The organism is Acinetobacter sp. Ac8 (assembly GCF_055392545.1).
In genome coordinates this window covers 1,149,285-1,206,955 of the sequence record NZ_AP043689.1, presented here as the reverse complement: position 1 = coordinate 1,206,955, position 57,671 = coordinate 1,149,285, and the positions used below count along the sequence as shown (strand labels likewise).

49 protein-coding genes and 8 tRNA genes (1 of these 57 only partly in view) are annotated in these 57,671 nt (G+C 38.3%); 32 read left to right on the top strand and 25 right to left on the bottom strand.

Annotation, left to right across the window (positions count from 1 at the left end; translation table 11 throughout):
- The first annotated feature begins 513 nt into the window (after nt 1-513).
- Together ACZ5QH_RS05835 and ACZ5QH_RS05830 are read left to right on the top strand one after the other, a co-directional pair.
- Nucleotides 514-1,635 (top strand): hypothetical protein, encoded by a 1,122-nt coding sequence (locus ACZ5QH_RS05835; protein ID WP_464016779.1) that lies wholly within the window; start codon nt 514-516, stop codon nt 1,633-1,635.
- A gap of 112 nt (nt 1,636-1,747) precedes the next feature.
- Nucleotides 1,748-2,257 carry a hypothetical protein gene (locus ACZ5QH_RS05830; RefSeq protein WP_005058234.1) on the top strand — a complete coding sequence of 170 codons (510 nt, stop codon included), beginning with the start codon at nt 1,748-1,750 and terminating at the stop codon, nt 2,255-2,257.
- 68 nt (nt 2,258-2,325) lie between these two features.
- Here the strand turns inward: ACZ5QH_RS05830 and ACZ5QH_RS05825 are convergent, their stop codons facing one another.
- From ACZ5QH_RS05825 to ACZ5QH_RS05815, 3 genes are all read right to left on the bottom strand, one after another.
- Nucleotides 2,326-3,255 (bottom strand): hypothetical protein, encoded by a 930-nt coding sequence (locus ACZ5QH_RS05825; protein ID WP_005058232.1) that lies wholly within the window; start codon nt 3,253-3,255, stop codon nt 2,326-2,328.
- Nucleotide 3,256: 1 nt separating this feature from the next.
- Nucleotides 3,257-4,591, bottom strand: coding sequence for a YagK/YfjJ domain-containing protein (locus tag ACZ5QH_RS05820; protein WP_019383896.1), 1,335 nt, complete (start codon nt 4,589-4,591; stop codon nt 3,257-3,259).
- A gap of 216 nt (nt 4,592-4,807) precedes the next feature.
- Nucleotides 4,808-4,981 carry a helix-turn-helix transcriptional regulator gene (locus ACZ5QH_RS05815; RefSeq protein WP_228127864.1) on the bottom strand — a complete coding sequence of 58 codons (174 nt, stop codon included), beginning with the start codon at nt 4,979-4,981 and terminating at the stop codon, nt 4,808-4,810.
- 149 nt (nt 4,982-5,130) lie between these two features.
- On the opposite strand from ACZ5QH_RS05815, the gene ACZ5QH_RS05810 reads away from it, so the two are divergent.
- Nucleotides 5,131-6,480 carry a hypothetical protein gene (locus ACZ5QH_RS05810; protein WP_004801557.1) on the top strand — a complete coding sequence of 450 codons (1,350 nt, stop codon included), beginning with the start codon at nt 5,131-5,133 and terminating at the stop codon, nt 6,478-6,480.
- Nucleotides 6,481-6,925: 445 nt separating this feature from the next.
- Here the strand turns inward: ACZ5QH_RS05810 and ACZ5QH_RS05805 are convergent.
- Both ACZ5QH_RS05805 and greB read right to left on the bottom strand, forming a co-directional pair.
- A tRNA-Ser gene (locus ACZ5QH_RS05805) sits at nt 6,926-7,015 on the bottom strand.
- Nucleotides 7,016-7,126: 111 nt separating this feature from the next.
- Nucleotides 7,127-7,600: a transcription elongation factor GreB gene (gene greB / locus ACZ5QH_RS05800; RefSeq protein ID WP_303577710.1), complete on the bottom strand. Its 474-nt coding sequence runs from the start codon at nt 7,598-7,600 to the stop codon at nt 7,127-7,129.
- A 554-nt stretch (nt 7,601-8,154) separates the two neighbouring features.
- On the opposite strand from greB, the gene ACZ5QH_RS05795 reads away from it, so the two are divergent.
- Nucleotides 8,155-9,264 (top strand): MltF family protein, encoded by a 1,110-nt coding sequence (locus ACZ5QH_RS05795; protein WP_004722376.1) that lies wholly within the window; start codon nt 8,155-8,157, stop codon nt 9,262-9,264.
- An 83-nt stretch (nt 9,265-9,347) separates the two neighbouring features.
- On the opposite strand, the gene ACZ5QH_RS05790 is transcribed toward ACZ5QH_RS05795, so the two are convergent.
- Complete coding sequence (locus ACZ5QH_RS05790; protein ID WP_004722377.1) at nt 9,348-9,731, bottom strand: SCP2 sterol-binding domain-containing protein; 384 nt, start codon at nt 9,729-9,731, stop codon at nt 9,348-9,350.
- Nucleotides 9,732-9,956: 225 nt separating this feature from the next.
- Complete coding sequence (gene ttcA, locus ACZ5QH_RS05785; RefSeq protein WP_004722379.1) at nt 9,957-10,865, bottom strand: tRNA 2-thiocytidine(32) synthetase TtcA; 909 nt, start codon at nt 10,863-10,865, stop codon at nt 9,957-9,959.
- Nucleotides 10,866-11,373: 508 nt separating this feature from the next.
- On the opposite strand from ttcA, the gene ACZ5QH_RS05780 reads away from it, so the two are divergent.
- Nucleotides 11,374-12,255: a lytic transglycosylase domain-containing protein gene (locus tag ACZ5QH_RS05780; protein ID WP_419761943.1), complete on the top strand. Its 882-nt coding sequence runs from the start codon at nt 11,374-11,376 to the stop codon at nt 12,253-12,255.
- A 313-nt stretch (nt 12,256-12,568) separates the two neighbouring features.
- Entirely contained in the window at nt 12,569-13,474 is a 906-nt protein-coding gene (gene htpX / locus ACZ5QH_RS05775; RefSeq protein ID WP_004819720.1) for a protease HtpX, read from the top strand.
- 172 nt (nt 13,475-13,646) lie between these two features.
- Here htpX and ACZ5QH_RS05770 read toward each other — a convergent pair whose 3' ends face one another.
- From ACZ5QH_RS05770 to ACZ5QH_RS05760, 3 genes are all read right to left on the bottom strand, one after another.
- A complete protein-coding gene (locus ACZ5QH_RS05770; RefSeq protein WP_004819718.1) occupies nt 13,647-14,000 on the bottom strand; it encodes a bleomycin resistance protein in 354 nt (117 codons plus the stop codon).
- A 53-nt stretch (nt 14,001-14,053) separates the two neighbouring features.
- Nucleotides 14,054-14,635, bottom strand: a complete 582-nt coding sequence (locus ACZ5QH_RS05765; RefSeq protein ID WP_303577709.1) for a DUF4112 domain-containing protein — start codon at nt 14,633-14,635, stop codon at nt 14,054-14,056.
- A gap of 164 nt (nt 14,636-14,799) precedes the next feature.
- On the bottom strand, nt 14,800-15,831 hold the full coding sequence (locus ACZ5QH_RS05760) for a L,D-transpeptidase family protein (protein ID WP_262085308.1): 1,032 nt from the start codon (nt 15,829-15,831) through the stop codon (nt 14,800-14,802).
- A gap of 524 nt (nt 15,832-16,355) precedes the next feature.
- On the opposite strand from ACZ5QH_RS05760, the gene pyrC reads away from it, so the two are divergent.
- From pyrC to ACZ5QH_RS05715, 9 genes are all read left to right on the top strand, one after another.
- Entirely contained in the window at nt 16,356-17,390 is a 1,035-nt protein-coding gene (gene pyrC, locus ACZ5QH_RS05755) for a dihydroorotase (RefSeq protein WP_016539179.1), read from the top strand.
- Complete coding sequence (gene rnt / locus ACZ5QH_RS05750) at nt 17,375-18,034, top strand: ribonuclease T (protein WP_004722393.1); 660 nt, start codon at nt 17,375-17,377, stop codon at nt 18,032-18,034. The genes pyrC and rnt overlap by 16 nt, the downstream gene beginning before the upstream one ends.
- 20 nt (nt 18,035-18,054) lie before the next feature.
- Nucleotides 18,055-18,130: transfer RNA gene (locus tag ACZ5QH_RS05745), tRNA-Glu, on the top strand.
- Nucleotides 18,131-18,293: 163 nt separating this feature from the next.
- Nucleotides 18,294-19,721, top strand: coding sequence for an amino acid permease (locus ACZ5QH_RS05740; protein WP_035370888.1), 1,428 nt, complete (start codon nt 18,294-18,296; stop codon nt 19,719-19,721).
- Between the two features lie 271 nt (nt 19,722-19,992).
- Nucleotides 19,993-20,068, top strand: a tRNA-Glu gene (locus ACZ5QH_RS05735).
- Nucleotides 20,069-20,403: 335 nt separating this feature from the next.
- Nucleotides 20,404-21,828 (top strand): amino acid permease, encoded by a 1,425-nt coding sequence (locus tag ACZ5QH_RS05730; protein WP_034618380.1) that lies wholly within the window; start codon nt 20,404-20,406, stop codon nt 21,826-21,828.
- Between the two features lie 131 nt (nt 21,829-21,959).
- Nucleotides 21,960-22,859 (top strand): lipase family protein, encoded by a 900-nt coding sequence (locus ACZ5QH_RS05725; protein ID WP_034618379.1) that lies wholly within the window; start codon nt 21,960-21,962, stop codon nt 22,857-22,859.
- 133 nt (nt 22,860-22,992) lie between these two features.
- Nucleotides 22,993-23,068, top strand: a tRNA-Glu gene (locus tag ACZ5QH_RS05720).
- 42 nt (nt 23,069-23,110) lie between these two features.
- Nucleotides 23,111-23,186 (top strand) — tRNA-Glu (locus ACZ5QH_RS05715).
- Nucleotides 23,187-23,271: 85 nt separating this feature from the next.
- Here ACZ5QH_RS05715 and ACZ5QH_RS05710 read toward each other — a convergent pair.
- Nucleotides 23,272-23,886, bottom strand: coding sequence for a YiiX family permuted papain-like enzyme (locus tag ACZ5QH_RS05710; RefSeq protein WP_262087448.1), 615 nt, complete (start codon nt 23,884-23,886; stop codon nt 23,272-23,274).
- Between the two features lie 200 nt (nt 23,887-24,086).
- Nucleotides 24,087-25,277, bottom strand: a complete 1,191-nt coding sequence (locus tag ACZ5QH_RS05705) for a putative solute-binding protein (RefSeq protein WP_224965497.1) — start codon at nt 25,275-25,277, stop codon at nt 24,087-24,089.
- Nucleotides 25,278-25,643: 366 nt separating this feature from the next.
- Between ACZ5QH_RS05705 and ACZ5QH_RS05700 the strand changes: the two genes are divergently transcribed.
- From ACZ5QH_RS05700 to ACZ5QH_RS05690, 3 genes are all read left to right on the top strand, one after another.
- Nucleotides 25,644-26,228, top strand: coding sequence for a 5-formyltetrahydrofolate cyclo-ligase (locus ACZ5QH_RS05700; protein WP_303577708.1), 585 nt, complete (start codon nt 25,644-25,646; stop codon nt 26,226-26,228).
- A gap of 147 nt (nt 26,229-26,375) precedes the next feature.
- Nucleotides 26,376-28,805 carry an endopeptidase La gene (lon, locus tag ACZ5QH_RS05695; protein ID WP_004722406.1) on the top strand — a complete coding sequence of 810 codons (2,430 nt, stop codon included), beginning with the start codon at nt 26,376-26,378 and terminating at the stop codon, nt 28,803-28,805.
- Between the two features lie 538 nt (nt 28,806-29,343).
- Nucleotides 29,344-29,721 (top strand): VOC family protein, encoded by a 378-nt coding sequence (locus ACZ5QH_RS05690; RefSeq protein WP_303577707.1) that lies wholly within the window; start codon nt 29,344-29,346, stop codon nt 29,719-29,721.
- A gap of 259 nt (nt 29,722-29,980) precedes the next feature.
- Here the strand turns inward: ACZ5QH_RS05690 and ACZ5QH_RS05685 are convergent, their stop codons facing one another.
- The 5 genes from ACZ5QH_RS05685 to ACZ5QH_RS05665 form a co-directional block, all read right to left on the bottom strand.
- The gene (locus ACZ5QH_RS05685; protein WP_303577706.1) at nt 29,981-30,409 is read right to left on the bottom strand and encodes a DUF7832 domain-containing protein; all 429 of its coding nucleotides are present in this window, start codon (nt 30,407-30,409) and stop codon (nt 29,981-29,983) included.
- Between the two features lie 149 nt (nt 30,410-30,558).
- Nucleotides 30,559-31,404 carry a diaminopimelate epimerase gene (gene dapF, locus ACZ5QH_RS05680; protein ID WP_004819692.1) on the bottom strand — a complete coding sequence of 282 codons (846 nt, stop codon included), beginning with the start codon at nt 31,402-31,404 and terminating at the stop codon, nt 30,559-30,561.
- A 13-nt stretch (nt 31,405-31,417) separates the two neighbouring features.
- The gene (gene lysA / locus ACZ5QH_RS05675; protein ID WP_034617487.1) at nt 31,418-32,662 is read right to left on the bottom strand and encodes a diaminopimelate decarboxylase; all 1,245 of its coding nucleotides are present in this window, start codon (nt 32,660-32,662) and stop codon (nt 31,418-31,420) included.
- A gap of 33 nt (nt 32,663-32,695) precedes the next feature.
- Entirely contained in the window at nt 32,696-32,926 is a 231-nt protein-coding gene (locus ACZ5QH_RS05670; protein WP_004819690.1) for a hypothetical protein, read from the bottom strand.
- A 155-nt stretch (nt 32,927-33,081) separates the two neighbouring features.
- A complete protein-coding gene (locus ACZ5QH_RS05665; RefSeq protein ID WP_004819689.1) occupies nt 33,082-34,482 on the bottom strand; it encodes an amino acid permease in 1,401 nt (466 codons plus the stop codon).
- Between the two features lie 279 nt (nt 34,483-34,761).
- Between ACZ5QH_RS05665 and radA the strand changes: the two genes are divergently transcribed.
- The 3 genes from radA (at nt 34,762) to ACZ5QH_RS05650 (ending at nt 38,227) form a co-directional block, all read left to right on the top strand.
- Nucleotides 34,762-36,147, top strand: coding sequence for a DNA repair protein RadA (radA, locus tag ACZ5QH_RS05660; RefSeq protein WP_004722416.1), 1,386 nt, complete (start codon nt 34,762-34,764; stop codon nt 36,145-36,147).
- Nucleotides 36,148-36,702: 555 nt separating this feature from the next.
- Nucleotides 36,703-37,704, top strand: coding sequence for a Tim44 domain-containing protein (locus ACZ5QH_RS05655; protein ID WP_004819688.1), 1,002 nt, complete (start codon nt 36,703-36,705; stop codon nt 37,702-37,704).
- Between the two features lie 196 nt (nt 37,705-37,900).
- Nucleotides 37,901-38,227 (top strand): EF-hand domain-containing protein, encoded by a 327-nt coding sequence (locus ACZ5QH_RS05650; protein ID WP_303577705.1) that lies wholly within the window; start codon nt 37,901-37,903, stop codon nt 38,225-38,227.
- An 86-nt stretch (nt 38,228-38,313) separates the two neighbouring features.
- On the opposite strand, the gene ACZ5QH_RS05645 is transcribed toward ACZ5QH_RS05650, so the two are convergent.
- Nucleotides 38,314-39,489: a S1C family serine protease gene (locus tag ACZ5QH_RS05645; protein WP_004722420.1), complete on the bottom strand. Its 1,176-nt coding sequence runs from the start codon at nt 39,487-39,489 to the stop codon at nt 38,314-38,316.
- A 171-nt stretch (nt 39,490-39,660) separates the two neighbouring features.
- Here ACZ5QH_RS05645 and ACZ5QH_RS05640 point away from each other — a divergent pair, with 171 nt between their 5' ends.
- From ACZ5QH_RS05640 to ACZ5QH_RS05615, 6 genes are all read left to right on the top strand, one after another.
- Nucleotides 39,661-40,419, top strand: coding sequence for a Nif3-like dinuclear metal center hexameric protein (locus ACZ5QH_RS05640; protein ID WP_303577704.1), 759 nt, complete (start codon nt 39,661-39,663; stop codon nt 40,417-40,419).
- A gap of 220 nt (nt 40,420-40,639) precedes the next feature.
- Nucleotides 40,640-41,266 (top strand): superoxide dismutase, encoded by a 627-nt coding sequence (locus tag ACZ5QH_RS05635; protein ID WP_004722425.1) that lies wholly within the window; start codon nt 40,640-40,642, stop codon nt 41,264-41,266.
- A gap of 360 nt (nt 41,267-41,626) precedes the next feature.
- Nucleotides 41,627-41,702, top strand: a tRNA-Asn gene (locus tag ACZ5QH_RS05630).
- Nucleotides 41,703-41,707: 5 nt separating this feature from the next.
- Nucleotides 41,708-41,783: transfer RNA gene (locus ACZ5QH_RS05625), tRNA-Asn, on the top strand.
- 241 nt (nt 41,784-42,024) lie between these two features.
- A tRNA-Asn gene (locus ACZ5QH_RS05620) sits at nt 42,025-42,100 on the top strand.
- A gap of 62 nt (nt 42,101-42,162) precedes the next feature.
- Nucleotides 42,163-42,612 carry a DUF2726 domain-containing protein gene (locus ACZ5QH_RS05615; RefSeq protein ID WP_096733454.1) on the top strand — a complete coding sequence of 150 codons (450 nt, stop codon included), beginning with the start codon at nt 42,163-42,165 and terminating at the stop codon, nt 42,610-42,612.
- A gap of 46 nt (nt 42,613-42,658) precedes the next feature.
- Here ACZ5QH_RS05615 and mgtE read toward each other — a convergent pair whose 3' ends face one another.
- Both mgtE and ACZ5QH_RS05605 read right to left on the bottom strand, forming a co-directional pair.
- Nucleotides 42,659-43,996 carry a magnesium transporter gene (gene mgtE, locus ACZ5QH_RS05610; RefSeq protein ID WP_303577703.1) on the bottom strand — a complete coding sequence of 446 codons (1,338 nt, stop codon included), beginning with the start codon at nt 43,994-43,996 and terminating at the stop codon, nt 42,659-42,661.
- A gap of 167 nt (nt 43,997-44,163) precedes the next feature.
- On the bottom strand, nt 44,164-47,262 hold the full coding sequence (locus tag ACZ5QH_RS05605; protein ID WP_303577702.1) for a multidrug efflux RND transporter permease subunit: 3,099 nt from the start codon (nt 47,260-47,262) through the stop codon (nt 44,164-44,166).
- 273 nt (nt 47,263-47,535) lie between these two features.
- Here ACZ5QH_RS05605 and ACZ5QH_RS05600 point away from each other — a divergent pair, with 273 nt between their 5' ends.
- Together ACZ5QH_RS05600 and ACZ5QH_RS05595 are read left to right on the top strand one after the other, a co-directional pair.
- Complete coding sequence (locus ACZ5QH_RS05600) at nt 47,536-48,684, top strand: glycerophosphodiester phosphodiesterase (RefSeq protein ID WP_239046233.1); 1,149 nt, start codon at nt 47,536-47,538, stop codon at nt 48,682-48,684.
- A gap of 140 nt (nt 48,685-48,824) precedes the next feature.
- On the top strand, nt 48,825-49,199 hold the full coding sequence (locus ACZ5QH_RS05595) for a diacylglycerol kinase (RefSeq protein WP_004819673.1): 375 nt from the start codon (nt 48,825-48,827) through the stop codon (nt 49,197-49,199).
- 211 nt (nt 49,200-49,410) lie between these two features.
- Here the strand turns inward: ACZ5QH_RS05595 and ACZ5QH_RS05590 are convergent, their stop codons facing one another.
- The 5 genes from ACZ5QH_RS05590 to ACZ5QH_RS05570 form a co-directional block, all read right to left on the bottom strand.
- The gene (locus tag ACZ5QH_RS05590) at nt 49,411-49,749 is read right to left on the bottom strand and encodes a hypothetical protein (protein WP_034617293.1); all 339 of its coding nucleotides are present in this window, start codon (nt 49,747-49,749) and stop codon (nt 49,411-49,413) included.
- A gap of 152 nt (nt 49,750-49,901) precedes the next feature.
- Nucleotides 49,902-51,536 carry a chaperonin GroEL gene (groL, locus tag ACZ5QH_RS05585; RefSeq protein ID WP_004819670.1) on the bottom strand — a complete coding sequence of 545 codons (1,635 nt, stop codon included), beginning with the start codon at nt 51,534-51,536 and terminating at the stop codon, nt 49,902-49,904.
- Nucleotides 51,537-51,614: 78 nt separating this feature from the next.
- Complete coding sequence (locus ACZ5QH_RS05580) at nt 51,615-51,905, bottom strand: co-chaperone GroES (protein WP_004722444.1); 291 nt, start codon at nt 51,903-51,905, stop codon at nt 51,615-51,617.
- A 172-nt stretch (nt 51,906-52,077) separates the two neighbouring features.
- Nucleotides 52,078-52,866, bottom strand: coding sequence for a metallophosphoesterase family protein (locus ACZ5QH_RS05575; protein ID WP_004819668.1), 789 nt, complete (start codon nt 52,864-52,866; stop codon nt 52,078-52,080).
- Nucleotides 52,847-53,785 carry a diacylglycerol/lipid kinase family protein gene (locus ACZ5QH_RS05570; RefSeq protein ID WP_004819665.1) on the bottom strand — a complete coding sequence of 313 codons (939 nt, stop codon included), beginning with the start codon at nt 53,783-53,785 and terminating at the stop codon, nt 52,847-52,849. The genes ACZ5QH_RS05575 and ACZ5QH_RS05570 overlap by 20 nt, the downstream gene beginning before the upstream one ends.
- Before the next feature lie 407 nt (nt 53,786-54,192).
- Here ACZ5QH_RS05570 and ACZ5QH_RS05565 point away from each other — a divergent pair, with 407 nt between their 5' ends.
- The 3 genes from ACZ5QH_RS05565 to ACZ5QH_RS05555 form a co-directional block, all read left to right on the top strand.
- A complete protein-coding gene (locus tag ACZ5QH_RS05565) occupies nt 54,193-56,025 on the top strand; it encodes a phosphoenolpyruvate carboxykinase (GTP) (protein ID WP_303577701.1) in 1,833 nt (610 codons plus the stop codon).
- A gap of 195 nt (nt 56,026-56,220) precedes the next feature.
- A complete protein-coding gene (locus ACZ5QH_RS05560; RefSeq protein ID WP_004819661.1) occupies nt 56,221-57,099 on the top strand; it encodes an ATP-grasp fold amidoligase family protein in 879 nt (292 codons plus the stop codon).
- Nucleotides 57,100-57,174: 75 nt separating this feature from the next.
- Nucleotides 57,175-57,671 carry the 5' portion of a hypothetical protein gene (locus tag ACZ5QH_RS05555; RefSeq protein WP_303577700.1) on the top strand. Its footprint extends 214 nt past the window's final position, so 497 of the gene's 711 nt are visible here — the first part of the coding sequence; its start codon is at nt 57,175-57,177; its stop codon lies off the right edge, out of view.

The following is a 57,671-nucleotide window of genomic DNA, read 5'->3' as shown; positions in this document are numbered from 1 at the left end:
AGTTTATTCATCTGAGTATTCTTTGTATGTGTAAAAACCTTCTCGTCCCCCTTTGCGGTAGAACGGGAGGGGGACGCGTTCGCGCGTGCTGGTTCTAGATGTCCAGTCTGTCAACCCCTTTTCGTTCTGCCACCATAATCAATTGACAGTGATTCGGTAGAACTTCTAATTCATCTAGGAGTCAACCATGACGCAATTTACTGTGCTTTATTATTCCCCTGCACTTTCTCTGCCTCTCAGGCATTTTATTCCAATTCATTTATCACACGCTTTCACTGTGTCCTGATTGACTCAAGGCATCAATTAACTGCTGCATCCATTTTGGTCAGTGGTGTTTTGTGCTGGATAAAAATCATGAAATTCATCGCACAGCTTATTTTGGTTGTCCTTATTGTGCTCAGTAACAGCATCGCTAGAGCCTATGACAGCCAAGCAAAATGTATTTGAAATTACAGGCAATTTCATAATTCATTTTTAAAAACTTAAAAAATATTGGATGGGGAAAATAATAGGATGAAATACATTTCAATTGCGCTGCTCACCAGCCTTGCGTTGGTCGGCTGCTCAAAACCACAACAAGATGATGTAGAGAATAAAGAACTATCTCAAAAGATTGAAAACATGTCATTGAATGATGCTGTCCCTGCACAGGCTGTTTCTTCTCCTTTGATTATCGCTCGCAATAAAATTACACCTCCGCTCACCAAAACAGGTGAAAGCTTTCAGGAATTAATAAAAGATGAGGGATATTTTTCCTTTTATCCGCCGTATAAAACCATCTCTGGATTGCAGATGTTTGCTGAAAATTCGGATGTGGCTGACTATTGTGCAAACTGTGTGCATTTCCAGACCGTTCTGAATGATTTAAGAAATGTACTGGCTTTAAAAAACAATCAGGTTTTAGTGATCGGACATACTGGTCAACAGTTTCCAGCATTCACTTTTGCTTTAGGTGATGACTATTCTTTGCGTGCAGCGCATGATACGGCAATCAATTATATAAGATCGACAATGCAGGTGACTCCACCACAAAAAGATCAATTTGAGAGTACAGAACAATATCAACAACGTATTCAGACACTTCAAAATGAGTTGGATACTAAAAATGCCCATCTAAATTATGACTTGAAGCTTTTAGAACTCAGTTTAAATGCTACGTCTGGTCAAAGTCTGTTTATGCCAAGCAGCTATACACCGAATGATCGACCAAATGGTCCGATTGATAATTTTGTTTATTACGATGCTGATTCGAAACAATTACATTTTGAGAATATGAATTTCGCATCTGATCTTATTGTGAATTTCACAGCCCCATCCACGCCAGAGTTAGCACAAAATATTATTACGGCTAGTGGACAGAAGTATGTCGGTTACATTTTTAACTTCAATAATCATAAATTGGAATTAGAGAGCTTAGTCATTTATCAGGCCAACAACACTCAAGCTGATTCTGCGAATGAACCGATTGCCATCCTTGAACCAAGTACCATGTCCTTTCAACGCAAACATTTCAACGGCATAGAAAATGCCCGATTAAAGAAATTTGATGTGTCGCTGAAAAAACCAATTCCTTTTGATTTCACTCTGGATAACTACACGCCGATCCAGAAGGTATTTAAAAAGATCGATGAGTAATTCCCACTTTTATAAAAGTAAGAAATTGATTTATCTAGCAATTAAATACACAGAGTTGGGCTTTCGCCCAACCCTGTAGATCACAATATTCAATTAAATATAGGCATGTGTAATGAATTTTATTCCATCTATTGTTTTATACAGTATGCTGCTACTGACTTTAACCGCATGTAATTCAGGCAACGATGTACCAAAACCCAAAAATACTCAGACCCAAACAAGTGAGAATAGCACTGCTGATGCGACTGAAACGCCTCAACAATCCGAAGATGATTTTCCAGCCGTTGATAAATCCTTTCTGGAAGATGAATCATATAATGCTGAAGAAGTGACTGAACCCACTGTGCAAGAACAGTTTGAAGTCCGTGTCCGTCGTGAGGAATCTCAATACTCCATGACAGGTTATAGCGATTTATTAAACATCATATCCTTGAACGATGCGCCAACCACCATTACAGGGGTTTTAATCAATCGTGGCAATTGTAGAAGCAAAGGTACTTATGATTACCAAAATATGCGCTATGGTTCTGTGGCAAAGGTCTATCTTGGTTGTTCGGCTGAATATGTGCGTGAAGTGACGGTTACCACCAATAGTGGTTTGACCTATACCTATAATTTTTAGAGATTTAATCACGGAAATTTACTATGGCAAAAAGGCGTTCTAATCAGAGCGCCTTGTATTTTAGAAACTTAATGAGTTGGGATGTTCCCTGTATAGCTTTGCCACAAATAGGAAATATGCTGACTCATATAGCGGTAAATCTTGAGTGGTTCATTTAGAAACTCAATCTGTTTACGCCAGTAGCTACGCATATCGTTGTCCGCAAAGTAACAGTGTTTTTCTTCAAGTAAATATTGAGCTTCTTGCTTAATCTCATACCCCTTATTTAAACAAGTCCCTTTCCATTCCTGCAAGATAAAATCGGAATATGGGGTCTCATCACCAATTACATAAATAATTGCTTGGACTGAGTAAAACCCATTCAGTGACTTAACAATACGCCATTGCACATCATACAACTTATCAGACAATACTTCCGATCGGTGTAATCTTTCCAGCCATTTACGAGTAAGTTTTGGTAATTTAACTTCAGCGTCGAATTGTAAAGGAATGGTAAAAATACAAGGCAAATCATAGAACATACAATTGATCTGCTTATGTTTGTCTAGACAGCGTTTAAACAGTGCCTTTTGAAATTTAATACTTTCATTCATAGGTTCAATAAATTTTGTATATTCCAGTGCAATCCGTCGTTTCAAGAACTTATATTTAAATTGACCATGAATACCCTCTGCATTCGCTATAAGGTAATTGATATTACCGTAATGAGAAAAACCTGCCGTATCAAGCATTGCAACCCAATAAGGGTTTAATTGGAATCCATGTAATGCCATACGATGGTAATGCAGCCACTGTAGGGAATTTAAGAATATACGATAATTCTTATCTATACACTTGGGCGCACGTTTATCCATAACTGCTAGTTTCCCATTTTCAATTTGGGCTGCATTTTGAATACTCTCTCGTAAAAATAAATGGGTATTAACATCTAGCATGAATGGGAGCATTGGTGTCTGTAATATATGTTGTACTTGAGGAGTCATTGCATAATGGGTCATTTCAAGCCTCCTTTTTTCCAGTATTTCCAACAGATTTCCCCATTTTTATTGCAACATCCTTAGCAATATTTTTACCAAATACACGTATGAAGTAGGCTTTATCATTTCTAAGGTTTTGTTCATTTTCCTCATCCCGCTTAATCCTTTTATGCACAATGAATTGGTCTCTTTTGGTGATATAACGAATGGCTTCAATCAAATATTCGTATTTTTGTTTATCTTTGCGATGCAAGATGCCAATACCTACATCTCGATATTTGCCATTGTGGGCATCAAGATTACAATTATGGTAAGCCCCCTCAATACCAATCACCCTTTTCCAGACCTCACCAATCTGTTGTGCTAGCTTAATGTCCTGTGAGTGTTTACGACCATCGAGAAAGAAAAAACAGTGGTAGTGATAACCAGTTTTTTCGGCAAATTCCAATTTCCATAGATAACCCAATATATGTAAATTTGAAGTCCGCTTTAAATAACGAAGGCATGTGATTAAATCTGCTTTGACTTGGGCAAGTTCAGGGTTTTGTGTTTTTCCATAACGAAAATCGACACGAGCAATGACAATTCTCGAATGTTTAGCCAGTATCGTATCTACACATTCTGTAGCGACCTTTTGCTGATATTGGGAACGTTCCATTCGTTTTTTCTGTTGGTATTTGAATTCCTTTTCTTGAGTTAGCAAATACAAACGTTCAATGAATAGATTAATTAATTCTGCATAACAAATTGAAGTTATTGTTCCATCAGTATTTCTTAGCTGAACAAGATCATTGGGATAATGTAGATAAAAATCAGCATGAAAATACCCCTTTAGAGTTTCGTTATACGCTTGCATAACAATCCTATGATGCTCACAATCATAATGCTCTAGGGGATCAAACCCTTGGATGAGTATTTGCTTTAATAATTCAATGAATTTTTTATCAATAGGCTCATACCATCCATGATACAGAGTGCCTTTGATCTTACGATAAGCCTGCACATAGTTGTGTTTTAAGATTTGTTTTACTAATTCAATTTCTGAGAATATTTTCTCAGCTTCAGGATTTGATCGAATTTCATATTGGTTATATTCAGTGTTGAAATCTAATAAGTAATCCAATGCCAATGAGCTTGAATGCTGATCGTCTGCTGCATTGAAGCATTCTTCATACATTGAATTGAGTAAAGACTGTTGCTCTTCCAATGGTGCTGTAATCTGAATGGGCTGATTAGATGAATCAGTATCAGTTATTTCAGTCTGCTGATTTAGAAAGTGTTCAGGTACTTGTGTTAAGTATTCATGTGCTAAAGCAGGTGTTTGATTATTACTCATAAGATAGGATGATTGATTCATAATAATGAACTTCTCTGTACGTAATTACACCTAACAATTTGTTAATTAAGTCAATTTATATAATAATTAATGTTATTAGATATACTGATCATATAAGTAACACAAATGGTCAGGCGTAAAAATCACTGTAATCCCATGACCTCGAAATCAAGGAATTACAGTGTTATAAGGGTTAATAGGGTATGTGAGAGTTGTAAAGATATCTTGCTAATCTGGTTAGCTTTTTTTTGAATTGATCCAATCAATTATGTCCTGCTCTAACCAACCAACGGCTGATAGTCCCAATCTAATCGGACGAGGAAAAGACGAATCATATCTCTTGGATTTCGGGTTCATTTTGTCATACAGACTTGATTTACTTAAACAGACTAATTCTGTTACTCCTTTCATTCTAAGAATCTGATTTTTTTTGGTTTCTGAGGTTTGCATTGTTTACTCCGATTTAAACCTGATGTGGATGTCTTCGGATATAAATATGCTCTAGAATCCTCAGAAACATCAGCAAAACAAGATTCACAATTGTTAAGTAGCGTATTTAAATGAGTAATCCCGTCTTCGATCATGAAATTTACAGAATAGCTCACCCTGTAATGCAAAAATTAGTAAAGCAAGCTGTAAAAGCAAGAGAGTTTCAAGCAACTTTCCCAAATCTGTATAACGAGTTAATACGTATTAGGGATGTAATATTGAGGCAACTGGTCAACCTGCTAACTGAAAAATATAAAGAAAGAAAGTCACTACCTATTGAGCAAATCAAGATTGAAGTAGAGATAATTGTCTTTGGCAGACAGTTACTCAACCATGTAATGGGATATTGTCAAACAAGGCAATTAGTGGATGAAGATATATTTTTGTTAAACCATTTACTTCAACCAGATGAACTAACATCAATATTTGAAGAACTTTATTGCATATTTTGGGAAAACATCAAAAGTTATGAAGAATGGACACAATTCCCCAATTTTTCGACAAACCTCAAACGTATTTTGAACGAAAAGTATTTCTTACCTGACTTGTTACCATTCTGGGATATTAAATCTCTATTTTTGGATTATCTTAAAATTTATATTGAATATCATAATTTTAAGAATAGCAAAGATATAAAAGGCACAAATATAACTCAAGTCCCTTCATATCACGAAGTTAGGAATGCAATTAAAGGATTGAAAATTTATGGTACACCACTACAGAAGTCCACAAAATCATTTATTGGATGCTCTCCGTTAGATGCCAATTTGCCACCTTCAAAGTTCATAAATCTTCATCTAAATCTAGAAGAGGATGTTAGCAATCTGCCTGTGCTTTTAAGTAAATTTATACATGAATTTATGGCTACAAGATTAGATAATCAGAGAAATGGGACAGATGCCCAGCCTATTATTGACAATAAGGTTTCTGAAAAAATTCATAGCTTGAGCATCATTTTAGATGATTGTGCAAATTCACTTGAAGTACTCAAAAGAGCTGATGCAATTCTTACTGCGCTAATCAGCCTGATTTACTACGATAAAATTTTTGAAACAAAGATCAACAAGGGTAACATCCAGCAGTTTGAATCAGCGAATTATTCTAAATTTATGCTAAGTGAAATTCACGGCTCTGCAAACCAAACTATAATTGAGAATGCTATCAATCAAGATCGTCGCAACTCAATCAATCATACAGGCATGGATTATTTTTCCGATTTGTTCCAAACGCTTTATGAATTACTTGAAAATGATAAAGATATAAAAACCATAAAGCCTAAAAAAGCAACAATATTTATCACTTGTGGTATGAGGGACATACTTTATGAACATACATTTAGTAAAGCAAGTCTAAGTAAAGGTCTAAATGATATGGTGAAAAATTTATCACCAGAAAATTTATATGAGATCATCAATCTGTAAGGATGCAGACAACTTAACAGTCCGTATGATATACCAGTATCATCAAATTTATGGGTTTAACATCACTTACAAGCATCTAAAGAATATGGGTAGATTTATTTTTTTACAGTCTGCCCATAATTATGAATCGATAAAATCTCATAAACAGAATGTATAAGATCAAGAAAACTCATCCAAGATGAAAGTAAAGATAAGCAACAGTAAAAAACCAAATACAACAGACCATTCAAGCATAAGACCAAAGTGGATATTTGCAAAATTCCCCACCTTAAAATCAGTTTGGAATTCTACTAGAAATTTTCTTTCAACTAATATGATGTCCAAATAAGTAAAAAGATGTCTCTTTAGATATCACCTAATCCAATGTTTGATGAGGGGTAGGTTGAGGGGTAAAATCATAGATAAAAAACAAGCCCTTGTAAAAACAAGGGCTTATTTAAATATTTGGCGGAAGCGGTGAGATTCGAACTCACGGAGGACTCACACCCTCGTCGGTTTTCAAGACCGGTGCATTAAACCGCTCTGCCACGCTTCCAATGGCGGCTATCATATAAATAAAATTGCAACTTGGCAAATCTTTTTCAGTATTTCTTCAATCAAATGTACAAAATAAAGTCAAATCTCGCTAATTTGATGAATATTCAAGCTATTCATAACAAATTGAATTGATATACCAACGTTTTTTCCCTGATGGTGTATCCACTTCTGCCTCATCATCAACTTGTTTAGACAGTAAAGCTCTTGCCATCGGTGAATCAATTGAGACATGTTGCGGATGATGATCATAAATTTCATCTACCCCAACCAGACGTATGGTTTTTTGTTCACCTTCATCATTTTCAATTTCAACCCAAGCACCAAAATACACTTTACCTGCTTGTTCTGGAGAAAAATCGATAATTCGTAATTCTTCTAAACGCTTCCCCAAATAACGTACACGACGATCGATTTTTCGAAGTAGCTGCTTATTATACTGATAATCAGCATTTTCAGAACGGTCACCCAGACTGGCAGCCCATGTCACTTTCTTGGTAATTTCAGGTCGCTCTTCGCGCCAGAGATGTTGTAACTCTGCAACCAACAGATCATGCCCTGAACGGGTAATTAAATTAGATTTCATGATTTAAAACCATTTAAAATACATATGCACTTGATACTTATTTTTTAAAAAATGTTGCTACAGTCTACAGCCAATAGCGTAAAGATGTCAGCTCAAAAATAGCGCATTTTAAGTTTTAAAAAGCAATAAAATCGTTTTTTTCCTATTTAAATTCAGACAGAAAATTCAATCAGAAAACCTTTTAAAAGTGGTAATTCTTAACTTACATTTGGAACATTTGCTTACAGTTTTTGGCAGCGTATTTCAGTTTTAAAATTCCTGCAATTTTTAAAAAAATATTTCTTTAAAAATCATAATCTTAAATATTTTAAATTGATCATTTTTCATACAAAGTTTGACAGATCTAAAAACCGCCTATATTATGCGCACATGTTTTATGAGTTTATTTTTTTAATTTTGTAGTTTTTCTGCAAAATCTTTCTATCCCACATGTCATTTTTTGAATGACGTTCATGACTGCCCACCCTTATTGAATTTACCAACTATAAGAAGTTTTTAAGCGTTTTTGTGCTTATTACTTTTTAGGGCAATAAATTACTTGTAGCGGAGACAACATGCACAGTAGTTCAACCTCTGGGTCGAGGCTTAGCCTTAACTCATTTTTTCGTGCGCTGCCAATCAAAACTTTAGTTTTATCCACTGCATTAATTCCTTTTAGTATTAATGCGAGTAAGAACAATCAATACAATGCTGTAGTTAATTCGAGTAAATTGACTGTAGTTGCGGTTTCCAATCCAAGCATCGTGTTTAAGGATGGAGACTACAAGCATGGCTTCGGCTATGACTTAGCCCATAACTATGCTGAAAGTTTAAACGTTAAACTTGAGCTTAAAACTGTTTCTGACAATGCAACAGCATTGAAAATGGTTGCTCAAGGTAAGGCGAATTTTGCGATTACCACCGCAAATATGCAAAGCATCGAAGCAGAACGTTTAACCTCATTTTCAGCAAGCTGTGGTGATTTCAACAGTTTAAAAAGTAATGGTTTAAACCCAGAATTAAATTGGGTATTTAAACAAGCTGAAGATCCATTAACAGCAACTGCAAGTGGTTTCATTTGCCAAAGCAAACAAAATGGTTCAACGCAGCAACTTGCCTCATTTTATAATCGTAATGTCGTCAAGAAAGACGATTGGAACGTGATTCAACGTGACTTAAGTTCTCGTCTACCGATTTATAAAGCCAGCTTTAAGCGCTCTGCACAGCAATATGGCTTAGATTGGCACCTACTTGCTGCAATTGGTTATCAAGAATCATATTTAAAACCAGACTCTGTTTCTCCCACAGGTGTCCGTGGTTTGATGATGTTGACCAATACCACAGCCAAAGAAATGGGTGTCAGTAATCGAAGTGACCCCGCTCAGAGTATCCAAGGCGGCGCAAAATATTTTGATATGATGTTGAGTCGTTATTCTTATATTCGTAATCCAGATCGTCATTGGTATGCTTTGGTTGCATACAATATGGGGCCTGGTGCAGTTGAAGGTATTCAAAAGCGCATCAAAGCACAAGGTAAAGATCCCAATGACTGGATGAATCTTTATAATTATTTGACACGTAATCAAGCAAGTAATGGTCGTTATAAACAAGCGGTACAGTATGTCACACGTATTCGGGCTTATTTAGAACACATTAAGACCACACCTCGATTACTAGAAATTTAATCTGTATTTTAAATCGATTGGATTTGTAAAAATCAGGCAATAAAAAAGCTTACTCTCGGGTAAGCTTTTTTATTGTAAAAAGATTAAGCAGTTTGCTCTAATACTTTCTTAAATAAATCTTTTTGCTCTTGGCTTGGCTTGGCTGTTTGTAAAGCCATCAATTGAGACATATCACCTTGAACTTTGATTTTGCCTGTCATAAATGCTTGCATAGCAGCAGCCATATCAAATTCTAAGAATACTTTACGAAGTGTTTCAGCATCCATGTTCAATGTTGTTTTCGCATTTGCAGAACTACCTTTGACGATTTTTCCGCCGTCTAAAGCAAGCTCTGTGTTGCCATCTGCATCTGCAACAACCAAATTAATTGCTAAACCTGAAAGTGCTGGTGGTAAGTTTAAATCACCTGCTTCAGCAGTTAATTTTTCAACATTTGCAAACCAATCATCAGTTAAAAATGCAGGCATGTTCATTCCTCAAATTATTTATTCAATTTATTGTGTTATCTATCCAGACAACATCAGGTTGAAGCAGTTTTGCTTGCCCAATGTTATAGCATGATAATTTCAATTTGGGCTAAAGTTTTTTGTACGGACTGTTCATGTTTTATCGGTTTTATCGTTTTATTTTTTTAAATCAGGCACTCATCTCAATATGAATGCCCGATTCGTTCATTTAATTGGCAAAAAAGATCAATCTGCTGCAAAACTAAGATTTACAACATCTAAACGCTTTTTCATTTCTTCCGTATCACATTTCATATCGAATTCGCGTTCTTCATCCAATTTTTCAAAATCAAATAAATCACGGTCAGCCAATTGTGATGGTGAAACATTCTGTAATGCACCAAAAATACTGTGCAAACGTTTTGGATATTGTTTATCCCAACCACGTAGCATGTCGTTTAACATGGCACGTTGTAAGTTTTCCTGAGAACCACATAAGTTACATGGAATAATCGGGAATTTACGAATTTCAGCATATTTGATGATGTCTTTTTCTTCGACATAAGCCAAAGGACGAATCAAAATGTTCTTTTTATCCGAAGACAATAATTTTGGCGGCATCGCTTTTAAGCTACCACCATGGAATAGATTCAAGAAGAACGTTGCAATGATATCATCGCGATGATGACCCAATGCCACTTTGGTCGCACCAATCTCTTGCGCAAAACCGTAGAGTGAACCACGGCGTAAACGTGAACACACTGCACAGTAAGTTTTCCCTTCAGGTGTCAAACGCTTGGTGATGCTATAGGTGTCTTTTTCTAAAATATAATAAGGAATATTATTTTCTTCCAAATATTTCGGTAACACATCTTCAGGAAAACCAGGTTGCTTTTGATCCAAGTTCACTGCGACAACATCAAAGTTGATTGGTGCAATACGTTTAAATTGCAACAAAATATCAAGCAAGGTGTAACTGTCTTTCCCACCAGAAACACAGACCATTACCTTATCGCCTTCCTCAATCATTTTAAAGTCACGAATTGCATGGCCGACTTGACGACGAAGTTTTTTCAAAAGACGATAATAAGCTGAACTTGTTGGAAGCTCTGGTTTAAAATTAAATCCTTGTTCGGACTCAACTGGCGAGTACATAGACGAGATAAACCCATAAAAAAATACTGGGCAATTTTATCTGATTTGAACGTTAACCGCATCTAAAGATTTTTTTATTTTGCATCAATTTTTATCTGGTCATCTTCCTGTCGTATTTCCACATTTAAAATAGACGGCTCAGTTCATTTTTTAGCCGAAGTGCTTATCTTTTGGACTTTTCCACAGTTTTCCACAAAACCTGTGGATAAAATTGTGGATTGTTTGGGGCTTGACAAAGTTTTCTCACGCAATGATGGGCATTCTCTTTAAATTGATCATTTTTTAACCATTATATTTTATATATATTTTTCAACTGTTTAGCATAGTCAATAAATATATTTTAAAAAAAATATAAAATTTTTTTTGATTAATATGCCAACAAATAGCACTTGCTTTTTCGCGATTGTATTGTTAAAACTCAATTCATAGTTTTTCTTGTTCAATAACTTTGTTAAACTCCCAAAAATTGGGGAAATATTTTAATTACTACAAAATGAAAAAATTAATTATGGGTTCGCTAGTGTCTATTTTAGGGTGTATGAGCTTTGCTTCATTTACACCGCAAACGTTTGCAGGTCAAATTTATTTCTACAAAGACCAAAATGGGACAACCTTACTAACCAATCGCAAAAATTCGGATCGTTCACTGCAAAAAGTCAAAGTGACTTATTATAAAGACAGTAATATTCACAGTTATAGCAACTGGGGCAGCTCAGAATCCGCAGTACTGCCAAGTTATAGTAAAAGTAAAAACTCCTTTGACAGTATTATTCGTCAAGCTGCACAGACGCATGGTGTGTCTGAAGGCTTAATCAAAGCAGTAATGCATACTGAGTCTGGCTTTAATACCAATGCCCGTTCTCCTGTCGGTGCACAAGGCTTAATGCAACTGATGCCTGCAACGGCTCGTCGCTTCAATGTGTCCAATTCTTATGATCCACAGCAAAATATTTTTGGTGGTGCCAAATATCTCAGTTGGTTAATGAAACGCTTTAATGGCAATACCAGTTTAGCTTTAGCGGCTTATAATGCGGGTGAAGGGAATGTCGATAAATACGGCGGTATTCCTCCCTTTCGTGAAACCCAAGACTATGTCAAACGTGTCACCAGTCGTTTAAACAACCTATATGCCGGTGGTTTAAATTTATCTGCAAATAATATTGGCACTTCAACCAGTACTGAACAGATCATTGCCCAATCAAATCAAAATGATTTCTCCAATCAAGTCGAGCCGACACCACAAATCAGCAACAGTTCAAATATTCAACCCGTAAAATATAGTTCTCGTCCAATTATTATTGCTTCTGATGGGACTTACACAGATGCTCCTGCGGGTTCTTATTCAACAGCACATGCCAGTGCGACAGCACAAATCACCATTGGCAACTAATCACTTAAGCGCTTAATAACCCCAAAACTATGTTGCTAAAATAGAAAATAATGCACTTAATTTGTGCAATTACATATTTTCAACAAATTGCTGAAAAAAATAATGTTTTCTCTAATACAGAGAATCTTTTTTTAACTTGCCTATTTTTTTAAATAAATTACTTATCCACTATCCATTTCATTTGAATTTGTTATTTTTTTGCCCGCTAGATTTTTCCCATTATTCTTGAATTTTAATCATCTAAACCTCATATTGAATTTCATGATTTATTTAATACATCATATTATTTATTATTTATAAGAGGATTCTCTCCATGATGCGGATTGGTTTGTTTTTGCTAACCAACCTCGCGGTACTGGTTGTAGCTGGCATTATCCTATCATTATTAGGTGTTGGTAGTTACTACGGCGCTGGCGGTCTTAAATTAGGCAACCTGATGGTCATCTGTTTAGTGTTTGGTATGGTAGGTTCTTTAATCTCCCTATTTATGTCCAAATGGATGGCGCTAAAAACCACAGGTACTGAATTAATCGACCCGAATGCTCCTCGTAACCAAGCCGAAGTTTGGTTATTACAAGAGGTTGCTCAACTTTCACAACGTGCTGGTATTCAAATGCCGGATGTTGGTATTTTCCCATCTTATCAATCCAATGCATTTGCTACAGGTTGGAACAAAAACGATGCGCTGGTATCGGTTTCAACAGGATTGCTCGAACGCATGAACAAAGATGAATTGCGTGCCGTGCTTGCGCATGAGATTGGTCACGTTGCCAATGGCGACATGGTCACATTATCCCTTATTCAAGGTGTAGTGAACGCTTTTGTAATGTTCTTTGCCCGTGTGGTTGGTGATTTTATTGACCGTAATGTCTTTGGTCGTCAAGATGGTGAAGCGCCTGGATTGGCTTATTTTGCAATTACCATCGTGCTTGATATCGTCTTCGGTATATTGGCTTCGGCAATCGTAATGTGGTTCTCTCGCTATCGTGAATACCGTGCAGATGAAGCTGGTGCTCAACTTGCAGGTAAAGAAGCCATGATTTCCGCTTTATTGCGTCTACAGGCTGAATCTGAAATGCCAGATCAAATGCCGAAAGAAATGAAAGCTTTTGCGATCGCAGAAGGTAAAGAGCAAGGTTTTAGTTTGGCTGCTTTATTCCAAACTCACCCGAGCATCGAGCAACGTGTTGCCGCTTTACGTCAACTTAATTTGCCTTAATCTATACACGCTCGCTCAATCGCAGTGATCTCATAGAAAAACAAAGTCTCCAATATGGAGGCTTTGTTTATGGGTACATCATATTCTTAATTTTTGCTTGTTCGATATTTAACCTGCAATTGCTATCTTTCTTATTTATTTACTATCTTTCTTTCAATACCAATACGAGGAATTAATCTAATTGGATACAACGGATTAAACTTCCATTCGGATCAATCACACAAAACATATCAATTTCTTCGAGATACTGGATTTCTGTTATTCGTGCTTCTGGGAATTGTGCCCAATCTAAGCCTTGCCAAAAATGAAACAGATCTTGTAAGACATGTGTTCTTAAGCAGGCACTAAACCATGATTCTTTTGGATTTAAATTGGGGTGATGGAAAAACTCAACCAGCAAACTGTCCTTACTTAAGATCATCCATTCTGCGGACTGATAATCACACTGAAAACCTAAGAATGCATAAAATTTACGAGTGTGATCAAAATCAATAGCAGGAAGGTTTGCCGAAATATAATCTTGCATGATCACCTCTGTATTTTAATATCTACATTTTCAAATCAATTCAATGTTGGAATCTATGCACGATAGTTTTGATACCAATCCCATAACATATTTACGCCAAACCACATCGCAAGTCCAATCAGGATCAAAACAATCAAGCCTAAAATATCGGGAATATGAATCCAAATCCAAGCAATGACAGGATTACGCCAAAATGCTGAATGCTGTTGCTTTTGTTCTAGCTTCTCATGTAAAAATGGGTGAACCACATGATCATCGCTATAAATCTGATATTCTTCTTGAATATGGTCATGTACAACGTCTAGGGCTTTACGACTGGGCCGGATAAAAATATCAAATAAGGTTCCAGCAATCGGTATACACCCCACGACACCGTCAATCACGGCCAGTTTTAATACACCATTAAGCTTTGCTTGAGGCACGCCAATCTGTTTGGCTTTATAAACCGCATAACAGGTCAACACAAAACCCGCGACATCACCAGCAATCGGTATAGTACTGAGTGCTGCATCTGCCCCTACCCCTTGTTTGGTAAATGGAATACGCACCACTGAATCCATCATATTGGCAAATTTAGCCAAATCTCGTTCAAGTTTAATGACTTCTTGAGTAGATAATTTTTTTTCTGTACCCATAAAGATTTCAATTTTTTGACATGGTGAAGTTAAATTGATCATACCCAATAAATTCAGTATGTTGTGTATAAGTTTAATATTTACAGTGGCAAAATCTTATCAATACAATAAAAAAGGCTGAGCGCTCTTTTAAACTACTCAGCCTTTTCGGATATACAATAGAATTAATCTAAGAACTTAACCACAGTCCCCGGTTGAACCTTACGACCTAAATCATTGGCATCCCAATTGGTCAAACGAATACAACCATGAGAAGCGGTCTTTGAAATTAATGAAGGATTCGGCGTACCATGAATACCAAATGTTGGTTTACTTAAAGCAATCCACATATTGCCAACAGGACCATTTGGACCAGGCGGTAATGCCAGCTTTTGACGGTTGCTCCCTTGAACAAAGTTCTTCGGGTTATAACCATAGACAGGGTTTGCGGCAACTTTAATGACCTTATGCGTCCCTTTCGGGGATGGTGTACCAGAACCCCCAATTGTGGCAGGAAAAGATGCAATCATTTGATTTGCACTATTGTATAAATAGAGTTGTCGCGCAGGCTTATGCGCAATAATTAAGGCCACACCTTCAGGCAAATCATTGCGTACAATCGGTACATTGATGGTTTCGCCTACTTTTTTAAAGTTAGCTTTTGGATTGAGTTGTTTAAGAAAGTCTTCATCAATATGAAACTTTTCACCTAACATTTCAGTCACACGGGTGTAATACAAACCCGGCATTTTTGCTTGTTGGGCATAATTTCGCGGAATTGATTTGGCATAAGGCCCTTTAATATCCGCTGCAGTAATTTGATAAGTTCCAAACGCTGCGGATTTTTGATTTTTTAACAAACTGTCCCAAGTCTGTTTATCCAGTTCACCACTAATCGGTAAACTTTTAATCTGTTGATACGCAGCAAGTGCTTTTAAAAAGTTCTTGCCACTTTTACCGTCGATTGGCCCTGGCGAAGCATGTAAATTATTGAGCATCACTTGTGCACGGGCATAAACGGGGAATTGCCCTCTGCCAATATTTTCAGACCAATTGGCGGTATTGATACTATTCACTGACCAATCTTGTTTTAAGTCCGCTTTTATCGCTTCTTGACTTTTATCAGCTTTAACATTTTGTTTGGCAAAAATTTGACTTTGAATATTTAAACCCACAAGACACATGATGCAAATCAGGTTTGGCAGAAACTTGCCCATATAAAGCTCTCTATTAACTCAATATTATAATTGATGTACTTATCTAATAAACTATTGTATTACAGACACATAGTATACTGATCTCGAACAATAAAAGCGACGTCACACACACCTTGAACGATCATTTATATTCTCAAGGCTTTAAACACAATTGTATAAGATCAATAGCGTGTTTATTCATAAAATGAAAATTATGTATGCTGGAAGTTTATCTTTGTATGACTTTATTATCATTTTTTAAGAAAAATATGCAATAGTACATTTTGACTATTTAATCATTTAAAAACGGTAATTTTAAAATAAATTCAAATTAAGCAATTGAAAATCATTGCCATGTTATACAGTTGTAGATTTTCTACTCAGCATTAGCACCCAATCATGACACACACATGACCAATCCGAACAAAATATAAGCTTTAGATTTGTTTTTAATCATTTAATTTGAATTATTGATTAGAAATAGCTGTTATCATTTTAAAGTGTTATAGATTATCATCTCATTTATTTTGTCAGTAAGAATTGCCTTGAATACGATCACTTTGCTTCAGCCAGATGACTGGCATGCCCACCTGCGTGATGGTCTTGCCTTAAAACGTACAGTTCCAGATCTAGCCAAACAATTTGCCCGTGCGATTTGTATGCCGAACCTCGTTCCACCTGTGAAAACTGTAGATGAAGCGAATGCTTATCGTGACCGTATTATGGCACATGTCCCTGAAGGGGTTGATTTTGACCCACGTATGGTACTGTATTTTACCGACCATACTTCTCCAGATGAAGTTCGCAAAATCAAAGAGTCTCAATTCGTCAATGCAATTAAACTCTATCCTGCTGGTGCAACAACCAACTCGGATAATGGTGTCAGTGACATTCGTAAAGTCTATGCAGTGATTGAACAGCTTGAAGAACATCAAGTACCATTACTATTACATGGTGAAGTTACTCATCAGCATGTGGATATTTTTGACCGTGAAAAACGCTTTTTAGACGAAGTACTTTCACCGTTACTAAAACAATTTCCGCAATTAAAATTGGTGTTAGAACATATTACCACCAGTGAAGCCGCGCATTTTGTGCTTGAACAAGATCGTAATGTTGCTGCGACGATCACACCACAACATTTAATGTTTAACCGTAATGATATGTTGGTCGGTGGTATAAAACCGCACTTTTATTGTTTACCGATTTTAAAGCGTCAAACCCATCAACAAACTTTACTTGAAGTTGCCACAAGCGGTAGCCCTAAGTTTTTCTTAGGTACTGACAGTGCGCCACATTCTAAAAATGCCAAAGAGAATGCATGTGGTTGTGCAGGTTGCTATAGTGCACCTACAGCAATTGAGCTTTATGCTCAGGCTTTTGATCAAGTCAACAAAATCGAACGCCTAGAAGGTTTTGCCAGTATGTTTGGTGCAGACTTCTATGGTTTGCCTCGCAACACAAATAAGATTACCCTTGTGAAAGAAGATCAGGTAATCCCTGAAAGTTTAGATTATTTGGATGGTGAACACATTATTCCACTTTATGCTGGAAAAACCATCCAATGGAGAAAGGTGTGACAACTGAAACATTACCTGTGATTGGACAACGCTTTCGTGGTTTTTTACCCGTTGTGGTTGACGTTGAAACAGCAGGTTTTAATGCAGATACCGATGCATTGCTTGAAATCGCATGCATCCCGATTGTGTATGATGCTGAAGGAAAATTTGTTCCAGGTGAAGCACATCATGCACACATCAATCCTTTTGAAGGTGCAAATTTAGATCGCCGTTCTTTGGACTTTATTGGTGTAGATCCATTTAATCCAATGCGTATGGCAATGGCTGAAGACGAGAAAACAGCATTAAAGCGTATTTTTAAGGCGGTTAATGAAGTGCGTCGTCAGCAACATTGTACCCATGCGGTCTTGGTCGGACACAATGCCCATTTTGATTTAGGCTTCCTAAGAGCTGCAATTGCGCGAACTGGCAGTAAAAATCAAAACCCTTTTCATAGTTTTTCTGTATTTGATACTGTGACTTTAAGTGCGGTCATGTTTGGTCAAACTGTTTTGGCTAAATCATGTATTCAAGCTGGAATTGAGTTCGATGGTAAAGAGGCTCACTCGGCCTTGTACGATACTCAAAAGACGGCTGAACTGTTTTGCTATATTTTGAACAAACTGGCACCTCACTTACTTGACAATTTGGTGGCGGATCAATAAGATATCGCCATCTTCTAAACGACCCTATCGTCTAGAGGCCTAGGACATCGCCCTTTCACGGCGGTAACCGGGGTTCGAATCCCCGTAGGGTCGCCATCTAATTATTCTTATAATTTCTTTCTCTCTTTTTTGATCTTCTTGATTCAATTATTTTATTTCATCCCTTTTCTTTAGACTTTAGAAGCTGACGGTTTATTTTATTTTGTCAATTTTGGCATTTTAATCTAAAATATCTCTTTAAAGTTCAATGACATCAAATATGCAATCACCTGATCAATCGAATCAGCACACTGTCGCTGATGGGCAAACTATTGTCTTAAAAAGATCCATGACCAAACGCCACCTGATCATGTTGTCATTAGGCGGTGCAATCGGTACAGGCTTATTTTTAAGTTCAGGTGAAGTGATTGCACAAGCTGGACCGATTGGTGCAGTGATTGCCTATATCATCGGTGGTTTAATTGCCTATATGGTGATGCTGTGCTTAGGTGAACTTGCGGTCAATCAACCTGTAACCGGATCTTTTGGTGCTTTTGCAGCTAAAAATATTGGACCGGGTACAGGCTACATGGTGTCGTGGATGTACTGGCTTGGCTGGTCTGCCACCTTGGGGACTGAATTTACCGCAGCAGCCATGCTGATGCAGGAATGGTTTCCAACAACCTCCATCTGGTTATGGACCTTGGTCTTTATTGTTGCCGTCTTGATTTCCAATCTAACCTCAACACGCTTTTTTGCAGAGTCAGAGTTTTGGTTGTCTTTTGTTAAAGTTGCAACGGTACTGATATTTATCTTACTCGGCTTAACCGCAATATTTGGGTTAATCCCCTTTCATGGTCATGAAACTGCACCCTTATTCAGTAATTTAACCGCACATGGTTGGTTACCCAATGGTTTATTTCCTATTTTTGCCACCATGCTGATTGTAAATTTTGCCTTTAATGGTACTGAGATGATTGGGATTGCTGCTGGTGAAACTGAAAATCCTGAAAAAAATGTCCCAAAAGCGATTCATGCTGCAGTTTGGCGGTTAATGATTTTCTTTGTTGGTACCATTATTGTCATCAGTTCATTATTGCCCTATCAAGATGCAGGCCTAGCCGCGCATGGTGAAGGGATCAGTAATAGTCCCTTTGTTTCTGTATTTAACTTGATTGGAATTCCTTACGCAGAAGACATCATGCGTTTTGTGATCATTACAGCACTTTTGTCCACTGCAAATTCAGGCCTATATGCGGCATCTCGTATGATGTGGGCGCTTTCAATTCAAAAACAATTACCTCGAGTTTTTTCCAAACTGACCAAATCAGGTACCCCTGTTGTTGCAATTTTTGTGACCATGATTGGAGGTTTACCCGGTTTACTGTCGGAGCAATTTGGCGCAGATGTGATCTTTAAAAACTTACTCGGTGTGGCAGCATTTACCATGGTTATCGTGTGGATGAGTATTTGCTGGAGTCAGTTTAATTTCCGTCGTAAATGGCTGGCCAGCGGTAAAACACTGGCTGATTTAAAATTTAAAACGCCGTGGTATCCAGTCGTACCGATTCTTGGCTTTATTACCTGTACCGCAACTGGTTTAAGTATGGCAGCAGATCCGGAAATGCTTTCTGGCTTTATTGGTTGTTTAGTGTTTATGGCAGCATGTTATGCAACTTATTACTGGCTTTATCATCAGAAAAATTAAGTCGCAGTGTAAATCACTGATCAGCCCGTATTCATACGGGCTTTTCTATTTTAAACTTTTAACCAACAGCATAATTTTTAAGTGATTCATATATAAATCAAGCCGTTTTTATTTGATTTGGATTCTTCTAAAAAACAAAAAATAGCTTTATGGCTAAATTAAAAACAAATACATGATGATTCGCTTATAGATTCATCAGTTAAACGCTTTTTCGATAAATCCATTTTGACAAAAATATCTTTTATCCTTAATATACGCATCACCTCATTACGACCCTATCGTCTAGAGGCCTAGGACATCGCCCTTTCACGGCGGTAACCGGGGTTCGAATCCCCGTAGGGTCGCCATATTTGAGATTGTTTCCAACACAAAACTTTCTCGTAAAAAAGCCTGAGCAATACGACTCAGGCTTTTTTATATCTATCGTATTTTAAAGCAGTTAAAAACCACCATCCCGTCATATTTAAAAGATTGTTTTTTCATCAATAATCTGAATTTTTAATTTAAAATAATCAGTGCAGAGTTAAATATAAATAATTGATTTAAATATTTATTTATAAAAACCATAAAATCATGGTGATTTATAGTATTGCTTATTGAGCATTAACAACACTCAATCATTGCACTATTTATGAATTGGGCTAAAATAGCGCGCTTCTTGTTTTATTTCCATCTGAAGCTTATGCAGTCATCACCAAATCAAAATGATGCTCAGGTATCATCTAATTCTTCACCACTCAAACGAGCAATGAGTACTCGTCACTTGGTGATGATTTCGCTTGGTGGTGCAATCGGTACAGGGCTTTTTTTAGGTTCTGGTGAAGTAATCTCACAAACCGGTCCGATTGGTGCCATTATCTCTTACATCCTCGGCGGTGTAATTGCCTATATGGTGATGCTGTGCTTAGGTGAACTTGCGGTTCATATGCCTGAGTCTGGTTCATTTGGTACTTATGCGCAACGATACATTGGCCCAGGTACAGGATACACCGTTACTTGGCTGTATTGGCTGACATGGTCAGCAACACTAGGCACTGAATTTACTGCTGCGGCTTTGTTAATGCAAGAATGGTTTCCGCATATCTCGATGTGGTTATGGACGCTGATTTTTGCAGCAATCGTGTTTGGCTTAAATATGAGCTCAACCAAATGGTTTGCCGAATCTGAGTTCTGGCTCTCTTTGGTTAAAGTCATTACGGTAATCGCTTTTATTCTTTTTGGCCTCTTGGCAATTTTTGGTATTTTAAATTATCAGGGACATACTTCAGCACCATTATTTAGTAATTTGACCGATGAAGGCTGGTTCCCACAAGGTCTATTCCCAATCTTCACCACCATGTTAATCGTGAACTTTGCCTTCTCTGGTACGGAGTTGATTGGCGTTGCTGCGGGTGAAACTGAAGATCCTGCGAAAAATGTGCCTAAAGCTATCAATACTGCTATTTGGCGTTTATTGATTTTCTTTGTCGGTACAATCATTGTCATTAGTGCATTGCTACCTCACCAAATGGCAGGATTACATGCTGAAGGGGTCAGTAGCAGCCCATTTGTTACCGTATTTGATCATATTGGTATTCCATACGCAGAAGACATTATCCGTTTTGTGATCATCACTGCATTGTTGTCTGCGGCTAACTCAGGGCTATTTGCAGCGTCACGTATGATGTGGTCGCTCTCAGCCAAGAAACAGCTTCCAGCATTATTTTCTAGGGTCAATGCACGCGGTATTCCATATATTGCGGTGATTGTCACCATGTTCGGTGCATTACCTGGTCTGCTTTCAGAGCAATTTGCACCTGAAACTATTTTTAAAAACTTGTTGGGTGTGGCTGCGTTTACCATGGTTGTGGTGTGGATGAGTATTTGTCTGAGCCAGTTTAATTTTAGACGTCAATGGTACAAACAAGGTCATACCAAAGCTGAATTAGGCTTTGCTGCGCCATTGTTTCCAATTGTGCCGATCTTAGGTTTTATCTTCTGTTTAATTACCTGTATCAGTATGGTATTTGACCCTGAGATGGTGGTTGGCTTTATTTGTTGTTTAATCTTTATTGCCATTTGCTATATCAGCTACGCATTTTTATATAAAGATCAATCACAACCCTAAACAAGATCTAACTGATCATGCCTAAACAAAAAGTGTAGCCATTGGCTACACTTTTTGTACATTCATAGATAGTCAAAATCAGTTTAAACTCGTAATTTAATAGCTAAACATAACAATCTATAAAACCCCCAATGAAGATTATTTTTATTCATGGTATGAACCAGCAGAATTATAATGCTGAGAGTTTAAAGCAACATTGGGTTGATATTCTTCAACAGGGAATCGATGAACTTAAACTGCCTATTTCAACCGCACAATTAGATATTCGCTTGGCTTTTTATGGCGATTTAATCAGCAAACACCAATTAAGCAATCGCTTTGACTTAGAAAGCTTTCTGCCTAAATCATGGGTAAACTTCCACTTTCATAAACATACAACAACGCCAGCCACGACAACTTTAAATGTCGCTCCCGCAATTCCAATACTGCCCTACTTCATGCCTGAGCATGACTTAAAACTGTCTAAACGCTTGTATTTGGCTTCGCAATTGTTAAAAGATAAGGCGCTTAAAGAGTTCTCTTTAATTTTAAATAATTTTCCAAAACTTCATGAAAGTCTGATTCATAAATTTCTGATCGAAACTTATTTATACCTCGCCAATCCTCAGTTTATGGATGAAGTGCATCAACGGATACTGGCCAGCTTAGAACCCGATCAACCGCATATTATTGTTGCGCATTCGTTAGGAACCGTGATTGCCTATAATCTGTTACAACAGCTGCAAGCAAACTACCAGATACAACGCTTTATTACCTTAGGCTCACCACTCGCCTTTAAAGTGATTCAATCTAAACTAACACCACCAATCAAAAGACCAAATTGTCTAAATGGTGATTGGCATAATTTCTATTCACCAGATGATTTTTTAACCGCTTTTCCGTTGATCAATGCACCCTTTGACTTTCAACCCGCAATTTTAAATACCGCGATTTCAACGTTTATTCATACTCCTCATCAAATCGCAGGCTATTTACAACATCCTGCGGTGATTCAAAATATTTTAGATCCCATTCTGTACCCCAAGCCGTAATAATGGTCTTAATTTTAACCACTTTGCTCATATTGCTTTGTTTTTATCCATATAAACGCAATTTCAGTTTTTATTATGGAAAAAAGTTTGACACCTGCCGGTATTCGCCCTAATATACGCCCACCTCTGAAACGACCCTATCGTCTAGAGGCCTAGGACATCGCCCTTTCACGGCGGTAACCGGGGTTCGAATCCCCGTAGGGTCGCCATTAATTTAATGGTTTAGTTTCAAGTGTCTGCCTCAATTTATTGACCCTATCGTCTAGAGGCCTAGGACATCGCCCTTTCACGGCGGTAACCGGGGTTCGAATCCCCGTAGGGTCGCCACATTCAAGAATGTATGTATATACCGCTTCTTATAAAAAACCTGAGCATTATGACTCAGGTTTTTTTATGTCTGCTATATTTTCAATCAATTCAAGCCAGCAACCGAGTCAACCATTTTCAATTTCTTTGAATTAAAAATTGCACTTGGCGCAATCACAGTTTCTCGCAATGGAATATGCTGTCCATAGCGTTGTTGCATAAGTGCTTTAACACTTCGATCTGTGAGATCAAAACTTTGTAATTTTTCCAAGGGCGCCAATTCTATTCCTAAAGCATATTGATAAGCTTTCCATACAATTTCAGAGCAATAAATTGCGTCATCATTCCATTCAAAATAAACATCATAGGGTTTATTTAAATAAGTCTCGGCCTGTTTGACTAACTTGTGTTGTTGCTCAGCAGTCAATTGAGGTTGATAACGCTTTACGACATAGGCTTTATTTACACCACGATTGATCCATTGTTGAAGCGGCGTATATTTCACAGGCTGAATCGCCTCCAAAACCAAAGCTTGACCTTGTTTCATTACGATCATTCCCATGTGGCTATATGGCGAATGGGTGGCTTTTTGGATCACAAGACTTTGTGTTGATTTAGAGCTATGAAAAATAATATCTCCTGTCTGATACTCTGCGGCATATATCGAATTAACGCAAAACAACACTGTCAGTAACAAGAGTTTGAATGGTTTTTTTAACATCATTTAAATCTTAATTTTAATCTTCTTTATCTTGGATTTAATCTAACAGAGTAGTAAAGCATTGCCTAAACTTTGCAATAAAAAAGGAGCAAAATAAACTATCATTTTGCTCCTTTAACTTTTAATTCAAATCAAAAACATCAGCTGTTTGTAATTTTGCTTTTGACTTAATCCATCATCAAAACAAGAGCAAAACCCAATCATTCATCATTTAAAGCACATTCAAAACTACTTGGGGTTTGACCACATCGAACCTTTTTCAAAATTTTCATCATTGTTGGGTCATAGAAGCCTTCTTTGGTCATCTGAATACGTGCTTCACGCATAATCTTGATATAGCCCGGTTTATCTGCTTCACGAATATCAAACCAATATTTATCCGGAACTTCTCGCTCTAGTTTATCGACAAACTGAAATGCGGGGCTGAGCTGTTTAGAAATCATTTCTCGTGCGATTGGTCCCATACCTGCGGGGAACTTATTCCGATGCATGATTAATGTGCCTGTCACCTGTATCAAAGGAAAGCGAATAATGCCACCGACCACATTGCCATTTTTATCGGTCATACCCTTTTTCAATTCTAAAGGCTTAAATAACAAAGCAGGCCCCGCCATAATATCGACTTCTTTGTTATTGAACTTTCCACCCACGGTTAATAGATCAACAGAAACAGGTTGTGCACCAACATTTTGCACCAACTTCTTTTGAGTACCGTCAAAGTTCATGACTGCCACTTTTTTCCCTGCTGCTTTTGATAAAGTATCAATACGACGATCATTGACCATGATATACGCAGCACCTAAAGGAACAATCCCCACCACTTCATAATCACGATTGACCATTTTTGCATCGTACTCAGGCCGTGCAAGTAACTGGATCACGGTGGTTAATTGCTTATAGTTTTGTACTGCCCCAATGGCATCAATACTGCCGACAAACGGATTAAACTGACGTGCGCGAATGTTACTGATTCCAGCACCATCACAGCGTTTACTGCGGAAATCCTCAGTCAATACACGTTCATCGGTATAAACTCTTAAATTAATATCCGTAGAAGCGGTTTTCTTTAATTTTGGATAATTTAAATCAATATGCATCGACAATTTGGTTGGACGGGTAATTTTCATATCCACCCCAAATTCCTTAGCAATCTGTGTAATTCGTGGCAATTCACTGATATAACTGGTCGCTTGTTCAAAAGCTTCACTATTGGCGCCATCAGGAGAATACACACACAGCGTGACTGTTTTAGGAATCTGTTGCCAAACTTTTGGATCATTCATTAAGGTTTTAATTTTATTTTTTGAATGTGCAGATAACTCAAGATCCAATTTTGGCGCTGCTGGAGCGGCATAGCTCATCAGCGGTAAACTGCTCGCCAATGCGAGCATTGAGATAACAAACCGTCGTGACAAGGTATGAGATTGTTGTTTTAGCTGACTTTGCATGGTGTTTTCGTGCTTATCCATAATCATCACTCACGTGAATTTCTTCTCAGCCTAATTGAAGTGCTTTCATTTGCAATTGACTGAGCAAAATCCTACATTTGTCAGAATAGATACTCTGGACTTAAAATGTAGAACATCACTATTTAATCTTGTTTTATCAAACGATTAGAATAATAGCTTAAAACCACCCATTTATCGCAAACTCTGATGAATAAAAGATAATCAAAATAAAATCTTGATCATTTCCTTATAAATGCTGTTTATCAATTCATTGTATACTGGCAACAGTTTAGTTTTAGCATTCAGAACATGGATCAAAATTCACAACTGCGTAGATCTTTAAGACAACAACGACAAAAGCTGACCCGCAATCAACAAATGGTCATTGAATTGCAATGCTTTAAACAGATGCTACGCCATCGCCATTTTTTGAATGCGCAGAAAATCGGATTATATTTAGATGCTTTTGGTGAAATTCAAACCAAATTGCTTATCGAATATTGCTGTGCGATTGGAAAAACCGTGTATTTGCCCATGATCTGTAATATGAACAAAAAACTGGTTTGGGTCAAAATATCAAATCGGCAGTTTCGCAATCGACGCTTTTCTTTACATCGTCTTGGGATGTTAGAGCCCATGGCAAGTCGTGCTAAACATATTTCAATACTCGATCTGGTGGTTATGCCTTTATTGGCTTGTGATTTAAAAGGTAGCCGTATGGGCATGGGAGGCGGTTTCTATGATCGAACGCTTGCATCAGCTGCACACCGCCCACATCGACTCGGTTTAGCGCATAATTTTCAGTTACTCACCCACGAGCTTAAAAGAAATCCGTGGGATCAACCCTTAGACAGCCTAATTACCCCAGCAAAAACCTATTATTTTCGCCGTTAAATTGACCAATAAATGCAAATAGGTTTATTTGTTAATCAAATAGTTGCGATTTTTTAAACTTTTTATTTGGCAAAGCCCTTGTAATTTTTGAAATACACATCACTATAAAAAACATGGCAACACCGTTGTCACTCATTAGGAGTGCCCATGTCTGAGATTATTATGAATCAAGAAAACTTAGAGCCACAGGTTCCAAGTGTATTACCGCTTTTAGCGTTGCGTGACGTGGTTGTGTACCCACATATGCAAATTGCGCTATTTGTGGGTCGTGAAAAATCGATCAATGCAGTTGATGTGGCTCGTAACAGTGACAATTTAGTATTTGTAGTTGCGCAAAAAGATTCGCTTACAGAAGAAATTGATCACGACAACTTATATCAATATGGTACCGTCGCAAAGATTGTACAAGTTGTGAATCATGAAAATGATGAAAACTGTATCAAGGTACTGATTGAAGGCTTACATCGTTCTAAGCTGGTTGAAATCATCGACAATGATGAATACTTATCGGCTGAACATGCATTAAGCCCAATGACCATATCTGTAGATAAAGATACTCAAGCAACACGTGTAGAAGAATTACGTGCACTGTTTTCACAGTATGCAGAAGCCAAATTACGTAATGCACGTGAATTGATTGCAGCAGCAAATAAAATCGACGATTTATTACAATTGTTGTTCTTTGTTGCAACCCGTGTACCTTTAAATATCGATGTAAAACAAAAATTCCTAGAGCACGATGAGTTTGAAGCACACTTACAAGAGCTAATGACTTATTTATTGCAACAATCTGAAGAACAACAGATTGAGCAAACATTGCATGACTCTGTAAAACGCCAAATGGAAAAGAACCAACGCGAATACTTCCTCAATGAGAAGATGAAAGTCATTCAGCGTGAACTTTCCGATATGAATGGTGGTGCGGAAGATGATGTTGCTGAAATTGAAAAACGTTTAGCGGAAGCTGATTTACCTGAACATGTGCGTAAAAAAGCTGAAAACGAATTCCGTAAACTCAAAGCCATGCAACCTGCGTCAAGTGAAGCTGCTGTTGTACGCAACTATATCGAGGCCATTTTAGATACGCCTTGGAATAAAGCCAGCAAAGTCAGCATTAACTTAGCCAAAGCTCAGGAAATTTTAGATACAGACCACTATGGTTTGGATGAAGTTAAAGAACGTATTGTTGAATACCTTGCGGTGCAATCACGCGTGAAAAAACTTCGTGGTCCAATCCTTTGTTTAGTTGGTCCTCCTGGTGTTGGTAAAACCTCACTCGGGGAATCAATTGCCAAAGCAACTGGTCGTGAATTTGTTCGTATGGCACTCGGTGGTGTCCGTGACGAAGCAGAAATTCGTGGTCATCGTCGTACCTATATTGGCGCGATGCCGGGTAAAATTGTGCAGTCGTTGACCAAAGTTGGTGTTAAGAACCCACTGTTCTTACTCGACGAAGTAGACAAAATGGCACAGGATTATCGTGGTGATCCAGCTTCTGCCCTGCTTGAAGTACTTGATCCATCACAGAACAACAAGTTTAACGATCACTACTTAGATCTTGATCTTGATTTGTCTGAAGTGATGTTTATCTGTACTGCAAACAGCATGAATATTCCTGAGGCTTTATTAGACCGTATGGAAGTAATTCGTTTGCCGGGTTATACCGAAGACGAAAAAGTCAATATTGCAGATCGTTACCTTGTTCCAAAAGCAATCAAGAACAATGGTTTGCGTGGCAAAGAATTGACTGTTCATGAAGAAGCGATTCGTGACATTGTACGTCGTTATACCCGTGAAGCTGGTGTACGTAGCCTTGAACGTGAAGTATCGAAGATTGCACGTAAAGTGGTGAAAGAATCAGTCAGTAAGAAAGCGAAAAACTTACATATTGATGTCACTGCTGAAAACTTACCTGAATATTTAGGTGTGCATAAATTTGATTACGGTATGGCGGAAGAAGAAGCTCAAGTGGGTCGTGTAAATGGCTTGGCATGGACTTCTGTCGGTGGTGAGTTACTAACCATTGAAGTTGCAGCTGTAAAAGGTAAAGGTAAATTTATTACCACGGGTTCACTCGGCGATGTAATGAAAGAATCGATTACTGCGGCAATGACTGTGGTTCGTACACGTGCTGATGAATTGGGTATTGAAGCTTCTCGTTTTGAAGAAACTGATGTACACGTTCACTTACCTGAAGGTGCGACACCGAAAGATGGACCATCTGCAGGTTTGGCATTAACCACTGCTCTGGTTTCGGCATTCACCGGGATTGCAATTCGTCCTGATATTGCAATGACAGGTGAAACCAGCTTAGGTGGCCGAGCAATGCGTATTGGTGGCTTAAAAGAGAAACTTTTAGCAGCTCATCGTGGTGGCGTTAAACTGGTGTTTATCCCACAAGAAAACGTTCGTGACTTAGCTGAAATTCCTCAGAATGTGAAAGATGGTTTAGAAATTAAAGCAGTGAAAAGCATCGATGAGATTCTTCCACTTGCTTTGGTTGAACAACCTACGCCATTGGTCAAAGCACCAATCGTTAAAGCGGTTGATGAAGGCAAAAAAGCTGCACGTCATTGATCCAATGTTCGAAAAAGAGAACGCTTCGGCGTTCTTTTTTTATCTTTATAATCAAGGATCTGTTAACATTTCATAAATCGATTGCGTTGTAGGTTAAAATTGAGCATGAGACGTATACGTCGTAAAGCAGGAAACGAAGAGAATAGCGAGACTATTTTCGAGTTTCATAACGTAGGCTGAGATAATTTTAGCCACAACCTTTCGGGACTAGCGTGTTTTTTGCCGCTACGTCGTTACGAATTACTCATTTAGAATGACTAAATTTCGTATTTCGCGCCTAGTATCGCCTAAAAAACACACGTCGTCGCAAACATAGACGAATTGTCAACAGACCCTATTATTTCTTTAAGTTTTTCTTGAAATATTGATTAAAAAATAAACTTATTTACAAAATACAGCTACGCTTGAGTTAAGTTTGTCATAAGCTAATCATAATAAAGTCTAAAAATAGAGTTTAAAGGCTCAACTGCCCTTAAGCTTATAAATACAGCCATATATGGTCATAAAACCGATAACAGCAAAATAAAAGGACACGTTTATGTCAAATCCAGTGTGTTGGTTCGAAATCTATGTCAATGATATCGCACGAGCTAAATTATTTTATCAAACGGTGATTGGTGTTGAGCTGAGTTTACTCAGTGATCCAAATGATTCATCGGTGGAAATGTGGACATTTCCATCGGATATGAGCCAATACGGTGCAACAGGCTCATTGGTTAAAATGGAAGGCATTTCTGCTGGTGGAAACAGTACAATTGTCTATTTCAGTAGTGAAGATTGTGCCATTGAAGAAGCCCGAGTAGCAGCCGCTGGCGGTCAAGTTCATCAAACAAAAATGTCGATTGGGCCTCATGGGCATATTGTTTTGGCGATTGATACTGAAGGCAATATGTTTGGTATTCACTCAATGAATTAATCGTGAGTGAACTCAACGACTGCTGGTAATTTAAAATTGGCAACTAAACTGGTTGAAAATTATACGAACATCCTCATATATAAATTATACAAGTATGCGCGCTGTAAGTGTGGTTACTTAACGTCGATTTGGTCTCCAGACAGATCAACGTTAAAACACAGTCCTACCCATTTTGGACTGTGTTTTTTTATGGGTAACTTAGGGCTGATTACAAAAGCTTATCCCAGAAAAACGATCTATTGACTTAAAGCGTATAGATTTATGACCGGTTCTGCTGCCATTGTGCATATTTTTGACTAATCACGACTGCCATCAAATCATAATTATCCCATGTATCATCCACAGCATAGGTATCTGTCAAACCTTTAGCATCAACTAAGATTTCATCATAATCTTTAAAATATTCATGACTCTCATAATAGGCTTGGGTAAATTCAAAGCCTTGTTCATTTAAATCTTCTTCCCAAAATTTTTCATCGCACATATTGATCAAAAACTGTCGTCCAGTCATTTGACGTGTGCGGACTTTTTCTAATTCATCAACACTTTCTTCTTGGTGAAACTCACCTTCCAATTGGTTATTGATAATCCAGGCTAAATAAATTCCAATATGTGTCCCACCATTTTCATATGGAAAGCCTGCTTGCTCTGCGGATTCGCCATGCCAATCAATACGATCTATTGCCATTATTTATTTTTCCTTGTGATTATTTATTGAGATCTTTAAACAGTATAAACACTTATTTTATATTTTTTAATCCAAAAACTAAGCAATTAAAGATAAAAAAAGCCCTAAAATTAATTCAGGGCTTTGCTCTAAGCTGTAAAAAAAGGAAATCAACCTTGGAAATAACGTAAATCTAAACGACCTTCATAAACGGTTGCAGTCGGCCCTGTCATCCAAACCACATCGCCTTCTTTCCATTCGATTTGTAATTTACCACCAGCCAACTCAATTTCGACATTATTGGCAAGTAAACCACGACGCATTCCAGAGACTGCGGCTGCACAAGCGCCTGTACCACATGCCATCGTTTCGCCGACACCACGTTCAAACACCCGTAAACGCGCATGCTTTTCATCAACAATTTGCATAAAACCAGCATTCACCCGTTGTGGGAAACGCGCGTGTGCTTCCACTTGAGGACCAATTTTGGCAACATCTGCAGTTAAAACATCGGGAACGATTGTCACCGCATGTGGATTGCCCATATTGACCACATCAATAGTCAGCAATTCATTATCTTTCAATGCGATGTCATACAATGCATCTGGTTCTTCTGCAAGAAATGGAATCTCATTGGGTAAAAATTTTGGATAGCCCATGTTGACACGCACCCAACCATTTTCACCCAACTCAGGTTCGACAATACCAGCGCTGGTTTGAACTTTAAAACGTTTTTTATTGGTCAACTGACGTTCATAAACAAACCGCGCAAAACAACGTACGCCATTGCCGCATTGCTCTACTTCTGAACCATCAGCATTGAAAATACGATATTTAAAATCAACATTGGGAAAATCTGGTGGTTCAACAATTAACAGTTGATCAAAACCAATCCCGAAATGGCGATCAGCCAAACGGCGAATGGTCATCGCATCAAAAAATGCACGCTGGCTGATTAAATCAACCACCATAAAGTCATTGCCCAGACCATGCATTTTGGTAAATTCTAATAACATTTAAAATGGCTCCTTAAGGCAATAAGCTTTCATTTTCCCAAAGTGATTCAATCGTTTCTCGCTTACGGATCACATACGATTGGTCAGCATCGACCATGACTTCAGCAGCACGACCACGGCTGTTATAATTTGAACTCATGACAAAACCATACGCACCTGCACCTAAAACAGCAAGATTGTCATTTTCCTGAATGGCAAGTTCACGTTCTTTACCAAGAAAATCGCCTGTTTCACAAATGGCACCCACGATATCCCAAGTTTTTGCTTCAACATCTGTACGCGATACTACAGCTTGAATGTCCATCCACGCTTGGTAAAGCGATGGACGAATCAAGTCATTCATTGCAGCATCAATAATTGCAAAATTACGATAATTGGTTGGTTTTAACAAATCAACTTTCGTCACCAATACCCCAGCATTTGCTGAAATACTCCGCCCCGGTTCCATATAGACTTTTAAGCCTAATTTCTCTAAAGCTGGACGCATTGCGTTGGCATATTCTGCAACACTTGGCGGTGTTTCATCTTTATAGGTCACCCCTAAACCGCCACCAATATCGATGTGTTTCAGCTGGATGCCCAATTCTTTTAATTTTGCAATCATCATGATGACGCGGTCAAGCGCATCTACGAAAGGTTGTGTTTCAGTTAATTGCGAACCAATATGACAATCGATCCCAATCACATCAAGGTTGGGCAAAGACGCCGCATATTGATAGGTTTCAAAAACTGAATCTGATGGAATACCAAATTTATTTTCTTTTAAACCTGTCGAAATATAAGGATGGGTTTTCGCATCTACATCTGGATTTACCCGTAACGAAATCGGAGCTTTTTTGCCTAAACCTGCCGCAACTTTCTGGATACGATCAAGTTCAGCATGAGATTCCACATTGAAGCACGCAATCCCCACTTCTAGGGCTTTTTGAATATCTGCTTCTTGTTTGCCTAAACCTGAGAATACGATTTTTGTAGCATCTCCACCTGCAGCAAGGACCCGTGCAAGCTCACCACCTGTGACAATATCAAAGCCTGAGCCTAATTTTGCCAATACATTCAATACCGCAAGATTTGAGTTTGACTTCACCGCAAAACAAATTTGATGATCGATAAAGCTAAATGCCTGATCCATATCCAAATAATGCTTTTCAAAAGTTGCCTTTGAATAAACATAAAGCGGTGTGCCATATTGCTGCGCGAGTTGATCTAAAGAACATTGCTCTGCATGCAATACCCCATGAATGCGGGAGAAACTCATGAATCTATCCTTTCAATGAAAGTGTAATTAGGTTTAGTTTGAAGTGGCTTGAGACGCTGGCACAGATTGATCTGCAATGGCTGTCTGATCTTGCACTTTTGCCTTGCTTTGGGCAGCTTTATTGGCATCTTTTGAATAGAGCAAATATTTGGCACGTTTGTCATAGTCTTGACTGTTTGCCAACTGCAAATTGCCTGATTGACCACAACCCACCAACACCGCACTTGCTAAAACTAAACCGATGCCACAAATTGCAAAACGCATTTGTTCACCTATTTCCAAAATTTTCGTCAGTATACCTTATACCTTGAATCTAAAATATAGACCAAAGCGGAAGCCTTAAAGCTTAAAATGAGAATAAAAAAAACGCCAGTAAATTACTGACGTTTTCTTATCAATATCATTGAAATCGTTAATGACTATTTTTTCTTATAAAAACAGAAATAACCAATTGCAAGGATAATGAGCCAGATCGGACTGACCATCAATGATTTCATTGTATCTGGTTCTAATGCAAGAATACCAATCGTACCGACAAAGAAAATGATCACGATATAACAAGTAATCGGTCCACCTGGTAATTTAAACACTGATTTTGCATGAAGTTCTGGGCGTGTTTTGTAGTACACCAAGTAACTCCACAAAATAATGATCCATACCAAGATAAACAAGATCGTGGATAGTGTGGTTGCTAAAGTAAATGCTTCGACTGTGTTTGGAACGAAATATTGTAATGCCGCACCACCCAATAGACATACACCAGAGAAATACAAAGCATTCGCAGGAACTGCACGTTTATTTAACAGACCAAATGCTTTAGGACCTTGATCTTCGCGAGAAAGACCAAATAGCATACGACTTGTTGAGAATACACCACTGTTCATTGAAGACATTACAGATGAAAGGACCACCAAGTTCATAATGATTGCAGCCGCAGCAATTCCCGCTTGACTAAACAAGTTCACAAATGGGCTAACTTTAGGATCAATCATATTCCATGGTGTAACTGACATAACAATCACCAATGCCAATACATAGAAGAAAATAATACGGATTGGAATTGAGTTAACTGCTTTAGGTAAGTTCTTCTCTGGATCTTTAGTTTCTGCTGCTGTGGTACCAACAAGTTCAACACCGACAAAAGCAAATATGGCAATTTGGAAGCCTGCTAAGAAGCCTTCAAAGCCTTTCGGGAACATTCCCCCATGATCCCAAAGATGAGTAAATGACGCCACTTGACCTGTTGCTGCCGAAGTAAAGCCAGTAAAAATCATCCAGAAACCCACCAAAATTAACACCACAATGGCAATAATTTTGATCAGTGCAAACCAGAATTCCAATTCACCAAACAGTTTTACTGTGACTAGGTTCAACCCTAAAATAAAGAAGATTGCGGCAACACTGATCATTGCCCCTTCAGTTGGGGTAAAGGGCACCCCATTATTGAAGAACTGTAAGTAATAGATAATTGCAGATAGATCTGCGATACCAATTGTGATCCAGCACAGCCAATAGGTCCATCCGACAAAATAGCCGGCCCATGGTCCGATCAAATCTGTAGAAAAATCAATAAATGACTTGTATTGCAAGTTTGAAAGTAACAGTTCACCAAGCGCACGCATGACGAAAAAAACCATCAAACCAATGATCATGTAAATAAATAATATGGATGGTCCCGCAAGACTGATCGTCTTCCCTGAACCCATAAATAAGCCTGTACCAATCGCACCACCAATTGCAATTAATTGTAGATGACGATTCGATAAACTTCTTGCTAGTTCACCTGTTTCCGCAGAAGAACTGAGGTTTTCATTTGACATTGTTATATTCTTCTCTCAGATTTCGTTGTACAAAAGTAGCTTAAAACAAAAAAAATAAAAAAGCCTTTTTCAATGAATACTTAAAATATCTAAGTTTTTTCATCTTTTAGCTTATTTAATAGTCAAACGACTATCCCTTACCTTTCTTATTTTTACCGTTCCTTCGATTTGCAGTTTACGTGCCAAAATAGTTTTTGGCGAGATGTTAAGCAAAAAATTGTATTTCAATGGCGCTATTGGTACATTCAGCACATCATTCAAAAGGTGAACGCACTCAAAATGGGCAAAGTCAAAACTGTTTATCGTTGTGAACAATGTGGTACAGACCATCCAAAATGGGCAGGTCAATGTTCAGACTGTGGTGAATGGAATTCTCTGACTGAAGTGCGCATTGAACCTGTCGTATCACATCGTGCCAAACCTATGGGCGGTGGGTATGCTGGACAAGCAGCCAATGTCACCTTGCTTAACCAGATTACCGTGTCCAATGAAACACGTTTAGCTACGGGTATAGGCGAGTTTGACCGAGTACTTGGTGGTGGTTTAGTCACAGGTTCTGTCGTCCTGATCGGGGGTGACCCTGGTATTGGTAAATCAACGATTCTGTTGCAAACCGCAACCCATATGGCTGCTGCGAAGAATTCAGCGCTCTATGTCACAGGAGAAGAATCACTTTCACAAGTGGCTTTACGTGCCAATCGTCTTGACTTAGCTACTGATAAATTACAAGTCATGGCAGAGACGTGTGTAGAACGAATTTGTGATACCCTCGCACAATTGCGCCCTGCCGTTGCCATCCTTGACTCAATCCAAACCTTATATACCGAAACCTTACAATCTGCTCCCGGCGGTGTTTCGCAAATTCGTGAGTCAGCTGCACTATTGACTCGATTTGCAAAAAATAGTGGTACGGCGTTATTTCTTGTTGGTCACGTCACCAAAGAAGGTGCCTTGGCAGGTCCACGTGTGCTTGAACATATGGTCGATTGTGTACTGTATTTTGAAGGGCAATCTGACTCCCGCTACCGTATGATTCGTGCTGTCAAAAACCGTTTTGGTGCGGTCAATGAACTTGGTGTATTTGGCATGACAGATAAGGGCTTAAAAGAAGTCGCCAATCCGTCTGCCATCTTTTTAAGTCGTTATGATGAAGCGATTCCCGGTTCAGTGGTGATGATCAGTCGTGAAGGTACACGGCCATTATTGGTTGAAGTTCAAGCACTGGTTGATGATGCGCATGGACAACCGCGTAGGGTCGCACTGGGTTTAGAACAAAACCGCTTAAATATGTTGCTTGCGGTTATGCATCGTCATGGTGGTGTACAGACCTCTGGACAAGACGTTTATGTCAATGTCGTGGGTGGCTTAAAAATTACCGAAACAGGTTCTGATCTTGCGGTACTTTTGGCCTGTGCTTCAAGTTTACGCTCTAAAGCTTTACCACAACAATTGGCTGTGTTTGGTGAAGTGGGCTTATCAGGTGAAATACGCCCTGTTCCCAATGGGCAAGAACGCTTAAAAGAAGCCATAAAACATGGTTTTAAATACATCATCGTACCTAGAGGCAATGCACCACAAAAGCCTATTGCAGGTGTACAAATCATTGCAGTGGCTCGACTGCATGAGGCATTAACAGAAGCCATGCAATTGAGTGATGAAGTCTAAGCATCCCATTTATAAAATAGGACCAAGCCTTACAAGGAAGTAAGCTTGCTTTGATAGAGAGCTTAAATAAAAATTTGCCTCTTCTCCCTCATTAAATGAACCCTCACAGATCCAATAAAAATTAAATCTCTGACTAAAGTTGAAACAATAGTTTTGCTTTAATCATTTATATAACGGATTGATCGATCGATATTTATTCAAATAATTTAAAGGTAAAGGCTGGATACTACACGCTATAAATTATCCATTAAATCATGAGAATTTTTATCATAAATTGCTGCACTAAATTTGTATATCACAGCACAATTCCACCGATATGATAAAAGCCTTTTTAAATTGATAGTTTTAATTATTTCAATAGATTAGAAAATCCGTATTGGACTTTAAAAGCCCAGCAATATATTCGTTATGTTTATGTGAATATATGTGCAAATAAATCTTAAAAACATTGAAATTCTCTTAAAAAGACTGCATAAAGAGAACTATGAAAAGCAATTACAGTAAAGTGCTTGCACTCATATTCATCAACATATTTTTTTAATATAGGTAGATTCAATGGAAGTTCGACAGCGCGGCTTGGTCGCAGGTATTTTAATGGCAACTTTGGCTGTAGCACCTTTGGCTGAAGCAAAACGTGCAGGTGGTGGTAAAAGCCATGGCATGAGCCGTTCTTCGAGTTCAAGTCAGTCTTATTCTCAACCTCGACAAGTTACGCCTGCTCAACAACCAACGCCTGCTCAACCTGGACAACAAAAATCAGGTTCTGGTGTAGGTAAAATGGTTGCTGCTGGTGTTGCAGGTGCAGCAGTAGGTGCGATTGCGGCAAATGCAATGGCTGATGATCATAATGGTAATGCCCAAGCACAAACCAATGATGCTGAATTAGCGAAACAACAAGCAGCTGCTCAACAAGAAGAGAAAAAAGGTGGAATTCCAAGCTGGATCTGGTTAATCCTGATCGCAGGTGCTGCATTCTTCTTGTTCCGTAAATTCGGCGCAAAAAAAAAATTAGCCAGCAATAATCCGTATGCACCAAATAGCACAGGTCCAACATCTGCGCCATTTGGGCAAAACAATACGGCACGTAGTTCAAACGACGCGACCAATATTTTTGGTCAGTCTGTCAATGGTGGTACTGCAACCCAAGCACCGTTTGGCGCAGCGTCAATGCAAAGTGGCAATCAACTTCCAGATGGAACTGAACCTGCTGCTTTCCTACGTGTTGCTCGTCAACGCTTTAACCATATTCAGTCAATGAACTCAGTGAGCAATATTGCTGAAATTCAACGCTATTTAACAGCCGATCTTTATCAGTCAATGTACAGCGATATCATGGCAAACCAAGATCAAGATGTGGCTGAGTTTTCAAACTTAAATGCATTGGTATTGGATAGCGCGACAGAAAATGGACAATACGTGGTGAGTGTTCGTTTTACTGGCACTGTCAGCGAAGACTTAAATAGTCAACCTGTACCGTTCTCAGAAGTATGGCACTTTGTTAAACCAGCAGGGTCTACTCAAGATTGGTTAGTTGCTGGAATTCAACAAGAAAGTTAATTGAATAGCGTTTTATTGCAATTAAAAAACAGTGCTTCGGCACTGTTTTTTTGTTTTAAAAATACAGTAGATGTTGATGATTTTCTGTCGAATAGATTAAATCGAGACGGAAATAGTTTTGTTGAGATACAGCCATTCGTTTAAAATCACTTTGTCTTTATAATCAAAGCTAATTAAAAAAAATGGGATAAAACAGATGAATAAAATAATCTATAGTCTAATTCTCAGTTGTAGCGCACTTTCAAGCTTTAGCTTTGCCTGTGATCCAGCTTCTTTAGACTGGGAGAAATTCCATAAAACCTATGATTTAAATAAAAATAATACCTTTGAACTCAATGAATTTTTAAAGGTTAAAGACTTTGAACCCTATCCTTGGCCAGATGACAGGCAGTTTCAAGGCAAAGATAAAAACATTAAATTATTTAACTATCTAGATGAAAATCAAGATGGAAAACTCACAGACGATGAAATTATCAAAATTTATAATGTATTACCTAACCCTTGTGCCAATTGGCCTCACTAGCACTAAATAGTCTTTTGAACTAAGGAAAACCTTCATCTCAGACATAAAAAAGCCCTGATGAATCAGGGCTAAAATTTTCGCGATATTTAACGTCGTGGTAAAGGGATAAATTGTGAGTCAGCACTTTGAACTTTACGCTCACCCACTTTAACCGTGAGATTGACGGTTTGTTCGCCACGGATGACTTCAACTTGAATATCGGTATTCGGTGCTTGGAGCGCAACATAATTAATTAAATGTGAGGTTGAAGTAATATCTTCATTATTCACTTTAACAATACGATCGCCCACTTTAATCCCCGCTTCCGCCGCAGGACCTTTTTTCAATACATCAGCAACCACAACACCTGGTTGACGCGGTTGTAATACATCCGCTTGCGTTGGTGGAACTAAACTAATGCCCATCCATCCACGAATCACACGGCCATCTTTTAAAATCGAATTTAAAATTTGCTGACAGATTTTGGCAGGAATGGCAAAGCCAATCCCCAACGAACCACCTGACTGTGAGAAGATTGCAGTATTAACCCCAATCAAATTCCCAGCCACATCAATCAATGCACCACCTGAATTACCCGGATTAATGGCTGCATCGGTCTGAATAAAGTCTTCGTAAGTATTGATACCGAGATCAGAACGACCCGTCGCAGAGATAATCCCCTGCGTTACCGTTTGCCCGACACCAAATGGATTTCCTATTGCCAATACAACATCACCAACTTCATTGCCACTCAATTTAAATGGCAAGACAGGTAATTCTTTCAATTCAATCTTGATCACAGCCAAATCTGTATCAGGATCCGTTCCGATTACAGTGGCTTCTGCACGGCGACCATCTTGCAAGGCAACAACGATTTGATCTGCTTGAGCAATCACATGGTTATTTGTCAAAATATAACCATCTGGACGCACAATCACTCCAGAACCTAAACTGTTTTCATTCTGGTTTTGATTTTGTTCAGGGATCTGATTTCCAAAGAACTCTCTAAACGCAGGATCATTGAGCAATGGATGATTTTGTTTTACTTTTTGAGTGGTAAAAATATTCACCACTGCTGGTGCGGCAACCTTAACGGCAGCACTATAGGACACCACACCACCCGTTCGAGATGTATTGACCAAAGGCTCAACTTTCTCAGCAGGCATCTTCACACCATCAGCAGCAATCGGTGCTTTGGGCTGTTGAAGTTTTTGCCAAACCACAAAACAAATAATAACCAGTATCAGTAAAACCCAAGGGAGCCAAGTAAATGAACGCCGCACGTTTTTATTCCTCTAAGAATTTTTTAATTCGTTGATGCAAAAGCAATTTGTATATTGTAAAGCAATTCAATCAAGAAACATAAAAAACACAAAGAGTTTTGTTCAGCTTTAGTTACAATTTAAAATATGTTTTGATGGTCTTAACACACTTCATTTAAATAAAGGTTATTCATGGCTTTACTCAAAGATATCATCCAGTGGTGTGATCAAACCTTAAAATCACATGAATTTAAAGATTACGCACCCAATGGATTACAAATCGAAGGACGATCTGAAGTAAAGAAAATCCTGTGTGCAGTCACGGCGTCACAGGATGCGATTGATGCAGCGATTGCACAACAAGCAGACCTGCTCTTGGTTCATCATGGCTATTTTTGGAAAGGCGAACCCTATCCAATCACAGGTATGCGTGGCAAACGAATCAAAGCATTAATCCAAAATGATATTTCACTTGTTGGATACCACCTCCCCTTAGATTCGCATCCAATATTGGGGAATAATGCAATGATTGCCAAAATCCTTGGGCTGGAAAATATTGAAGCTTTAGACCCAAGCGAACGCAATCCGATTGGTAATATTGGTTATTTAAAAAACCCGATCTCACCAGAAGATTTTAAACACCTTCTCACTGAAAAATTAGGCTTTGATACCATCCATCTCAATGCAGAAAAATCATTGATTCAAAAAGTCGGCTTCTGTACAGGTGGAGCACAGGACTTTATAGCCAAAGCGGCAGCGATGAATTGTGATGCCTATATTTCAGGTGAAGTCAGCGAACGTACTTTTTATGAAGCCAAAGAGTTAGATGTGCATTACTATGCATGTGGTCACCATGCAACAGAGCGCTATGGTGTTCAACAACTTGCTCAAGCGATCGCGGAACAGTTCAATATTGACGCTAGTTATTTCGAACTCAACAACCCGATTTAAGCGCTATCCTAAAAAATGTAGCGTATTTTTTGGCAAATATTGCTCTGCCGATTAGACACTTTTCCATAAAAATGCGATGTACTTTTTAGATTTTCTATATACGTATTAAATCGAAATAAATTGTGTATTGTTATTTAACATCTTGCACAATTGTTGAAAGAATCCATTACAATAAAGCCACTTAATGTTAAAACCCAGCTAAATGCAAGGAATTTAAAACATGACAACCATTACTTTACCTGCTTTACCATACGGCTATGAAGATCTTGCGCCGCACATCAGCAAAGAAACTTTAGAATTCCATCATGACAAGCACCACAATACTTATGTTGTAAACTTAAACAACTTAATCAAGGGTACTGATCTTGAAGGTAAAACTTTAGAAGAGATCATTGTTGCTGTTGCTGGCGATGCTTCTAAAGCAGGTGTATTCAACAACGCTGCACAAGTTTGGAACCACACATTCTACTGGAACTGTATGGCTAAAAACGGTGGCGGTAAAGCAACTGGCGCTTTAGCTGCTAAAATTGATGAAGCTTTCGGTTCTTACGAAAAATTCGCTGAAGAATTCGCTGCTGCTGCAACAACTCAATTCGGTTCAGGTTGGGCTTGGTTAGTTGCTGATAAAGTGAATGGCGAGCTTTCTATTCTTAAAACTTCAAATGCAGATACTCCACTTGCACATGGCAAAGTAGCAGTACTTACAATTGACGTTTGGGAACATGCTTATTACATCGACTTCCGTAATGCTCGTCCTAAATACATTTCGACTTTCTTAGAAAGCCTTGTAAACTGGGACTATGCAAACGCGAAATATGCCGGTCAAGAAGCTGGTGTTGAAAAATAAGATCTCAGCATTTTATTTTTGTATAAAGGCCATTCTTTTTAGAATGGCTTTTTTATGCGATTTAATTTTTTTCAATTCGAATATGATCAATCCTAATTACACAGTAAAAGCAGATTCAATAAAAATCTTTTATAGTTATGCGATGCTTAGCGCCATTCAGATCCTATGAACCCTTCTGCAACTGCAATAAAATTTAACCACTTATAATCATTTGATCTCGAATAAAGAGCTGGAAAACTTTAAAAATAATCAATATATATACAAACTCTTTAAATTCGGACAATAAAAAAACATTTAAGCCTTTTTTCTTATCATTTCACTTGACCACTTTGGCTTTCATCCATAAAATGCGCATCAGATTCTCCAATAGCTCAGTCGGTAGAGCGACGGACTGTTAATCCGCAGGTCCCTGGTTCGAGCCCAGGTTGGAGAGCCATCTATTCTTCCATAGCTCAGTCGGTAGAGCGACGGACTGTTAATCCGCAGGTCCCTGGTTCGAGCCCAGGTGGAAGAGCCAGATTCTAAAAAGCCCACTCATAATGAAGTGGGCTTTTTTATATCTTTATTTTCTATAAAGAAAAGATTTAAGCGCTTTTCGGCTTACGCCTAAATTTTAGAACGCTTAAAACAACTTTGATTTATTCAGATTTACTTTTATTCAGAATGATCAAATATTTAGCAAATAATGCTTTTTTATGATGAATTTAACAATTTTTCCTTGACCCATTCCCATTTCATCCCTAAAATGCGTTCCAGATTCTCCAATAGCTCAGTCGGTAGAGCGACGGACTGTTAATCCGCAGGTCCCTGGTTCGAGCCCAGGTTGGAGAGCCAGATTTTAAAAACCCACTCATGATTGAGTGGGTTTTTTCTTGTCTATACGATACCGATCGCTTATGTCTCTCGATTTACATCAAATTTTATTTTTATTGATTGGCAGTATTGCAACTATTGCTTTATTGCTTGCCTGCTTTGGTCAGTATTTATTTCGAAATAAACATTATTATGCAAAACGTGTGATCACCCCTTTTGAACAGAAAATGTTTTTCCGTTTAAATGAAGCCTTTCCTCAATATCATGTACTTGCGCAAGTCGCGTTTAGCGCGTTAATTGATTGCAATCAATTTAAATTGCGTTCCAAATTCAATCGTAAAGTGACCGACTTTGTCCTACTCGACAAACAGCTTGAAGTGATTGCTATTATTGAACTCGATGATCCCAGTCACCTCGGCAAAGAACATATTGATGCACAACGTGACGAGATGTTAGAACAAGCAGGTTATCAGGTATATCGCTATACCGATATTCCCAGTTGTCGAGATTTAAGAAAAGACATCGCTGATTGACCATGATCAGCCAAGCATTTCCAAATGCTAACCATTCAGCCATGTCTTATAAAATAATCGATGCAATACATAAGTAAACGATGACACCTGTTGCATCACAAATCGAGGTGACCAAAGGTGCCGAAGCACTTGCTGGATCCAGCTTTAAACGATTCAATATAAATGGCAGGCTCATCCCAATTAAGCAACCCATCAATACAATACCCATCATACTTAAAGCTAACACCAAAGCGACCATTGCATCGCCTCTAAAGTAACCAAGAATGGACACTGCAATTGCCATTGTTCCGCCCAAACATAAACCAACCAAGCTTTCACGCCCAATCAGATACATCCAATCTTTTAAATGTACATCACCCGTTGCCAATGCCCGTACCATTAAGGTGGCCGATTGTGAGCCAGCATTCCCGCCACTCCCGACCAAAAGCGGTAAAAAGAATACCAGCACAATATTCTTTGCAATAATATCTTCAAAATGGGCAATCCCGAATCCAGACAATAAGCTGCCAAAAACCAAAATCACCAACCAAAATACCCGTTTTTTATACAGGTAATGAATCGGTGCTGTCTTAATGCTCATTTTAGGAGACGATGAGACGGCACTGGATTTTAAAAAGTCTTCTGTGGCTTCTTCAGTGACGACATCCATGGCATCATCATAAGTAACAATACCTAAAAGGCGTTGTTGCTCATCAACAATTGGCAGCGCAATAAAGTCATAATAATGCAGCTTCTCTGCAATGCTCTCTTGGTCTTCATTAACGTCCCCAACAATCAAATCCGTACTCATGACTTCAGCAATGGTTTGCTCAGGCTCAGCAAGAATAATTTCACGCAAGGACACAACCCCGAGTAACTTGCCTTGTGCATTGACCACATAAATCAAATAGACCGTTTCACGATCTGTGGCAATTGCCCTGATCTGCTTGATGGCTTGTGTCATGTTCAAATCAGGTGACAATGTCACATAATCTGAACTCATGATTGCACCAGCAGACTCTTCTGGATATCTGGCTAAATGTTGGATCTGCTGTTGTATTTCAGGGCTTAAATCGGCATAAATAGCTTGCTGTAATGCATAAGGCAAGTACTTAAATAAATCTGTACGATCGTCCGAGTGCATCTCAGAAATGATATTGACCAGTATCTGTTTTGGTAAATGTTCAGAAATTTTAAGTTGTTGTTCGAGTGATAAAAACTCAAGAATATAAGCAGCATTGGGCAAATACTCCACCAATGCCAGCTGTTCATTTAAAGATAAATCTGCCAAAATTTTCGCGATATCGGCATCATTGATTTGTTCAAATTGTTTTTCAATGAGATCAAATTGATGGTTTTGAATGGCTTTTTCTATTTCTGAAACAAGTGCCAAAGAAAATTGCATAGGATGATCCAAATTCCATCAAACTTTTGCCACATGTTGGACTGCAATCCCACGAAAATAAAGATGTTTTTTGTTGTGAAACATATTTTAAAAATTCTATATGATTTGAAGCTTGCTCAATCTTCATCAAAGAACATTGAGCAAGCGAAGCTCATCAATCAACACCCTTACTCAGAGGGTGCTTTTGATTTAAAAATTGAACGAACCAGCACATACATAAATGGGATAAACAGCAAAACTAAAACTGTTCCGAAGATCACCCCACCCAATACGCTTACCCCTATTTCTTGGCGGCTGGCAGCACCTGCACCAAATGCAACAACCAAGGGAATAATCCCCGCACCAAAGGCCAAGGATGTCATTAGAATTGGACGTAACCGCAACCCTGCGCCTTCTAATGCAGCAGCAATCGCTGTTTTACCTTTTTCCTGTGATAGTGCCGCAAACTCAACAATCAAAATCGCATTTTTACACGACAAACCAATCGTGGTCAGCAATGCAATTTGAAAGTAAATATCGTTTGGAAAACCTGCCAATTTACTAAAAATAATATTGCCTCCAATCCCCAAAGGAATTGCTGCAATCACAGCAGTTGGAATCGACCAACTTTCATATAAGGCTGCGAGGCAAAGGAAAATAAAGCCGATCGAAATCAAATACAGTAACCATGCTTGGCTACTTGATTTTTGTTCTTCAAATGACAAGCCACTCCACGCAACATCAATTCCATCTTGTTGACTAATCAAGGTCTGAATATCTTTCATGGCTTGACCTGAACTGGTATGCGCCGCTGCATTGGCTTCCATTTGTAAGGCGGTATAACCTTGGAAACGATTCACAACGTCGGGACCACCTTCCCAGCGCGTTGTTGCGAAATTGCTAAATGGCACCATTTGGTTTTGTGCATTACGCACCGTCCATACTTGTAGATCTTCAGGCTTAGAACGAAACTCTGCATCGCCCTGCATCATCACCCGTTTAATTCGTCCACGATCAATAAAGTCATTTACATAAGAGCCACCCCATGCTGCTGACAAAGTATTGTTAATCGCGGTTTGACTCAGCCCATTTGCCAATGCCAATTTTTGATTAACATCAACTTTTAACTTAGATTTATCGGGATTAGATTTTTTATCCAGATTTTCAAAGGATTGGAACTGTTTGGCTTGTGCCTGCAATGTTGTGAATTGTTGGTCTAAATATTTCCGTCCTTGACCGTTAATATCCTGAATCCAAAATTCTAAACTATCACTATCCCCCAAGCCATTTACAGAAGCAGGCAAACTGACCGTAATCCGAGCATTGCGATCTTGACTAAAATACTTTGTCGCACGTTCACGAATTGCTTGCGCAGAATTTTGTGTACCTGAGCGATCATCCCAATGCTTTAAAGCCACAAAGCCTGTTCCTAGATTTTGCCCTGTACCCGAAAAATTACGTCCATAACGAATCAAGACAATATCAACATTTTGTTTTTCATGCTCAAGGAAATATTTTCGAATATTTTCCCCAACCACCTGACTACTCGACATCGGTGCACCATCAGCTAAACGGAACTGTACACTCAACATGCCCTGATCTTCACTTGGAATAAAACTGGTGGGTAAAGCCCGATAGATCAGTGAAAATACAGCAATCAAAGCCACAAAAATCGTCAAAATTACCCATTTCAAATTTAAGGTCTTTTGAATCAGGCGAATATAACCTTGTCTTAGATTTTCGAGTTTAAGATTGAACCAAGTAGCCCAACGCATAGGTTTAGGATTGGGTTTTAAAATAATGGCACAGAGTGCTGGGGTTAAGATCAATGCAACCAACAATGACAAGCCCATTGCCGCTACTAAGGTGATGGAGAATTGACGATAAATTACACCTGTCGAACCTGTAAAGAACGCCATCGGAATAAATACCGCCGTCAAAACCACGGTAATCCCAATCAAAGCTCCTGTCATTTCCTGCATAGACTCGATAGATGCCTGTTTTGCAGTTAAGCCCTGCTCATGCATCAAACGTTCGACATTTTCCACCACCACAATGGCATCATCGACCAGTAGACCAATTGCCAACACCAAGGCAAATAAAGTCAATGTATTAATACTCATACCGAGCACATTGAGTACCGCAAAGGTCCCTAAAATCACAATTGGTACAGTAATGGTTGGAACCAGCGTGGCACGCCAGCTTTGTAGGAAAATAAACATGACCAGAACCACCAATACGATGGCTTCTAATAAGGTTTTGACCACCTCTTTAATCGATTCTTGCACAAACGGCGTGTTATCTCGTGGATAAACAATCTTATAGCCTTGTGGCAGTTTTTCAGAAATCTTTGCCAATTCGGCTTTAATTAATGCAGAGGTTGCTAAAGCGTTTGCACCTGAAGATAAAGATATCCCCATGCCCGATGAAGGGTAACCATTAATGGTATTAAACGACTGATAATTTTCTGCACCCAACTCAATACGCGCCACATCTTTTAAATAGATATAGCTACCATCGGTATTGGATTTAACAATAATATTTTTAAATTCGTCTACTGTTCTTAAACGTGAACCAGCGGTGACTTTTGCATTTAAATATTGGTCAGCGGTTACAGGTAAATCCCCCACACCACCAGCAGCAACCTGTGTATTCTGTGCTTCTATTGCTGTGCGAATATCACTGGGCATCAATTGATATTGACGCAGTAAATTCGGATTCAGCCAAATTCGCATGGCGTATTGAGAACCGAAGACATCAACTTCACCAATCCCTTCAATCCGTGATATTTCTTGTTCTATATGGTCAGATAAATAGTCACCTAATTCGATATTGTTACTTTTACCTGTTTCATCATACAAACCCACCACCATAAAGGTATCGCCAAGCGATTTATTGACCGTTACACCTTGACGCTGTACATCATCTGGTAAGCGGTTGAGTACACCATTAATACTATTTTGTACTTGGACTTGTGCAGTATCTGGATCCGTTCCGTTTTCAAAACTGATACTAATTCTGGCACGACCCGATGAGTCACTACTCGAACTAAAATACAGCAGGTTGTCGATCCCTTTAATTTGCTGCTCTAAAACCTGAGTAACACTCTCTTCAACAGTTTCAGCATCTGCGCCTGTATAGGTTGTAGAAACAGTAATCCTTGGCGGAGCAATATCTGGATATCGCTCTATCGGTAAATTCAAGACTGAAAATACGCCTAAAGCCATGACAATGATTGCAAGTACACAGGCAAAAATAGGACGTTGAATAAAAAATTTTGAGAGCATCAGAGTAGGTTCTGCGTCAAAGGATTGAGGTAAAGTTGTTGTAGCAATTAAATCGACTTTATATGGATATTCTGTGACTTAAACTAAAAACTCAAGGAAAAATAACAGAAAAGCGAATGATAAGTTTAAATATGAAGAAACTATGAAGAATTTTTTTCTTCTAGGCATAAATCTACCAAAAGCATTTCATTAATTTTTCATCTTGATGTCATCACAGTGTCAATTTAATGACATAAGCTATGCACAGTTTCCATATAAGAATTTGAGAAAAATATGATTAAAAATACTGGGTTAATGATCAGTATTATGGCGTTATTAACCGCTTGTAATGATGACGATAAAAAATCAGAAAACGTCACACCAGAATACAAAGAACCTAAAATCATTATTGTTGGTCACCGAGGGGCAAGTGCTTTACGCCCTGAACATACCCTTGAAAGTTATCAAAAAGCCATTGATGATGGTGCTGATTTTATTGAGCCAGATTTGGTATCGACCAAAGATGGCGTATTGGTTGCACGTCATGAAAATGAAATTGGTGGCACAACCAATGTCAGCACATTCAGCCAATTTGCAGATCGCAAGAAAACAAAAATCATCGATGGGACATCATTAACGGGATGGTTTACAGAAGACTTTACTTTAAGTGAATTAAATCAACTTAAAGCCCGCGAGCGTATTCCAGCGTTACGCCCAAACAATACCCAATACAATGATCAGTTGAATATCCCGACCCTTGAGCAAATTATTGAACTGGCGGAAAAGAATTATAAAAAAACCGGTAAAGTGGTTGGGCTCTATATCGAAACCAAGCACCCAACATATTTTCAAAAATTAAATTTAGCCATGGAAGATCCATTGCTGAAGACTTTGGCAAAGTACCAATATAGCCGTGAAATTGCGCCGATTTATCTACAGTCTTTTGAAGTCAATAATTTAAAGTATTTTAAGGACCAATTGACAGCACATAAGAGCTTAAAGCATGCCAAAATTATTCAGCTTTATGATGATAAGAAAATCAGTCCAGCAGATTATGTCGCACAAGGAATTAAAACCACTTATGGCGATATGGCCACAGCACAAGGTTTAAAAGACGTCGCCAAATATGCCGATGGTGTTGGTCCATGGAAACCGTATATTTTTAATGATAGCTATACTGCACCCTCTTCTTTCGTTACCGATGCACATGCAGTGAACTTAAAAGTCCATCCATATACTTTCCGTCCTGAAAATAATTTCCTTGCCAACAATTTAAAATGTAGCACAGCTGAAGCAGATGCAGCCAAGCGTTGTGAAGCTGGCGCAAACAAAGAATATGAGATGTATTTTAAAGCTGGCGTGGATGGTGTATTTACCGATGATCCCGGTTTAGGCCGCAAAGCTTTGGATGCGTACTGGAAAGCCAATCCAAATACCAAGTAACAACTGATTTTTTCAAACAAATAAGCAAATGATTCAAACATTTGCTTAATTTTTTCTAAACTTGGTGTTTTTTGTTTAAAATTAATTCCGATTTAAGTTTAGAATAATACACTTCTTAAAAACTTTAGCTGCTTTGATTTATGAGTGATTATTCTCCATTTAAGGGTACGACGGGTTTCAAACGCATTCTCAATGCAACAGGCTATTCTTTAGCAGGATTTAAAGCTGCATATCAAAATGAAGCGGCTTTCCGTCAAATTGTTTGGATTAATATCGTTTTAATTCCGATTACATTTTTTGTCGATGTCTCTTCTGTTGAACAGGCAGTGATGATTGCGGTGTGCTTATTGGCAATCATTGTAGAATTGTTTAATTCAGCATTAGAAGCTGTGGTTGATCGTGTTTCTTTAGAACGCCATCCACTGTCTAAAAATGCCAAAGATATGGGAAGTGCTGCACAGTTCGTAGCTCAAGCAATTATTTTCTTTACTTGGGTCATTATTCTTTTTAGATAAGTTATTTTTTCTAGATCAAATAATCTTGTTAGGTAAGTATTCTTTTAAAAAATTAGAGCGAATATTGACATTCCCCCACAGGTAAAATGTCAATTCATAAAAATTGATAACAGCCTAATTTTGCTTTGCTGCACTAATCCAGTCTAAGCACCACGACCTTTTAACTCGAACAGCGCACTTTTAGCTTAAAATTATCTCTGTAAACAATGGATTAAAGTGATGGTTTTGGAATTGGGATATTCTTGTCAATTTTGTCAGGTCGATTGATCTCCATAGAACAATTACTATATCCCCATTTGGTGACCTTACCTTGTTCAAGCATAAATTTCCTTGTACAAGCATTCCAGCCATCATTATATGAAATAATTTTTGCACCATTTGGGAGTTCATAGCTTCTATACGGTGGTCCCCATTTACTGATCAGTTTTTCTTCTGTACTCCCCACCCAAGACTGCATAAAATCATTTCTTGTTTCAAGTCTTTGTCCCATGATACTTAAACATCCTGTTAGCATCTGGCTGATTGCAATAATGAAGATTAATCTTTTCATTTTAGTTCTCCTCAGTTTTCGTGTTGTATTTATATTTACCGAATAGTACAAAAGCATAATAAAAAATATACAAAAAGACAAGGATGAAACAACTTGCATAAAAAATCCCCGCATAAAGCGAGGATTTTTTATGATCTGAGATCGAAACGATATTACATCATTCCGCCCATACCACCCATGCCGCCCATATCAGGCATAGCAGGTTTGTCTTCTGGGATATCAGTAATCATACATTCAGTTGTTAACATCAAACCAGCAACAGATGCAGCATGCTCAAGTGCAGAACGCGTTACTTTAGCAGGGTCAAGGATACCCATTTCTAACATATCGCCATATTGTGAAGTTGCAGCATTGTAACCAAAGTTACCTTCACCGCTCTTCACTGCATTGATCACAACTGATGGCTCATCGCCAGCGTTAGACACGATTTGACGAAGTGGCGCTTCGATCGCACGACGAAGGATGTTCACACCTACAGTTTGGTCATCATTTGCACCAACAAGACCGTCAAGTACTTTAGCTGCACGTACCAACGCAACACCACCACCTGCAACAACACCTTCTTCAACCGCAGCACGCGTTGCATGAAGCGCATCGTCTACACGGTCTTTCTTCTCTTTCATTTCAACTTCAGTTGCAGCACCAATTTTGATTACAGCAACACCGCCAGCGAGTTTAGCTACGCGCTCTTGAAGTTTTTCTTTATCGTATTCAGATGTTGATTCTTCGATTTGAGCACGAATTTGAGTTACACGTTCAGCAATTTGATTTGCATCACCAGCACCATCAACAATCACAGTATTTTCTTTAGAAATCGTGATTTTATGTGCAGTACCTAAATCTTGAAGTGTTGCTTGTTCTAAAGACATGCCCACTTCTTCAGAAATCACAGTAGCACCTGTCAAGATTGCGATATCTTGAAGCATTGCTTTACGACGATCACCAAAACCAGGTGCTTTAACCGCACATACTTTGATGATACCGCGCATGTTGTTTACAACCAGTGTTGCAAGTGCTTCACCCTCAACATCTTCAGCGATGATGAGTAATGGTTTACCTGTTTTTGCAACAGCTTCTAAAACTGTAATCAATTCACGGATATTACCAATTTTCTTATCAACAAGAAGAATGAATGGATTTTCAAGTTCAGCAGTCAAAGTATCTTGTTTGTTTGCAAAGTACGGGCTGATATAACCACGATCAAACTGCATACCTTCTACAACATCAAGCGCATCTTCAAAGCCTGAACCTTCTTCAACGGTAATCACGCCTTCTTTACCAACGCGTTCCATTGCTTGCGCAATCAACTTACCTACAGTTTCATCAGAGTTTGCAGAAATCGAACCGACTTGTTCAATTGCTTTAGTATCAGAAGCTGGTTTAGCAGTTGCTTTGATATTTTCAACAACAGCTCTAACCGCAAGGTCGATACCACGTTTCAAATCCATTGGGTTCATACCCGCAGTGACTGATTTGATCCCTTCATTTAAAATCGCTTGAGCAAGTACAGTTGCAGTTGTTGTACCGTCACCTGCGATATCATTGGTTTTTGAAGAAACTTCACGAACCAATTGTGCACCCATGTTTTCGAATTTGTCTTTTAAAGAAATTTCTTTCGCAACAGTTACACCATCTTTAGTGATGTGCGGTGCACCGAAAGAACGATCAATAACCACATTACGACCTTTAGGGCCTAAAGTTACTTTTACTGCATCTGCAAGTACGTTTACGCCCGCGATCATTTTTGAACGCGCTGAATCACCAAATTTTACGTCTTTAGCTGACATACTAAACTCCAGATATCTTTATAAATTTTAAATTTTGACCAATATGTTTGGATGAAAACTCATCTCAACGGCAGAAGATTAACCTTCCAATACCGCTAAAATGTCAGACTCTTTCATCACAAGAAGTTCTTCACCATCAACTTTAACTTTAGTACCTGCATAAGCACCAAACAGTACGTTATCGCCAACTTTAACGTCTAAAGCGCGTACACCGTTATCAGTGATTTTGCCATTACCTACAGCAAGAATTTCACCTTGAGCAGGTTGTTCAGCTGCAGAAGTACTTAAAATCAAACCACCTGCTGTTTTAGTTTCTTTTTCAACACGGCGGATCACAACGTTGTCATGTAAAGGACGAATCTTGCTCATTTCTAACTCCATAGACATTTAAAATGTCATTGATTACTCAGCGAAGATGACTTCTTATTCCTAGGTCATCGACAAAATATTTGTATGTCACATTTGTGGGGATGGAAATAAACGCTTCAAGGGGAAAACGAAAAAAAATTTATTTAATTTGTATGTTTTTTCTTCTTTTGTATCAAATCATGTCTAATTCAGAATTTTTTATCGCAGTTTTGGCAATAAATTCCTGTAATTGTTCATCAAAAAAATAATGTTCAAAGCCACCATCTTGATGAATCACATTAAAGCTGTTGGGTATATTTTTATGCAAACGTCGAGAAACTGCTGTACCCGCATGAACCTCATAAACTGGTTGCTTTAAATTTAGCGCAAAGGCTTGATTCAGATCATAGACCGCAACTAAATGTAAATGACCATGCAATAAAGCATACAGTTGATGTTGTCCCCATTCTTTAATGGCAAACTGCCCTAAAGCTGGACAATCTTTTAAGTGATGGTCTTCATTAGAGGTATAAAAAGGTTGATGACTAACGATTATTTTTAATTTATTTTTCGGTGCATTGGCCAACAACTGATTTACATTTTGAATTTGCTCAAAAGAAATATGTCCGCGTGTGTGATAACGGCGACGAATACTGTTCATGCCAATTAAATAAAAATGCTCTGTAAATAAGCTGCGTTCTAAACTGCCAAAGAACAGTTGATATAAGCCAAATGGTCTAAAGGCACGATTCCAGACATGATACAAAGGAATATCATGGTTGCCGGGCACCACAAAATAAGGGATGTTTAGTGATTCTAAAAACTGCTTACATGCATAGAATTCTTTAAATTTAGCACGTTGAGTTAAATCACCGCTCACCACAACCACTTCTGGTTTATGCACAGCACAAAACTTTTGAATCGCCCGTATACACTCTGGACGCTCAGTACCAAAATGTAGATCAGACAGATGCAATAACATGCGGCACCATAATTTTTAAAGCATTTTTTTCTACGTGTAAGGTTAACGGGGTCGTCATTGAAACAATTTCTCCATCGACAGCAACGGTCAGTTTAGGCTTTTTTGAATAGACAATGACTTTTTGTGCACCAAAACTATACACATCTGAAGCGTTTTCCAATTTTCCACGAATGGTTTGAAACAAGGTTTTAAATAAAGTGGCTTTATCTCCTTTGGCGATCACCACACCGGCAATTTCCCCCACCTCTGCACATTTCGAAATTTTTAAATTTAATTCTTTTAATTGCAGTTGATTATTACCAAAAAAAATCAGCGGTGTTTTTACAGGATACTTTTGCCCATCTACTTCAATCTCTAATTTGAGTTCTTTACGATCACGAATCAGTACATCTAAACCTGACGTATAAGCATTTAAAGGAAAGCGTCCAAACCGACGATTATATTCTTCGCGTTTTTTAATAAACAAAGGATACAAACCTAAACTGGCATTATTTAAATAAATTTGATCATTGATACAGGCCACATGTGAGGCACGCGGCTCCCCTGTGGCAATCACATTGGCTGCCTCTAAAATATTCAAAGGGATATGTAGAACACGCGCCACATAATTAAAAGTACCCAAAGGTAGTATTCCCATAGGAATTTTTTGCTTTAACATTTGCGAGGCGACTGCATTCAACGTACCATCACCACCTGCAGCAACAATGACACCACAATCTGAGTATTGTGCATGACGTTGAAAGATTTTTTGCATCAGGGTTTTTATATCAGGCTCTGAACCAATATCAAAAACTTGAATTTCAAAACCATGTGAGGTCCAGATGGTCATGAGTTTTTCATAAATATCATCTTTTTGATTGGCATGAAAACCTGACTTTTCATTGTAAATCATTGAAAGAGGCTTGAGTTCTGTGTCCATAAGCTTGATTATTTTGAAGTATTTGCACTAATTTCGTCGATTTTCTAAACAAATAAAAGCACCTTTATGTAAAATTCGAATTATGCCCATTTATTAAATCAATAATTAATTTAGTAAATCTTATAATTTCAACTTATTGTAAACTATTATTATTTACAATTAAAATACCCTACATTCTATTTAAAAATACCAATAAAAATCAAACAATAATCCATGTTAGATAATACAAATCAAACACTTAGTAAAAATTCGAGCATTGGTATCTTTTAAGCCTTTAGTCTTATTTTTTTTATGAATATATGTTTTAATACCACCACTTTTTTTCATACTTAAATTTGAATGTAGTATCCCTTCATTCAGATTATTATTTGTACACAAAATTGTACATATTTTAGATAGGCCTCACCATGACCCAAGTGAACGCACCAGAATTCGTTCGTCATCCCAAGCTCATTGCATGGGTTGAAGAAATTGCTAAATTAACTAAACCTGCAAAAATTGAATGGTGTGACGGAAGCGAAGAAGAGAATCAACGTTATATCGACTTGATGATCGCTAACGGCACTATGCAAGCGTTGAACCAAGAAAAACATCCTGGTTCTTATTTAGCGAATTCTGATCCGTCTGACGTAGCGCGTGTTGAAGGTCGTACATACATCTGCTCTGAAAAACAAGAAGATGCTGGTGCGACAAACAACTGGGAAGCTCCTGCTGAGATGCGTACTCGCCTTAACGGTTTGTTTGATGGCGCAATGCAAGGACGTACCATGTACGTGGTTCCATTCTCTATGGGTCCATTAGGTTCTCACATTGCTCACATCGGTATCGAAATTACAGATTCTCCTTATGTTGCTGTAAGTATGCGTAAAATGGCTCGTATGGGTAAAGCTGTTTATGACGTACTAGGCACTGATGGCGACTATGTTCCTTGCGTACATACTGTTGGCGCGCCGCTGGCTGAAGGTCAAAAAGATGTTGCATGGCCTTGTAACCCAGAAAAATATATCGTGCATTATCCAGAAACGCGTGAGATCTGGTCTTACGGTTCAGGATACGGCGGTAACGCATTATTGGGTAAAAAATGCCTTGCTTTACGTATTGCATCATCTATGGGTCGTCAACAAGGCTGGTTAGCTGAACACATGTTGATCCTTGGTGTGACCAATCCACAAGGTGAGAAACACTATATTGCAGCAGCATTCCCATCTGCATGTGGTAAAACCAACTTTGCGATGTTGATTCCACCAGCAGGTTATGAAGGTTGGAAAATTGAAACTGTAGGTGACGATATTGCTTGGATCAAACCAGGTGAAGATGGTCGCTTATATGCAATCAACCCTGAAGCTGGTTTCTTTGGTGTCGCACCTGGTACAAACATCAAAACAAATCTAAACTGTATGGCGACACTTCACAAAGATGTTATCTATACAAACGTTGCTGTAACAGAAGATGGCGACGTATGGTGGGAAGGTTTAACCAAAGAAGCGCCTGCTAACTTGACCAACTGGAAAGGCCAACCGCATGTTGCTGGTGAAAAAGCAGCACATCCAAATGCGCGTTTCACCGTTGCAGCGGGTCAATGCCCTTCTATTGATGCTGACTGGGAAAATCCAGCTGGCGTACCAATTTCTGCGTTCATCTTCGGTGGTCGTCGTGCAGATACAGTACCTTTAATCTCAGAAGCTTTTGACTGGGTTGATGGTGTTTATAAAGCAGCAACAATGGGTTCTGAAACGACTGCAGCTGCAGTAGGTCAACAAGGTGTTGTACGCCGTGACCCATTTGCAATGCTTCCATTTGCTGGCTACAACATGGCTGACTACTTCTCTCATTGGTTAGAAATGGGTGAAGAAGTTGGTGCTAAAGCGAAAGCTGCAGGCAATAAACTTCCTGGCATTTATAACGTAAACTGGTTCCGTCGCGATGCTGAAGGCAACTTTGTATGGCCTGGTTTTGGTCAAAACATGCGTGTGCTTGAGTGGATCATTGACCGTTGTGAAGGTCGTGCTGAAGCAGTGGAAACACCGATTGGTTTTGTTCCAACTTATGAGCAATTGAACTGGACAGGTTCTGACTTCACTAAAGATCAATTTAATCTTGTGACTTCTCAAAACAAAGATCAATGGATCAAAGAGATTGAGAGCCACACTGAGTTATTTGATAAACTTGGTGAGCGCTTACCAGCTGCACTTAAAACTCGTCAAAATGAGCTTTTAGAGGCTGTTAAAAAATCTGCTTAATCGCTAAAAATTAAGACATACAAAAAGACCGCTACATAGCGGTCTTTTTTACTTAGTGTGATACAGTTCACTTTATTGCTTTGGTATCCATTACAATTATGTAATAAAAATACAAATGATTACTGTTTCCATGTACAAAATTCATATTTTCTCTATAATTCAAACATTACTTTATTTTATTGATTTTTTTTAATCATGTTAGAAAATATTATTTATTCGGCAAAAGTTATTAGAGCCAAATTTGTCTCAGATAGACGTTATCTCACCAAAAGATTTATTGCTAAATTGGGTTATACCCCGAACTTTGATCAGCCTAAAAGTTTCAATGAAAAAGTCACCGCCAGAATGATCTATGAAAGAGCACCTTTACATACAAAATTAGCAGATAAATTTGCTGTACGCGAAATGCTTGCAGAGAAAATTTGTTGTTCCCATTTTGTTCCACTGATTGGTGTATATAAGTGCTTTGAGGAAATTGACTTTAATCAACTTCCTAACAAGTTTGTTTTAAAATGCAATCATGACAGCGGCAGTGCGATTGTCTGTAATGATAAAGCGCAATTTGATATCAAAAAAGCGCAGCACAAACTCAATCACCACCTTAAACAAAATATGTATTTTAGAAAACGAGAATGGCATTACAAAGATATTGTTCCTCTAATTTTGGCCGAACAACATATTGATTTGTTTGTTGATCAAGACAATAAGCTGACCATTACAACATGCCGTGTTCATTGTTTTGAAGGTCAGCCTCGATATATTGAAGTTGATGTACAAGACAGCCAAGGCGTGGATTATTCAAATATGTATGACACATCTTGGGTGCTGCAACCCTTTACCGTTGATCTAAAAAGCAATACGCCAAGCTGTTTAGCACGACCGCAAAAATTAAATAAAATGCTTCAGTTGTCAGAAGATCTTTGTTTTAAATATGGTTATAGCCGAATCGATTTCTTATTATCTCAAGACGATGTTTTCTTTAGTGAGATTACCTTAACCCCCAATGCAGGTCGTATGGTCATCACCCCAAGTGAGTGGGATGAAAAGTTAGGCGCTTTATGGCTGACTGACTAAGCCAAGCAAAAAGACCGACGCGTTCGGTCTTTTTTGTGATTTAATGCAATCATTCAATATCTAAAAATAAGCGCAATGACAGCAATTAAAAACATTACCACAACTCAACCTTATCTAACCCTGTTACCTGACCACGAAGTTGTCTTCGCCCCTTCAAGTCTATTTCTAGCTCAACATTTACTTCTACTTATTTCAATTGATTTATCGGCAATCAATCCAGCATGGCAAGGAAAAATTCATTTGCTCAATCCGATTGAACCTTATGAATGCTATATCGGAAGTGATACCACAGAATTTTCTGATGCATTTGCCAATGAAAATTGGTTTATTATGCAATTAAATCAACAAAATCAATATGAATGGTTAGCAAACAACAGATATTTTGCTTTAGAGAATCCTGATTGCGAGGCCGATCTAAAAACCCATCATAAAGAAATGCATGAAGATTACTTGCAGCTTAAACAGCGCTTTGCCGAAACTGGAAAAGTCATTTCAACATCACGCATTGAATATCAAAATGATTCTGCAACAACCCTACTTGACCAATTAGGGGGTGAATGTGGCGGTGGAAA

Coding starts and splice junctions, on each gene's coding strand:
- ACZ5QH_RS05835 (WP_464016779.1), top strand. CDS start 514: ATGAAATACATTTCAATTGCGCTGCTCACCAGCCTTGCGTTGGTCGGC.
- ACZ5QH_RS05830 (WP_005058234.1), top strand. CDS start 1,748: ATGAATTTTATTCCATCTATTGTTTTATACAGTATGCTGCTACTGACT.
- ACZ5QH_RS05825 (WP_005058232.1), bottom strand. CDS start 3,255: ATGACCCATTATGCAATGACTCCTCAAGTACAACATATATTACAGACA.
- ACZ5QH_RS05820 (WP_019383896.1), bottom strand. CDS start 4,591: ATGAATCAATCATCCTATCTTATGAGTAATAATCAAACACCTGCTTTA.
- ACZ5QH_RS05815 (WP_228127864.1), bottom strand. CDS start 4,981: ATGAAAGGAGTAACAGAATTAGTCTGTTTAAGTAAATCAAGTCTGTAT.
- ACZ5QH_RS05810 (WP_004801557.1), top strand. CDS start 5,131: ATGAGTAATCCCGTCTTCGATCATGAAATTTACAGAATAGCTCACCCT.
- greB (WP_303577710.1), bottom strand. CDS start 7,600: ATGAAATCTAATTTAATTACCCGTTCAGGGCATGATCTGTTGGTTGCA.
- ACZ5QH_RS05795 (WP_004722376.1), top strand. CDS start 8,155: ATGCACAGTAGTTCAACCTCTGGGTCGAGGCTTAGCCTTAACTCATTT.
- ACZ5QH_RS05790 (WP_004722377.1), bottom strand. CDS start 9,731: ATGCCTGCATTTTTAACTGATGATTGGTTTGCAAATGTTGAAAAATTA.
- ttcA (WP_004722379.1), bottom strand. CDS start 10,865: ATGTACTCGCCAGTTGAGTCCGAACAAGGATTTAATTTTAAACCAGAG.
- ACZ5QH_RS05780 (WP_419761943.1), top strand. CDS start 11,374: ATGGGTTCGCTAGTGTCTATTTTAGGGTGTATGAGCTTTGCTTCATTT.
- htpX (WP_004819720.1), top strand. CDS start 12,569: ATGATGCGGATTGGTTTGTTTTTGCTAACCAACCTCGCGGTACTGGTT.
- ACZ5QH_RS05770 (WP_004819718.1), bottom strand. CDS start 14,000: ATGCAAGATTATATTTCGGCAAACCTTCCTGCTATTGATTTTGATCAC.
- ACZ5QH_RS05765 (WP_303577709.1), bottom strand. CDS start 14,635: ATGGGTACAGAAAAAAAATTATCTACTCAAGAAGTCATTAAACTTGAA.
- ACZ5QH_RS05760 (WP_262085308.1), bottom strand. CDS start 15,831: ATGGGCAAGTTTCTGCCAAACCTGATTTGCATCATGTGTCTTGTGGGT.
- rnt (WP_004722393.1), top strand. CDS start 17,375: ATGGAGAAAGGTGTGACAACTGAAACATTACCTGTGATTGGACAACGC.
- ACZ5QH_RS05740 (WP_035370888.1), top strand. CDS start 18,294: ATGCAATCACCTGATCAATCGAATCAGCACACTGTCGCTGATGGGCAA.
- ACZ5QH_RS05730 (WP_034618380.1), top strand. CDS start 20,404: ATGCAGTCATCACCAAATCAAAATGATGCTCAGGTATCATCTAATTCT.
- ACZ5QH_RS05725 (WP_034618379.1), top strand. CDS start 21,960: ATGAAGATTATTTTTATTCATGGTATGAACCAGCAGAATTATAATGCT.
- ACZ5QH_RS05710 (WP_262087448.1), bottom strand. CDS start 23,886: ATGTTAAAAAAACCATTCAAACTCTTGTTACTGACAGTGTTGTTTTGC.
- ACZ5QH_RS05705 (WP_224965497.1), bottom strand. CDS start 25,277: ATGCTCGCATTGGCGAGCAGTTTACCGCTGATGAGCTATGCCGCTCCA.
- ACZ5QH_RS05700 (WP_303577708.1), top strand. CDS start 25,644: ATGGATCAAAATTCACAACTGCGTAGATCTTTAAGACAACAACGACAA.
- lon (WP_004722406.1), top strand. CDS start 26,376: ATGTCTGAGATTATTATGAATCAAGAAAACTTAGAGCCACAGGTTCCA.
- ACZ5QH_RS05690 (WP_303577707.1), top strand. CDS start 29,344: ATGTCAAATCCAGTGTGTTGGTTCGAAATCTATGTCAATGATATCGCA.
- ACZ5QH_RS05685 (WP_303577706.1), bottom strand. CDS start 30,409: ATGGCAATAGATCGTATTGATTGGCATGGCGAATCCGCAGAGCAAGCA.
- dapF (WP_004819692.1), bottom strand. CDS start 31,404: ATGTTATTAGAATTTACCAAAATGCATGGTCTGGGCAATGACTTTATG.
- lysA (WP_034617487.1), bottom strand. CDS start 32,662: ATGAGTTTCTCCCGCATTCATGGGGTATTGCATGCAGAGCAATGTTCT.
- ACZ5QH_RS05670 (WP_004819690.1), bottom strand. CDS start 32,926: ATGCGTTTTGCAATTTGTGGCATCGGTTTAGTTTTAGCAAGTGCGGTG.
- ACZ5QH_RS05665 (WP_004819689.1), bottom strand. CDS start 34,482: ATGTCAAATGAAAACCTCAGTTCTTCTGCGGAAACAGGTGAACTAGCA.
- radA (WP_004722416.1), top strand. CDS start 34,762: ATGGGCAAAGTCAAAACTGTTTATCGTTGTGAACAATGTGGTACAGAC.
- ACZ5QH_RS05655 (WP_004819688.1), top strand. CDS start 36,703: ATGGAAGTTCGACAGCGCGGCTTGGTCGCAGGTATTTTAATGGCAACT.
- ACZ5QH_RS05650 (WP_303577705.1), top strand. CDS start 37,901: ATGAATAAAATAATCTATAGTCTAATTCTCAGTTGTAGCGCACTTTCA.
- ACZ5QH_RS05640 (WP_303577704.1), top strand. CDS start 39,661: ATGGCTTTACTCAAAGATATCATCCAGTGGTGTGATCAAACCTTAAAA.
- ACZ5QH_RS05635 (WP_004722425.1), top strand. CDS start 40,640: ATGACAACCATTACTTTACCTGCTTTACCATACGGCTATGAAGATCTT.
- ACZ5QH_RS05615 (WP_096733454.1), top strand. CDS start 42,163: ATGTCTCTCGATTTACATCAAATTTTATTTTTATTGATTGGCAGTATT.
- mgtE (WP_303577703.1), bottom strand. CDS start 43,996: ATGCAATTTTCTTTGGCACTTGTTTCAGAAATAGAAAAAGCCATTCAA.
- ACZ5QH_RS05605 (WP_303577702.1), bottom strand. CDS start 47,262: ATGCTCTCAAAATTTTTTATTCAACGTCCTATTTTTGCCTGTGTACTT.
- ACZ5QH_RS05600 (WP_239046233.1), top strand. CDS start 47,536: ATGATTAAAAATACTGGGTTAATGATCAGTATTATGGCGTTATTAACC.
- ACZ5QH_RS05595 (WP_004819673.1), top strand. CDS start 48,825: ATGAGTGATTATTCTCCATTTAAGGGTACGACGGGTTTCAAACGCATT.
- ACZ5QH_RS05590 (WP_034617293.1), bottom strand. CDS start 49,749: ATGAAAAGATTAATCTTCATTATTGCAATCAGCCAGATGCTAACAGGA.
- groL (WP_004819670.1), bottom strand. CDS start 51,536: ATGTCAGCTAAAGACGTAAAATTTGGTGATTCAGCGCGTTCAAAAATG.
- ACZ5QH_RS05580 (WP_004722444.1), bottom strand. CDS start 51,905: ATGAGCAAGATTCGTCCTTTACATGACAACGTTGTGATCCGCCGTGTT.
- ACZ5QH_RS05575 (WP_004819668.1), bottom strand. CDS start 52,866: ATGTTATTGCATCTGTCTGATCTACATTTTGGTACTGAGCGTCCAGAG.
- ACZ5QH_RS05570 (WP_004819665.1), bottom strand. CDS start 53,785: ATGGACACAGAACTCAAGCCTCTTTCAATGATTTACAATGAAAAGTCA.
- ACZ5QH_RS05565 (WP_303577701.1), top strand. CDS start 54,193: ATGACCCAAGTGAACGCACCAGAATTCGTTCGTCATCCCAAGCTCATT.
- ACZ5QH_RS05560 (WP_004819661.1), top strand. CDS start 56,221: ATGTTAGAAAATATTATTTATTCGGCAAAAGTTATTAGAGCCAAATTT.